This is a genomic window from Aeromonas sp. MdU4 (assembly GCF_041929505.1).
GTDB lineage: Bacteria > Pseudomonadota > Gammaproteobacteria > Enterobacterales > Aeromonadaceae > Aeromonas.
The window spans coordinates 57672-113515 of the sequence record NZ_JBHFMW010000021.1 but is presented as its reverse complement, the minus strand read 5'-3'; the positions used below and the strand labels follow the sequence as shown (position 1 = coordinate 113515).

At 60.5% G+C, this 55844-nt stretch carries 54 protein-coding genes (2 of these 54 cut by a window edge); 16 read left to right on the top strand and 38 right to left on the bottom strand.

Annotated features, from left to right (window positions below):
- The 10 genes from ACE1BR_RS11440 to leuS form a co-directional block, all read right to left on the bottom strand.
- A protein-coding gene (locus ACE1BR_RS11440; RefSeq protein WP_374870346.1) for a septal ring lytic transglycosylase RlpA family protein crosses the window boundary here: on the bottom strand, positions 1-133 show its 5' end (the start). Its footprint begins 845 nt before the window's first position; 133 of the gene's 978 nt are visible here — the first part of the coding sequence; the start codon lies at positions 131-133; its stop codon lies beyond the left edge, outside the window.
- Positions 75-1073, bottom strand: coding sequence for a lytic murein transglycosylase B (mltB, locus tag ACE1BR_RS11435; protein ID WP_374870344.1), 999 nt, complete (start codon positions 1071-1073; stop codon positions 75-77). The genes ACE1BR_RS11440 and mltB overlap by 59 nt, the downstream gene beginning before the upstream one ends.
- Positions 1073-2176 (bottom strand): rod shape-determining protein RodA, encoded by a 1104-nt coding sequence (gene rodA, locus ACE1BR_RS11430; RefSeq protein ID WP_374870342.1) that lies wholly within the window; start codon positions 2174-2176, stop codon positions 1073-1075. The genes mltB and rodA overlap by 1 nt, the downstream gene beginning before the upstream one ends.
- A complete protein-coding gene (gene mrdA, locus ACE1BR_RS11425; protein ID WP_374870340.1) occupies positions 2169-4091 on the bottom strand; it encodes a penicillin-binding protein 2 in 1923 nt (640 codons plus the stop codon). The genes rodA and mrdA overlap by 8 nt, the downstream gene beginning before the upstream one ends.
- Before the next feature lie 99 nt (positions 4092-4190).
- Positions 4191-4658: a 23S rRNA (pseudouridine(1915)-N(3))-methyltransferase RlmH gene (gene rlmH / locus ACE1BR_RS11420; protein ID WP_005335166.1), complete on the bottom strand. Its 468-nt coding sequence runs from the start codon at positions 4656-4658 to the stop codon at positions 4191-4193.
- 19 nt (positions 4659-4677) lie between these two features.
- On the bottom strand, positions 4678-5019 hold the full coding sequence (rsfS, locus tag ACE1BR_RS11415) for a ribosome silencing factor (RefSeq protein ID WP_374870338.1): 342 nt from the start codon (positions 5017-5019) through the stop codon (positions 4678-4680).
- Positions 5020-5123: 104 nt separating this feature from the next.
- Entirely contained in the window at positions 5124-5783 is a 660-nt protein-coding gene (gene nadD / locus ACE1BR_RS11410; RefSeq protein ID WP_374870336.1) for a nicotinate-nucleotide adenylyltransferase, read from the bottom strand.
- The gene (gene holA / locus ACE1BR_RS11405; protein ID WP_374870334.1) at positions 5777-6814 is read right to left on the bottom strand and encodes a DNA polymerase III subunit delta; all 1038 of its coding nucleotides are present in this window, start codon (positions 6812-6814) and stop codon (positions 5777-5779) included. Before holA ends, nadD begins: the two co-directional genes overlap by 7 nt.
- A 100-nt stretch (positions 6815-6914) precedes the next feature.
- On the bottom strand, positions 6915-7397 hold the full coding sequence (gene lptE / locus ACE1BR_RS11400; RefSeq protein WP_374870331.1) for an LPS assembly lipoprotein LptE: 483 nt from the start codon (positions 7395-7397) through the stop codon (positions 6915-6917).
- A 114-nt stretch (positions 7398-7511) separates the two neighbouring features.
- Complete coding sequence (gene leuS / locus ACE1BR_RS11395; RefSeq protein WP_374870329.1) at positions 7512-10091, bottom strand: leucine--tRNA ligase; 2580 nt, start codon at positions 10089-10091, stop codon at positions 7512-7514.
- A 145-nt stretch (positions 10092-10236) separates the two neighbouring features.
- On the opposite strand from leuS, the gene ACE1BR_RS11390 reads away from it, so the two are divergent.
- The gene (locus ACE1BR_RS11390) at positions 10237-10731 is read left to right on the top strand and encodes a zinc ribbon-containing protein (RefSeq protein ID WP_374870327.1); all 495 of its coding nucleotides are present in this window, start codon (positions 10237-10239) and stop codon (positions 10729-10731) included.
- A 199-nt stretch (positions 10732-10930) separates the two neighbouring features.
- Positions 10931-12052, top strand: coding sequence for an AAA family ATPase (locus ACE1BR_RS11385; protein WP_374870325.1), 1122 nt, complete (start codon positions 10931-10933; stop codon positions 12050-12052).
- An 83-nt stretch (positions 12053-12135) separates the two neighbouring features.
- On the opposite strand, the gene ACE1BR_RS11380 is transcribed toward ACE1BR_RS11385, so the two are convergent.
- The 3 genes from ACE1BR_RS11380 to fldB all read right to left on the bottom strand — a co-directional run bounded on the left by ACE1BR_RS11380 (position 12136) and on the right by fldB (position 15595).
- The gene (locus ACE1BR_RS11380) at positions 12136-13476 is read right to left on the bottom strand and encodes a TldD/PmbA family protein (protein WP_374870323.1); all 1341 of its coding nucleotides are present in this window, start codon (positions 13474-13476) and stop codon (positions 12136-12138) included.
- Complete coding sequence (locus tag ACE1BR_RS11375; protein ID WP_374870321.1) at positions 13476-14876, bottom strand: TldD/PmbA family protein; 1401 nt, start codon at positions 14874-14876, stop codon at positions 13476-13478. Before ACE1BR_RS11375 ends, ACE1BR_RS11380 begins: the two co-directional genes overlap by 1 nt.
- Positions 14877-15076: 200 nt before the next feature.
- A complete protein-coding gene (gene fldB, locus ACE1BR_RS11370) occupies positions 15077-15595 on the bottom strand; it encodes a flavodoxin FldB (RefSeq protein ID WP_374870319.1) in 519 nt (172 codons plus the stop codon).
- Between the two features lie 226 nt (positions 15596-15821).
- On the opposite strand from fldB, the gene xerD reads away from it, so the two are divergent.
- Entirely contained in the window at positions 15822-16721 is a 900-nt protein-coding gene (xerD, locus tag ACE1BR_RS11365; protein WP_374870317.1) for a site-specific tyrosine recombinase XerD, read from the top strand.
- A gap of 71 nt (positions 16722-16792) precedes the next feature.
- Here xerD and mscL read toward each other — a convergent pair whose 3' ends face one another.
- On the bottom strand, positions 16793-17203 hold the full coding sequence (mscL, locus tag ACE1BR_RS11360; protein WP_374870315.1) for a large-conductance mechanosensitive channel protein MscL: 411 nt from the start codon (positions 17201-17203) through the stop codon (positions 16793-16795).
- A gap of 317 nt (positions 17204-17520) precedes the next feature.
- Between mscL and ACE1BR_RS11355 the strand changes: the two genes are divergently transcribed.
- From ACE1BR_RS11355 to ACE1BR_RS11345, 3 genes are all read left to right on the top strand, one after another.
- The gene (locus ACE1BR_RS11355; RefSeq protein WP_374870507.1) at positions 17521-18168 is read left to right on the top strand and encodes a disulfide isomerase DsbC N-terminal domain-containing protein; all 648 of its coding nucleotides are present in this window, start codon (positions 17521-17523) and stop codon (positions 18166-18168) included.
- Positions 18134-19864, top strand: coding sequence for a single-stranded-DNA-specific exonuclease RecJ (gene recJ / locus ACE1BR_RS11350; RefSeq protein WP_374870313.1), 1731 nt, complete (start codon positions 18134-18136; stop codon positions 19862-19864). The genes ACE1BR_RS11355 and recJ overlap by 35 nt, the downstream gene beginning before the upstream one ends.
- 158 nt (positions 19865-20022) lie before the next feature.
- A complete protein-coding gene (locus tag ACE1BR_RS11345) occupies positions 20023-21210 on the top strand; it encodes a MerR family transcriptional regulator (protein WP_374870311.1) in 1188 nt (395 codons plus the stop codon).
- Between the two features lie 59 nt (positions 21211-21269).
- Here the strand turns inward: ACE1BR_RS11345 and lnt are convergent, their stop codons facing one another.
- The 5 genes from lnt to miaB form a co-directional block, all read right to left on the bottom strand.
- Entirely contained in the window at positions 21270-22814 is a 1545-nt protein-coding gene (gene lnt, locus ACE1BR_RS11340; protein WP_374870309.1) for an apolipoprotein N-acyltransferase, read from the bottom strand.
- 148 nt (positions 22815-22962) lie between these two features.
- Complete coding sequence (corC, locus tag ACE1BR_RS11335; protein WP_374870307.1) at positions 22963-23847, bottom strand: CNNM family magnesium/cobalt transport protein CorC; 885 nt, start codon at positions 23845-23847, stop codon at positions 22963-22965.
- Positions 23848-23942: 95 nt separating this feature from the next.
- Entirely contained in the window at positions 23943-24407 is a 465-nt protein-coding gene (ybeY, locus tag ACE1BR_RS11330) for an rRNA maturation RNase YbeY (RefSeq protein ID WP_374870305.1), read from the bottom strand.
- Positions 24404-25477, bottom strand: coding sequence for a PhoH family protein (locus ACE1BR_RS11325; RefSeq protein WP_374870303.1), 1074 nt, complete (start codon positions 25475-25477; stop codon positions 24404-24406). The genes ybeY and ACE1BR_RS11325 overlap by 4 nt, the downstream gene beginning before the upstream one ends.
- 54 nt (positions 25478-25531) lie before the next feature.
- Positions 25532-26965 carry a tRNA (N6-isopentenyl adenosine(37)-C2)-methylthiotransferase MiaB gene (gene miaB, locus ACE1BR_RS11320; protein ID WP_374870301.1) on the bottom strand — a complete coding sequence of 478 codons (1434 nt, stop codon included), beginning with the start codon at positions 26963-26965 and terminating at the stop codon, positions 25532-25534.
- A gap of 265 nt (positions 26966-27230) precedes the next feature.
- On the opposite strand from miaB, the gene ACE1BR_RS11315 reads away from it, so the two are divergent.
- The 4 genes from ACE1BR_RS11315 to ACE1BR_RS11300 all read left to right on the top strand — a co-directional run bounded on the left by ACE1BR_RS11315 (position 27231) and on the right by ACE1BR_RS11300 (position 30984).
- A complete protein-coding gene (locus tag ACE1BR_RS11315) occupies positions 27231-28394 on the top strand; it encodes an FAD-dependent oxidoreductase (RefSeq protein WP_374870299.1) in 1164 nt (387 codons plus the stop codon).
- A 49-nt stretch (positions 28395-28443) separates the two neighbouring features.
- The gene (locus tag ACE1BR_RS11310) at positions 28444-29010 is read left to right on the top strand and encodes an isochorismatase family cysteine hydrolase (RefSeq protein WP_374870297.1); all 567 of its coding nucleotides are present in this window, start codon (positions 28444-28446) and stop codon (positions 29008-29010) included.
- 132 nt (positions 29011-29142) lie between these two features.
- Positions 29143-29847 (top strand): excalibur calcium-binding domain-containing protein, encoded by a 705-nt coding sequence (locus ACE1BR_RS11305; protein ID WP_374870295.1) that lies wholly within the window; start codon positions 29143-29145, stop codon positions 29845-29847.
- Positions 29848-30045: 198 nt separating this feature from the next.
- On the top strand, positions 30046-30984 hold the full coding sequence (locus ACE1BR_RS11300; RefSeq protein WP_374870293.1) for a diguanylate cyclase: 939 nt from the start codon (positions 30046-30048) through the stop codon (positions 30982-30984).
- Between the two features lie 92 nt (positions 30985-31076).
- Here the strand turns inward: ACE1BR_RS11300 and ACE1BR_RS11295 are convergent, their stop codons facing one another.
- A complete protein-coding gene (locus tag ACE1BR_RS11295) occupies positions 31077-31985 on the bottom strand; it encodes a LysR substrate-binding domain-containing protein (RefSeq protein WP_374870291.1) in 909 nt (302 codons plus the stop codon).
- Between the two features lie 115 nt (positions 31986-32100).
- Here ACE1BR_RS11295 and ACE1BR_RS11290 point away from each other — a divergent pair, with 115 nt between their 5' ends.
- Complete coding sequence (locus ACE1BR_RS11290) at positions 32101-32346, top strand: hypothetical protein (protein WP_124241847.1); 246 nt, start codon at positions 32101-32103, stop codon at positions 32344-32346.
- An 8-nt stretch (positions 32347-32354) separates the two neighbouring features.
- Positions 32355-33041, top strand: a complete 687-nt coding sequence (locus ACE1BR_RS11285; RefSeq protein WP_374870505.1) for an HAD-IA family hydrolase — start codon at positions 32355-32357, stop codon at positions 33039-33041.
- 113 nt (positions 33042-33154) lie between these two features.
- On the opposite strand, the gene ACE1BR_RS11280 is transcribed toward ACE1BR_RS11285, so the two are convergent.
- The 4 genes from ACE1BR_RS11280 to ACE1BR_RS11265 all read right to left on the bottom strand — a co-directional run bounded on the left by ACE1BR_RS11280 (position 33155) and on the right by ACE1BR_RS11265 (position 38096).
- Positions 33155-33757 carry a nitroreductase family protein gene (locus tag ACE1BR_RS11280; protein WP_374870289.1) on the bottom strand — a complete coding sequence of 201 codons (603 nt, stop codon included), beginning with the start codon at positions 33755-33757 and terminating at the stop codon, positions 33155-33157.
- Between the two features lie 190 nt (positions 33758-33947).
- The gene (gene dcuC, locus ACE1BR_RS11275; RefSeq protein WP_213392843.1) at positions 33948-35309 is read right to left on the bottom strand and encodes a C4-dicarboxylate transporter DcuC; all 1362 of its coding nucleotides are present in this window, start codon (positions 35307-35309) and stop codon (positions 33948-33950) included.
- A 53-nt stretch (positions 35310-35362) separates the two neighbouring features.
- Positions 35363-36316, bottom strand: a complete 954-nt coding sequence (gene rihC / locus ACE1BR_RS11270; RefSeq protein ID WP_374870286.1) for a ribonucleoside hydrolase RihC — start codon at positions 36314-36316, stop codon at positions 35363-35365.
- On the bottom strand, positions 36297-38096 hold the full coding sequence (locus ACE1BR_RS11265) for an adenine deaminase (protein WP_374870284.1): 1800 nt from the start codon (positions 38094-38096) through the stop codon (positions 36297-36299). The genes rihC and ACE1BR_RS11265 overlap by 20 nt, the downstream gene beginning before the upstream one ends.
- A gap of 136 nt (positions 38097-38232) precedes the next feature.
- Between ACE1BR_RS11265 and ACE1BR_RS11260 the strand changes: the two genes are divergently transcribed.
- Positions 38233-39171, top strand: coding sequence for a LysR family transcriptional regulator (locus tag ACE1BR_RS11260; protein WP_374870282.1), 939 nt, complete (start codon positions 38233-38235; stop codon positions 39169-39171).
- Between the two features lie 275 nt (positions 39172-39446).
- Complete coding sequence (locus ACE1BR_RS11255; protein WP_374870280.1) at positions 39447-39923, top strand: YMGG-like glycine zipper-containing protein; 477 nt, start codon at positions 39447-39449, stop codon at positions 39921-39923.
- A gap of 66 nt (positions 39924-39989) precedes the next feature.
- Here the strand turns inward: ACE1BR_RS11255 and ACE1BR_RS11250 are convergent, their stop codons facing one another.
- The 5 genes from ACE1BR_RS11250 to ACE1BR_RS11230 form a co-directional block, all read right to left on the bottom strand.
- Positions 39990-40946: a D-2-hydroxyacid dehydrogenase gene (locus tag ACE1BR_RS11250; RefSeq protein ID WP_374870278.1), complete on the bottom strand. Its 957-nt coding sequence runs from the start codon at positions 40944-40946 to the stop codon at positions 39990-39992.
- Between the two features lie 134 nt (positions 40947-41080).
- Positions 41081-41845 (bottom strand): DUF3530 family protein, encoded by a 765-nt coding sequence (locus tag ACE1BR_RS11245; RefSeq protein ID WP_374870276.1) that lies wholly within the window; start codon positions 41843-41845, stop codon positions 41081-41083.
- Between the two features lie 134 nt (positions 41846-41979).
- On the bottom strand, positions 41980-42546 hold the full coding sequence (gene efp, locus ACE1BR_RS11240; protein ID WP_033137526.1) for an elongation factor P: 567 nt from the start codon (positions 42544-42546) through the stop codon (positions 41980-41982).
- Between the two features lie 45 nt (positions 42547-42591).
- The gene (earP, locus tag ACE1BR_RS11235; protein WP_374870274.1) at positions 42592-43800 is read right to left on the bottom strand and encodes an elongation factor P maturation arginine rhamnosyltransferase EarP; all 1209 of its coding nucleotides are present in this window, start codon (positions 43798-43800) and stop codon (positions 42592-42594) included.
- A gap of 200 nt (positions 43801-44000) precedes the next feature.
- Positions 44001-45044, bottom strand: a complete 1044-nt coding sequence (locus tag ACE1BR_RS11230) for a GMP reductase (RefSeq protein WP_374870272.1) — start codon at positions 45042-45044, stop codon at positions 44001-44003.
- A 395-nt stretch (positions 45045-45439) separates the two neighbouring features.
- On the opposite strand from ACE1BR_RS11230, the gene ACE1BR_RS11225 reads away from it, so the two are divergent.
- The gene (locus ACE1BR_RS11225) at positions 45440-45934 is read left to right on the top strand and encodes an ATP-dependent zinc protease (RefSeq protein WP_374870270.1); all 495 of its coding nucleotides are present in this window, start codon (positions 45440-45442) and stop codon (positions 45932-45934) included.
- Between the two features lie 38 nt (positions 45935-45972).
- Here the strand turns inward: ACE1BR_RS11225 and ACE1BR_RS11220 are convergent, their stop codons facing one another.
- The 7 genes from ACE1BR_RS11220 to ACE1BR_RS11190 form a co-directional block, all read right to left on the bottom strand.
- Positions 45973-47409, bottom strand: a complete 1437-nt coding sequence (locus ACE1BR_RS11220) for an ATP-binding protein (RefSeq protein ID WP_374870268.1) — start codon at positions 47407-47409, stop codon at positions 45973-45975.
- The gene (locus tag ACE1BR_RS11215; protein ID WP_268016749.1) at positions 47406-48092 is read right to left on the bottom strand and encodes a response regulator; all 687 of its coding nucleotides are present in this window, start codon (positions 48090-48092) and stop codon (positions 47406-47408) included. Before ACE1BR_RS11215 ends, ACE1BR_RS11220 begins: the two co-directional genes overlap by 4 nt.
- Before the next feature lie 83 nt (positions 48093-48175).
- On the bottom strand, positions 48176-48808 hold the full coding sequence (locus ACE1BR_RS11210) for a tetratricopeptide repeat protein (RefSeq protein ID WP_374870265.1): 633 nt from the start codon (positions 48806-48808) through the stop codon (positions 48176-48178).
- 1 nt (position 48809) lies between these two features.
- Positions 48810-49679, bottom strand: a complete 870-nt coding sequence (locus ACE1BR_RS11205; RefSeq protein ID WP_374870263.1) for an SDR family oxidoreductase — start codon at positions 49677-49679, stop codon at positions 48810-48812.
- A 22-nt stretch (positions 49680-49701) separates the two neighbouring features.
- Positions 49702-50355 (bottom strand): TenA family transcriptional regulator, encoded by a 654-nt coding sequence (locus tag ACE1BR_RS11200; protein WP_374870261.1) that lies wholly within the window; start codon positions 50353-50355, stop codon positions 49702-49704.
- Positions 50352-51818, bottom strand: coding sequence for an AMP-dependent synthetase/ligase (locus ACE1BR_RS11195; protein ID WP_374870259.1), 1467 nt, complete (start codon positions 51816-51818; stop codon positions 50352-50354). Before ACE1BR_RS11195 ends, ACE1BR_RS11200 begins: the two co-directional genes overlap by 4 nt.
- Positions 51815-52486: a thermostable hemolysin gene (locus ACE1BR_RS11190; RefSeq protein ID WP_374870257.1), complete on the bottom strand. Its 672-nt coding sequence runs from the start codon at positions 52484-52486 to the stop codon at positions 51815-51817. The genes ACE1BR_RS11195 and ACE1BR_RS11190 overlap by 4 nt, the downstream gene beginning before the upstream one ends.
- Before the next feature lie 170 nt (positions 52487-52656).
- Between ACE1BR_RS11190 and ACE1BR_RS11185 the strand changes: the two genes are divergently transcribed.
- The gene (locus ACE1BR_RS11185; protein ID WP_374870255.1) at positions 52657-53304 is read left to right on the top strand and encodes a class I SAM-dependent methyltransferase; all 648 of its coding nucleotides are present in this window, start codon (positions 52657-52659) and stop codon (positions 53302-53304) included.
- Positions 53305-53366: 62 nt separating this feature from the next.
- On the opposite strand, the gene ACE1BR_RS11180 is transcribed toward ACE1BR_RS11185, so the two are convergent.
- Both ACE1BR_RS11180 and ACE1BR_RS11175 read right to left on the bottom strand, forming a co-directional pair.
- Positions 53367-54722, bottom strand: coding sequence for an NAD(P)/FAD-dependent oxidoreductase (locus ACE1BR_RS11180; protein WP_374870253.1), 1356 nt, complete (start codon positions 54720-54722; stop codon positions 53367-53369).
- Between the two features lie 204 nt (positions 54723-54926).
- Positions 54927-55844, bottom strand: the 3' portion of a protein-coding gene (locus tag ACE1BR_RS11175) for an NAD(P)/FAD-dependent oxidoreductase (RefSeq protein WP_374870251.1). The gene runs 474 nt beyond the window's last position; only the last 918 of its 1392 coding nucleotides appear in the window; its start codon lies off the right edge, out of view; the stop codon is at positions 54927-54929.

Here is a 55844-nt window from a genome sequence, read left to right as displayed (position 1 = left end):
GCGGGATCTCGATAACGGGTGGCTTGCTGACCGGTGCCTGTGGTTCGACGGGGGCGGACTGTTCCGGCTGGCTGCTACAGGCGGCCAGCAACAAGCTCAGGCTGAGCGGGAGGAGTTTGTGACGAAGATGCATACGCTTCCTGAATGGCTTGGCTAAGTTGATACACCGCCATCGCGTAGAGTGGGCTGCGATTGTAGCGGGTGATCACATAAAAGTTATGCCGTGCGACCCAGTATTCCGGTCCATCGGCTTGATCAAATGCCAGTAACTTGACCGGCGTCTGCGGGGCCAGCGGCGTGGCGAGCTCAATCCCTGCCGCCGCCAGTTCTGACCACTGTTGTGTCAGCTCGGGCTCTCGCCTGAGCAGGGGATCGACGGCCATCAGCCCGATCTGGGCGGGTTCTACTACCGCTTCGTCCCAGTGCCACTGGTGGCTGGCAAAATAGTTGGCCACGCTGCCGATAGCATCGGCCGGATTGGCAAAGAGATCCCGTTTGCCATCGCCGTCAAAATCGACGGCGTAGTGGCGATAGCTGGAGGGCATGAACTGCCCCATTCCCATGGCACCGGCGTAGGAGCCCTTGAGGCGATCGAGGCTCCAACCCTCCTCTTTGGCCAGCAACACCAGCTGGGCAAACTCCTTGGCAAAGAAGTCGCTGCGCTCTGGGTAGTGGAAGCCCAGGGTGTAGAGGCTGTCCAGCACCGGATGACGGCCCATCTGGCGACCATAGAAGGTCTCGATGCCGATGATGGCCACGATAAGCGAGGCCGGAACCCGGTAGGTCTGCTCGGCCCGCGCCAGCGTGGCGGCATGTTGCTGCCAGAACTGGATGCCATCTCGGATGCGATCCGGGGTGACGAACAGCGGCCGGTAGCGGTGCCAGGGCTTGGCCTCCCACGGTTTGCTGATGGTGTCGAGCACCTCCTGCCGTAGCCGGGCGCTGGCCACTGCCGCCTGCAACTCCGCCAGCGGTACCTGTTGCTGCTCGGCGAGCCGGGCGAGCCCCGGAGGCTCGACGGCCGCTTGTGCCGCGATGGCAACGAGCGAGAGCAACAATCCGGCCAGACGCATCAGGCAAGCAGTCTTCTATGAGTCTGGATGGACATCAGTATGCCAAAGCCTGCCATCAGGGTCACCATGGAGGTGCCGCCATAACTCACCAGCGGCAGGGGAACCCCTACAACTGGCAGGATGCCGCTCACCATGCCCATGTTGACGAACACATAGACGAAGAAGGTGAGGGTAATGGCGCCACCGAGCAGCCGTTCAAAGCTGTTCTGGGCCTGCATCGAGATAAACAGGCAGCGGCTGATGACATAGAGATAGAGCACCAGCAGCAGTGCCACCCCCACCAGACCGAACTCCTCGCTGAATACCGCGAAGATAAAGTCGGTGTGGCGTTCCGGCAGGAACTCCAGTTGGGACTGGGTCCCTTGTAGCCACCCCTTGCCAAATACGCCGCCGGAGCCGATGGCAATCTTGGACTGGATGATGTGGTAACCGCGGCCGAGCGGGTCTTTCTCCGGGTCGAGCAGCATCAGCACCCGCTGGCGCTGATAGTCGTGCATCAGGAAGAACCAGAGCACCGGCATAAAGGCCAGCAACAGCAGTACCGCCAAGCCGATCAGCCACCAGCTGAGCCCCGCCAGAAAGATCACGAAGAAGCCGGAGGCAGCCACCAGAATGGAGGTGCCAAGGTCAGGCTGGGCGGCGATCAGCAGGGTGGGCAGCAGCACCATGATGAGCGCTATCACCACGTGGCTGAACTTGGGCGGCAGCGAGTGGCGACTGAGCCAGGCGGCCACCATGATCGGCATGGAGAGCTTCATCACCTCGGAGGGCTGGAACTTCATAAAGCCGAGATCGAGCCAGCGCTGGGCCCCCTTGCCGATGTGGCCAAACACGTCCACCGCAATCAGCATCAGTACCACCACGACAAACAGCGGCACCGACCAGCGGGCGTAGAGGGAGGGCGGCAGCTGGGCCAGGCCGATCATCAGGGCGAAGGCGAGGCCACCGCGTACCAGCTGGCGCACGATGGAGTCGATATCCTGACCGGAAGCGGAGTAGAGCACCACCATGGAGAGGGCGATGACGGCCAGCAACCCCAGCAGCAGGGGCAGGTCGATATGGAGCTTGTACCAGATGCTCTGCTGGCGGGCAGAATTACTCATTGGGAGCGACCTCACTCGGTTGGGACGGCTTTTCCGGTGCCGGTGGCAGTTGCGGATCAGGGGGCAGCAGATAGGCGTCCATCATCTGGCGTGCGATGGGGGATGCGGCACGGCCACCGCCACCGCCAATGGAGTTCTCCAGCACCAGGGCGACCACCGCCTTGGGGGCTTCGAAGGGGGCATAGGCAACGAATAGCGCGTTGTCGCGATGCTCCGCCTTGACGGTTTTGATGTTATAGACCTGGTTCTCCTTGAGGCTGACTACCTGTGCGGTACCCGACTTGCCGCCCGAGGAGTAGGGTGCCTTGGCAAACGACAGGCGACCGCTGCCTTCACTGCCATGGTTGACTCGCCACATCCCCTCCTGCGCCACCTTCCAGAAGCTGTCACTCTTGAGCTTGAGTGCTATGTTGGGGTTGACCGGGGCATCGACCACACCCGCCTGCGAGGCGGTGCTCTTGAGCAGGTGCGGGGTGACGTCGTGGCCGTTCTGGGTCAGGATGCTGATCGCCTTGGCCAGCTGGAGCGGGGTGGCGCTCCAGTAGCCTTGGCCGATGCCGATGGAGATGGTGTCACCCTGATACCAGGGTTGGCGCCAGCGGGCCATCTTCCAGTCGCGCGATGGCATGACGCCTTTGGTCTCTTCGTACAGATCGACGCCAGTGTACTGACCGAAGCCGAACTTGGTCATGTAGCTGTGGATCTTGTCGATGCCGACCCGATAGGCGAGATCGTAGAAATAGGTATCCGCCGACACCTCGATGGCGCGGTAGACGTCGAGCCAGCCATGACCCCAGCGGCGCCAGTCACGGAATTTCTTGGTGGTGCCGGGAATGGAGAAGCTGGGGCCGCCGAAGTAGCGGTAGTTGGGGGTGATGGCACCCTCGTTGAGCCCCATTACCGCCATCATGGGTTTGACAGTGGAGGCGGGGGCGTAGATCCCCTGAGTGGTGCGGTTCACCAGCGGCCGTGCCGGATCGTTGAGCAGCGCCGAGTAGTTGGTACCGGAAATACCGGTCACGAACAGGTTGGGGTCGTAGCTCGGGCTCGACTCCATGGCGATGATGGCCCCGGTTTTCGGGTTCATCATCACGATGGCACCTCGTTGACCCGCCAGCAGTTGCTGGGCCTTGAGCTGCATCCGGATGTCGATGTTGAGGTAAATATCCTGGCCCGGGATGGGGGGCTGGAATTTCAGGGTGCGCACTACCCGGCCACGGTTGTTGACCTCGACCTCCTGATAGCCCGCCACTCCGTGCAGTTGATCTTCGTAATACTTCTCCACCCCCTGCTTGCCGATATCCTTGGTGGCGGCATAGTTGGCGAGCTTCTCCTCTTTATCGAGGCGCTCCACATCACGAGTGTTGATCTTGGCCACATAGCCGAGAGCGTGGGTGAGGGTGTCACCAAACGGGTAGTAGCGCTTGAGGTAGGCCTCAATGCTGGCACCCGGATAGTTGTGCTGGTTGACCGAAAAAAGAGCAACCTGATACTCGGTCAGCTTCTCGTAGAGTGCGACCGGCTTGAAGCGGCGCTGGCGCTTCACTTCGGCCAGAAACTTCTCTTTGGTGCCTTCAGGCAGATTCAGCAGAGCGACCAGCTCGTCGGCGGTTTTTTCGAGATCGGTGGTCTCTTCCGGCACGATTTCCAGACTGTAGACCGGGCGGTTTTCTGCCAGCAGCACGCCGTTGGCGTCATAGATGAGGCCACGGGGCGGTGCGACCGGCACTACGCGAATGCGGTTGGAGTTGGAGCGAGTCTGATAGGTGTCGTAGGACTCGACCTGCAGATAGTAGAGATTGCCCAGCAGCACCAGCATCAGTACCACGATACCGATGTAGGCTACCAGGGTGCGCCGGAAGAACAGATTGCCCTCGGCACTGTGATCGCGCATTTCGATGCGTTGTTTCAGCATGCCTTTACCTCAAGACCATTGGGGGCAATAACAGCAGGAACGGCATTGTTCACTCTCTGTGATTCGCATGTATGTCGGGCAGGGTGAGCCACATCTGGCTCACTCCCTGTGATATGGATGATTGGTAGTAATGCTCCAGGCGCGATAGAGGCTCTCTGCCACCAGCACCCGCACCAGCGGATGGGGCAGGGTCAGTGGTGACAGGGACCAGCTCTGCTCGGCAGCGGCCTTGCACTCGGGTGACAAACCTTCCGGCCCGCCCACCAGCAGGGCCACATCGCGGCCATCGAGTTTCCACGCTTCCAGCTGGGTGGCCAGCTGCTCCGTGGTCCAGGGCTTGCCAGGAATATCGAGGGTGACGATGCGCGAGCGTCCCGCAGCCGCCAACATGGCTTCCCCTTCCTTCTGCAGGATGCGGGGAATATCGGCATTTTTGCCTCGTTTACCGGCGCCGATCTCGACGAGTTCAAATGGCATGTCTTTCGGGAAGCGGCGACGATACTCTTCGAAGCCATGCTCTACCCAGGCGGGCATCTTGGTGCCCACCGCAATCAACTGGATCTTCATGGTCGTTACACTTGTGCTCTTATTGCGTATTCACTTGAGCGGCACCGCTCCACAGCTTTTCCAGTTGGTAGAAGTCACGATGTTCATCCTGCATCACGTGCACGATCACCGAGCCCATATCTACCAGCACCCATTCACCGCTCAGTTGCCCTTCCACACTCAGCAGATCGAGCCCCGCATGGCGGGCCTCGCTGGCCAGGTGGTGGGCAATGGCGCTGACGTGACGACTGGAGTTGCCGGAACAGACGATCATGGTATCGGTAATGCTGGATTTGCCGCGTACATCGAGGGTGATGATATCGCGGCCTTTCATGTCATCGATCTTGTCGACGATAAAGGCATGCAGTTCTTGGCCTTGCAATGAGTCTCTCCTCTGTTCCGTCGCGCAGCTACTTGCGTCAGGGCGGCGGATTATATCATGGTCACTCCCGTTTCCCATCGGGCGGGGCGGGATTACGACAGGGACTAGCGGCGACTGGCTCGGTAGAGCCCCTGTTGATCAATATAGTGCGCAACCGACTCGGGCAAGAGGTAGCGGGTGTCTTGCCCCGCGTCCAGCAGCCCCCGCAGCCGGGTGGCAGACAGCTCGATGGGCTGGTTGTCCGCTAGCCAGATATGACCGGCCAGTCGTTGGTGCAGCGCGCTGACATCGCTGGTCTGATGGCGAGCCAGCAGCTGTGCCACCTCGGTTGGATAATCCGGGTGCCAGCCCGGTCGCACACTCACCACCAGATGGGCATAATCGAGCAGCTCTTGCCAGCGGTGCCAGCTCGGCAGGCTCTGTAGTGAATCCATGCCCATCAGAAAACAGAGCGGTGTGTCGGGCAGCTCATGGCGCAATTCGCTGAGGGTATCGATGGTCCAGGAGGGGGCATCCCGCTGCAACTCCCGTTCATCCACCACGAAGTGGCGGTTCTCCGCCGCCGCCAGTCTGACCATGGCGAGCCGCTGTTCGCTGGAGCAGAACGGATTGGCGCGATGGGGTGGAATATGGTTCGGGATCAGCCGCACCTCGGCCAGTCCAATGGCATCCCGCGCCTCGATGGCGGGGCGCAGGTGACCGATATGGATGGGATCGAACGTGCCCCCCAGCAGGCCAATAGGCGCCTTTAGCGGGTTCAGCATGGCGTGCTCTCCATCGCCAGCGGCAACGGCGTGCCGTCACGAAAGCCAAGGGCTATGGTCTGCAGCATCAGCCAGGCCTGCTCGGTATCGAAGCGGCGCTGGGCATCGTCCAGCTGGGCCATCAGTTGCCACAGTTGCTGCAACTTGGCGAAGGGAAGCCGGGTCAGCGCCTGCTGAATGAGCTGCTGGCGGCTTTGCCAGATGCGCAGACGGCTGAAGTGTTCCCCCAGCGGCTGGCCGTTGCGCATCGCCAGCGACAGTTCGGTCAGCTGTTCCAGCTCGCGGCAGAGGGTCCAGGCCAGCATCCCCGGCTCGGTGCCTTCGGCCCGCAGGGCGGCCAGAATACGCTGAGCCCGGTTCACCTTCCCTTCCAGCAGGGTATCGACCAGCTGAAACGGGGTGAAGTGGGCATGGCGGATGATGGTCTCCTGCAGATAGGTGACGCTGATGGGTTGGGGCGGCGAGAGCAGGGTCAGTTTCTCGATCTCCTGACTGGCGGCCAGCAGGTTGCCCTCATAGGAGTGGCACATGAAGTTGATGGCATCGGGCAGCGCCTTGAGGCCGAAACGCGTAAAACGGGCACTCATCCAGCGCGGGAAGAACTTGGGCTCCGGATGGTTGACCGGCACATAGGTGCCGATCTGGTAGAGCTTGTCGAACCAGGCTGCTTTCATCTGGGTCTGGTTGAGACGACCGCCGCTCAGTACCAGCAGCAAGTCGGGATGGAGCTGCTTGCCGATTTCGCTGATACGGACGGCCAGCTCCTTGTCCACCTTGGCGGGCAGTTCCAGTTCAATGATTTGGCGGGCGGAGAAGAGGCTCATCGCCTGACAGGCGTCGTAGACCTGATTCCAGTCCAGTCCCTGCTCCACCACGAAGGTGTGGCGTTCATCGAAACCCTGCTTGCGGGCGACCTGACGGATGGCGTCGATGGCCTCCAGTCGCAACAGGGGCTCGTCGCCAAAAACGAGATAGCAGGGCCGAAGCCCTGCTTTGAGGTGGTCACCAAATTGTTCAGGATAAATTCGCATCAGAAGCTTGCCTGACTGAAATGAAGGCGCACAAGAGTAGCTGCCTGCTTTGGCTGCTTGAACTGCGATTTGTCACCAAATAGCTCAGAGTCGATCCGCATCAGAAGCTGACCTGACTCAACTGCCGGATCACCTGGTTGGCCGCCTGCTCTTGCATCTCGCGGTTGAGCTGCTCCTGCTCACGAGAGGAGGCGAGCGCAGCATCCGGCTTGTTGAGGAAGCTACGGTTGAAGTTGATGGGGAAAACCTGAGTCGGCTTGCCCGGCACCGAGATGGTGAACTGGGTACCAAAGCCCAGCACATACTCGGTATCAACACCCTGGGCGTTGACCGAGGCGACCTGGCTGGTGATGCCTACGCCACCGAGCGCCAGTACCGGAATCCCCTCCTTGTCAGCCAGGGTGACCCCCGAGGCCTTGAGGCGGGTGGTGACCATCCGGTAGAAGTCGCTCTTGTTGTCGCCCACGACTCTCATGGTCATCAGCTCGCTCGGAATGCCTGAGCCGCGCATATGAAAGCCGCAGCCTTGCAGCAGCAGACCTGCCAGCACGATGGCCATCAAGCGGGTGAAGATGGTGCCCATAGAAGATCCTCTTTGCATTAAGGGAAGAGCGGCGGGCGCAGGGCCCGCCGTTATCATCCGTTTGCTGTCACAGATTGGCAATGATCAGTTGGTAACCAATCAGTTGGCAACCGATCAGTTAGCGACAATGTTGAGCAGCTTGCCTGGTACATAGATCACTTTGCGCACGGTCAGACCGTCGGTGAACTTCTGTACCGAGGCATCGGCCATCGCCAGCTTCTCGACATCAGCCTGGCTGATCTCGGCCGGTACGGTCAGCTTGCCGCGCATCTTGCCGTTGATCTGTACCACCACCAGTTTCTCGGTCTCGACCATGGCCGCTTCATCAGCCACCGGCCATGCTGCGTGGTCCACGTCGTCGCCCTTGCCCAGCATTTTCCACAGCTCGAAGCCGATGTGCGGGGTGATGGGGTAGAGCATGACTACCACGGCTTCCAGCGCTTCCTGCATCAGGGCGCGGTCTTGCTCGTCGCTGCCCAGTTTGGAGAGATTGTTCATCAGCTCCATGATGGCGGCGATAGCGGTGTTGAAGGTCTGACGGCGACCCACGTCATCGCTCACCTTGGCGATGGTTTTGTGCAGTTCACGGCGTACCGCTTTCTGCTCGTTGGTGAGAATCGCCACATCCAGCGTGGCAACGGCGCCACCTGAGACGTGCTCGAAGGTGGTGCGCCACAGGCGACGCAGGAAACGCTGAGCGCCCTCTACACCGGAGTCGGACCACTCCAGGGTCATCTCGGCCGGGGAGGCGAACATCATGAACAGACGGACGGTATCGGCGCCGTAACGCTCGACCATCAGCTGCGGGTCGATGCCGTTGTTCTTGGACTTGGACATCTTGGTCATGCCGGAGTGGATCACTTCGCGACCTTCATTGTCGATGGCCTTGGTGATGCGACCCTTCTCGTCACGCTCAACCTTGACGTCGGTCGGGCTGACCCAGACGTTGCCGCCCTTCTCGTCTTTGTAGTAGAAGGCGTCGGCCAGCACCATGCCCTGGCAGAGCAGGCGCTTGAACGGCTCGTCACTGTTGACCAGACCGGCGTCACGCAGCAGCTTGTGGAAGAAGCGGGCGTAGAGCAGGTGCATACAGGCGTGCTCGATGCCGCCGATGTACTGATCCACCGGCAGCCAGTGGTTGGCAGCAGCCGGATCCAGCATGCCCTTGTCGTAGTCCGGGGAGCAGTAACGGGCGTAGTACCAGGAGGACTCCATGAAGGTGTCGAAGGTATCGGTCTCGCGGAATGCTTCCTGACCGTTGTAAGTGGTCTTGGCCCACTCGGCATCAGCTTTGATCGGGCTCTGGATGCCATCCATTACCACGTCTTCCGGCAGCAGTACCGGCAGTTGATCTTCCGGAGTCGGCACCACGGTGCCGTCAGCCAGGGTCAGCATCGGGATGGGGGCACCCCAGTAGCGCTGACGGGAGACACCCCAGTCGCGCAGACGGAAGTTGACGGTGCGCTTGCCCTTGCCGAGCGCTTCCACCTTGTTGGCGATGGCATCAAAAGCGCCCTGGAAGTCGAGACCATCGAACTCGCCGGAGTTGCACAACACGCCTTTCTCGATATAGGCCGCGTCGACGACGTTCGGTACTTCACCTTCGATCGGCTTGATCACGGCTTTGATATCAAGGCCATATTTGGTGGCAAACTCATGGTCGCGCAGGTCGTGACCCGGTACGGCCATTACAGCGCCGGTGCCATAGTTCATCAGCACGAAGTTGGCGACCCAGACCGGTACCTTGCTGCCATTCAGCGGGTGAATGGCGTAGAGGCCGGTGGCCATGCCCTTCTTCTCCATGGTGGCCAGTTCCGCTTCGGCTACCTTGGTGTTCTTGCACTCCTCAAGAAATGCGGCAAGTTCCGGATTGTTTTCGGCGGCTTGCAGCGCCAGCGGGTGGCCAGCGGCGATGCCGACATAGGTGACGCCCATGAAGGTGTCCGGACGAGTGGTGTAGACCTCCAGATGATCTTCCTGACCGTCGATGGCAAAGCTGATGTTGACCCCTTCGGAGCGGCCAATCCAGTTGCGCTGCATGGTCTTGACCATCTCCGGCCAGCCTTCCAGATTGTCGATGTCATTCAACAGCTCTTCGGCGTAATCGGTGATCTTGATGAACCACTGGGGGATCTCTTTCTGCTCCACCGGGGTGTCACAGCGCCAGCAGCAGTTGTCGACAACCTGCTCGTTGGCCAGCACGGTCATGTCGTTCGGGCACCAGTTGACTGAGGAGGTCTTCTTGTAGACCAGACCCTTCTCGTAGAGCTTGGTGAAGAACCACTGCTCCCAACGATAATAATCGGGCTTGCAGGTGGCCAGCTCGCGATCCCAGTCATAACCCAGACCCAGCATTTTCAGCTGGTTCTTCATGTATTCGATGTTTTCGTAGGTCCACGGGGCTGGCGCCGTGTTGTTTTTGACCGCGGCGTTCTCCGCTGGCAGACCGAATGCGTCCCAACCGATGGGTTGCAGCACGTTCTTGCCATTGAGGCGTTGATAACGGGAGATCACATCACCTATGGTGTAGTTACGAACGTGCCCCATGTGTAGTCGACCAGACGGATAGGGGAACATGGAGAGGCAGTAGAACTTCTCTTTATCTACTTTCTCCACGGCCTTGAAGGTTTTCTTGGCATCCCAGTGCTTTTGCACTGCTGGTTCGATTGATTGGGGAACGTATTGCTCTTGCATTGGTGACATCCGGATCTGTGAAATGAATAGATAAATCAGCTGGGAAATCGCAATAGAATACCCATATCCTGCGGCGGCAACAACCGCCAGCGTCCCTTGGGCCTTAAGCCGGGCCAGATCAGGGTTTAGTAGAGGAGTTACAGCCATGGACAAACGTCAAAAAGGGTACGAAGCCTTCATTGCCGAGCTGCAAAAACAGTGGCAAGCGACTGAAGAGTTCCAGGGGGAGCGCCTCAACCGGATGATCGCCAAGGTGCAGGCCTATCTGGAGGCCGCCAGTGATCTGACTCAGGATGAGCTGGCCCTGATTGCCGAGTATGTGAAGCGGGATCTGGGCAACTACGACGAGGGACGCCATGATGATAACGAACAGATTGAAGAGTCGGCTTTTATGCTGGCGCTCAAAGATACCGCCTGGTCCTGGCTGGCGGATGTGACCGACCGCGCTCAGGTAGAGTGGCGCGAGCTGGCCGACGAGCTGGAGCACAAGGGCGTTTACGAGGCCGGCGACTGGGTGGGGCTGGGGGTTATGGTGTGCGACCAGTGCGGCTGGCGCCATACCGTGCTGCATCCCGAGCAGCTTGATAGCTGCCCCGAGTGCGGCTGCGCCGAGTATCACCGCGAACCGCTCTCACCTTGATCCCCGTCGTTTTAGCAGGGCAGTTTGCAAGAGGCACCTCAGGGTGCCTCTTTTCATATGAACTTTAAATTAAAGGGGCTCACATGGGTTTTTTTGATGTGACTGAGGGGGCTGCTTTCCAGTGCGGATCGCAGTAGCCTTGTGGCCCGGCGGGGTTGGCTCGCCTTCAGGTGTATATCAGGTGCAAGGAGTCATCCCCATGTTGAGCGAGATCTGGATCCGGGGCTATCGGTCGGTGCGCAAGCTATCCATGCCCCTTGGCAGGATCAATCTGGTGCAGGGAGCAAACGGCTGCGGCAAGAGCAACCTCTACAATGCCATCCATCTGTTGGCGAGTGCCGCCAGCGGAGAGCTGGCGCGAGCCATCTGCGCCGAAGGGGGCATCAACCAGACTATGTGGGCAGGAGGCCTGCGTCCCGGCGATCGGGCCGATGCGCCCAAGCGCATTATCCTCGGCATGCAGGCTGAGCTGTTCGGTTATGAGCTGCAGATAGGTTTGCCTCCACCGCCGGTCAGCCCCTATTTCGCTTTTGATCCCGAGATCAAGCAGGAGGAGGCGTGGCTGGGTGAGCGCCGCTCCTCCGCCAACCGGCTGCTGATGCGGCGTAATCATGCGGTCAAGGTGCTTGGCATCGACGGCGACAAGGTGGACTATGCCCCCGGCATGCTGCCCCATGAGTCGGTGTTCGGCCATCTGGCCGAGCCGGAGCGCTATCCCGAGCTCGCCAGATTGCGCCACCAGCTTAACCAGTGGCGATTTTATCACCACTTCGATATTGCTCCCGGCTCGCCCTTGCGCAGCCCACAGTCGGCGATCCGCACTCCGGTGCTGAGTCATGACGGGCGGGATCTGGCTGCTGCCTTTGCCACCATCATCGAGATTGGCGATGCCCGATTGCTGCACGATATTCTCGCCCGAGCCTTCCCCGATGCCAGCTTCCATGTGGGGAACAGCGAAGCTGGTCTCGAGATGATGATGACGCGTGAGGGATTGCGTCGTCCGTTGCGGGCTCGCGAGTTATCCGATGGTACCTTGCGCCTGCTCTGCCTGACGGTGGCCCTGCTCAGCCCGCGCCCGGCGCCGCTGGTGGTGCTGAACGAGCCGGAGAGCAGCCTGCATCCCGATATGCTGCCCGCACTGGGCCAGCTGATTGGTGAAGCGTCACGTCACTCCCAGCTCTGGGTGACCACCCATAGTCCGGTGCTGGCACAGGCTATCGAAGCTCATGCGCCGTGTCGCCACATCCCTTTGCAGATGATCAATGGTGAGACCTGCCTGCATGATCCGGCTCGTCGCGAGTGGCGATTTGACGAGGATTAAAGGGTCAGGGATTGCTGGGCAAGAGATGAAAAAACGGCGCCCCGGGCCAGGAGCTGACCCGGGGCGCCGTCCGTCAGGCAGGATTACTTGCCCGCAACACTGAGACCGCCAAAACGGATCTGCGGGGCGTAGAAACCCTTGCCATCGTTGTGGTGCAGGGTATCCCCGACTGCTTCCAGCTCGCCCAGCAGGCGATAGAAGTTGCCCGCCACCGTGATGCCGCGTACCGGCTGCAGGCGAACCCCATCGCGACAGAGAAACCCGGACGCGCCAAAGGAGAAGTCGCCGCTGACTGCATCGGCACCGGAGTGCAGACCGTCCAGCTTGACCAGCTCCAGATAGTCGCCGCTCTGCACCTCCGCTTCGCTGTGGGGGCCTGCGCCAAAGACCAGATGGCGAGCGGTGACATCGAGGGCGCTGCGGGCACCGCGGGCGGCCGAGCCGTTGCTGGCGACACCAAAGTGGCGGGCGGTAGCACTGTTGTGGAGCAGGGTTTTCAGCTCCCCCTCGCCAATCAGCAGCAGATCCGAGCTGGCAGCCCCCTCGCCATCAAACGCCTTGATATTCATGCCGCCCGGCATGTAGACCCGGCTTTCCAGAGTGAGCCAGCGGGAGGCGACGCTCTGCCCCACCTTGTCCCGCCATGGGTTGATCCCTTGTTGGGCCCACTTGCCCGACAGCACACCCTGAAAGCAGCCAAACAGGCTGGCGAAACAGTTGGTGCTGAAGATGACGCTGTAGCGGCCACCCGGCACCGCCTCGCCCGGCAGCAGATCGCTGGCGACGGCATAGATCTGGTTGATGAGCAACTGGCTATCCAGCTCGTCGAAGCGACGGCCATACTGCCCCTGCGAGTGCATCGACTGGCGGCCATCCCGTTCGACCAGTGCCGAGGTGTAGCAGCCGACGCTGAACTCGCCGTGCTGGCAGAGGGTGCCCTGACTGTTGGCGAGCCAGAGCTGGCTCTCCCCTTCGAAGAAGCTGTTGTAGGGGGCGCCGCTCACATCGGGCATCGCCAGCATGTCAGACTCCAGGCGCAGGGCCAGGGCGATCTTCTCCTCTACCGGCGTGGTATCGGGCTGGTTGATCTCGGCGCAATCTGTGGTGATCCGGCTATTGGCCACCGAGATGCGCTGATCCGCATCCACCTTGGCAACGCGGCTGGCATCGAGCGCATCCTGCAGCATGGCATCGAGCGCCAGCTCATCGAGGGATTCCGAGTAGGCGATGCCGACCCGACCCTCTTTTATCAGGCGAATGCCGAGCTGCTGACTGCTGGTCACCTTGTATTCACCGAGCTCCCCCTTGTCGGCCTTGAGGGAGAAGGCTTTCTCCTGATTGGCGATGATGTCCGCTTCGGCGTTGAGATCGGCCACCTTGTCCAGCAGGCGAGTGAGCAGTTGGTTCATGTCGATGGCGCTCATCAGGCGTTCCCTCCCACCAGAATATTGTCCACTTTAAGGGCCGGTTGGCCGACTGAAGTCGGCACCGAGCCCGATACCGAGCCGCACATACCGGCGGCCAGCGCCAGATTGCTGCCGACCATGGAGATCTCTTTCAGCACCTGCGGGCCGGTGCCGATCAGGGTGGCCGACTTGAGCGGCTTGGTGATCTTGCCATGCTCGATGAGGTAGGCCTCCTGCACGTTGAAGTTGAACTCGCCGGTGCCGGGCTGTACCGAGCCACCCCCCATCTTCTTGGCGTAGATACCGTGTTCGACGGTGGCCAGCATATCGTCGAGGCTGTGGTTGCCCGGTTCGATATAGGTGTTGCGCATGCGCGAGGTGGGGGCGTACTTGTACGATTCACGCCGACCCGAGCCGGTGCGTGCGTAGCCCGTTTTGAGAGCCCCCATTCTGTCCACCAGAAAACCGGTCAGCACGCCATTCTTGATGAGCTGGGTATGCTGGGTCGCCATCCCCTCGTCATCGACGTTGATGGAGCCCCAGACGTTGCTCTGCAGGCCTTCATCCACCGCATTGACCACCGGATTGGCGATAAGCTGGCCCATCTTGTCGTGGAAGACCGACGCCTTCTTGGCCACCGAGGTGGTCTCCAGCAGGTGGCCGCACGCCTCGTGGAAGATGACGCCGCCAAAGCCGTTCTCCATGATGACCGGCAGGGTGCCGCTCGGGCAGGGGGCTGCCCCCAGCTTCACCAGCGCCTGACGAGTGGCGGTGAGCGCCAGCTCGCGCGGGTCGATGCGCTCGGCATGTTCCCAGCCCATCAGGGCGCCCGGTGCTTCGTAGCCGACGCTCTGCTCGCTCCCTTCCCGGGCGATGGTCTGGGCCATGATGCGGTTGTAGTGGCGACGATCGGCTACCTGCAACCCTTCGCTGTTGAAGATCTCCACCTCCTGCTCCCAGCCCAGCACGTTGCCGGAGAACTGGCTCACCTTGCTGCTCTCGGCGCGGGCTACCGCATCCATGGCGTGCAGATAGGCGATCTTCTGCTCCAGCAGCTTGTCGGCCGACAGGGGCAGGGCGACCGGGTTGCGGTCGGTCAGACGAGTGAAATCAAAGGCGGTCGCGGTCACCACCGGATCGCGGCGGTCTTTGGCCGCCAGCAGGGTGACGATGCGCAGCAGCTCGTCGCGGCTGACCAGATTGGTGTAGCCGTAGAGCACCTTGTGGCCATAGCAGAGGCGCACGCCGATGCCGAAATCGAGGCCACCACTGATGTTCTCTATCTGGCTGGAGAGCAGGCTGAGCTGGCTGCGGCGCTTGCGCTCGACAAACAGCTCGGCGAAATCGGCACCCAGTGCCAGCGCGTGATCGAGCACGTCGCGGGCGATGGCGGGGGCCAACAGGGAGAATAGAGTCATAGAATATCCTTTTCTGGTCTGTCTGTTTGCTTCCGACCCCGACGTTGATTGTTATGGGGGGTCGGTTTCATTGTTGCAGACCTGCACGCAAAAGTCGCTACAGTGTCACACGATGATACTGATTGAGAAAATCGGTGCGATAACTGCGCCCGGCGGCCATTGCATAGGGCAATTAGCCGCCTTGAGAAGGAGGTGCCGGTTCAGAGCAGGGCGTGGATTTCACTCAGGATCTGTTCGACCCACTGCTCGATGCGGGAGTCGGTTTGGTCATACTGGTTGGCATCGTCCAGCGCCAGTCCGACAAAGTGGCGGCCATCGTCGATCAGTGCCTTGGATGCATCGAACTCGTAGCCTTCATTGGGCCAGTAGCCCACCAGCTTGACCCCTTTGGGGACCAGCTGATCGTGCAGCATGCCGAGAGCATCCTGGAACCATTCGCCATAACCGAGCTGATCGCCGAGGCCAAACAGGGCAATGATGCGTCCCCCCAGCTCGAGTCCGTCGATATCTTCCCAGCGGGATTCCCAATCTTCCTGCAGCTCGCCGAAATCCCAGGTAGAGATGCCGAGGATCAGGATTTCGTAATCCTCCATCCGGCGCAGGGAGACATCCTTGATATTGTGGATATCCACCAGATCCTGGCCGATGAGGGTGCGGATCTTCTCGGCAGCCATCTCGGTGTAACAGGTGGTAGAACCGTAAAACAGGCCAATCTTCATCGCTCTTCTCTCTGTTGGCGCTTTCTCGCTTGCCTTTGGCGCGGTCTCGCTTGCTCGTGTGGACGACGCCATGTGGGCACCACGATGGGTGACGTAAGGGAAGGGGCCAGTCTAGCAGATTGCCAATCGACCTTCACCGCCCGGCAGAGGGATGGGCAAAAGTGCCTTGTGTTGCCAATGAGTTAGCGCGTTACAATGGGTTATCGACCCCTGATTGCAATACACCATGAGCAAGCCTGATAACCATCCCCTGATTGAACCCTTCCTCGACGCCCTCTGGCTGGAGCGGGGGCTCTCTGACAACACGGTCAGCTCCTATCGCACCGATCTGGTGAAATTCGCCCTCTGGCTCGATGAGCAGGGCAGCTCCCTGCTGCTGGCGGGGATGGATGATATTCAGCACTACCTCGCCTGGCGGGTTGATCAGCAGTTTGCGGCGAGCAGCACCGCCCGTTTTCTCTCGGCCCTGCGCCGCTTTTATCAGTATCTCAACCGCGAGAAGCTGCGCAGCGACGATCCCACCGTGCTGCTGGAGGGGCCCAAGCTGCCCAAGAAGCTCCCTTCCGACTTGAGCGAAGCGGAAGTGGAAGCGCTGCTGACTGCCCCGCTAGTGGATGACCCGCTGGAGCTGCGGGACAAGGCGATGCTGGAGCTGCTCTACGCCACCGGGCTGCGGGTCTCCGAGCTGGTGGGGCTGACCGCCGAGCATGTCAGTTTGCGCCAGGGTCTGGTGCGGGTGGTCGGCAAGGGCAACAAGGAGCGGCTGGTGCCGATGGGGGAGGAGGCGATGCACTGGCTGGAGCGCTACTACCGTGAGGCGCGCACGCTGCTGCTCGGTGGCACCAGCTCGGATGTGGTGTTCCCTTCCAAGCGGGCGCAGATGATGACCCGCCAGACTTTCTGGCACCGCATTAAGCTCTACGCGCAGCGGGCCGGGATTAACTGCGAGCTATCCCCCCATACCTTGCGCCACGCCTTTGCCACTCATCTGCTCAACCACGGCGCCGACCTGCGGGTGGTGCAGATGCTGCTGGGTCACGCGGATCTCTCCACTACCCAGATCTACACCCATGTGGCCAACGAGCGACTCAAGGCGCTGCACGGTGAGCACCACCCCAGAGCCTGAGTGTCGGGCCTCCCACAACAAAAAACCGCCAGCAGGCGGTTTTTTTGGCATTACACGACAGGAGGTGGCGTTTATTTCCCCTGCTGGGATTTCAGCAGGTCGCGGATCTCGGTCAGCAGCTCCTGATCCCTGGTCGGGCCTACCGGCGCTGCGGCTTCCTCTTCCTGCTTCTTCTTGAGGGTATTGATGGCCTTCAGCCCCATGAAGATGGCGAAGGAGATGATCAGAAAATCGATGATGGTCTGGATGAACTTGCCGTAGGCGATAACTACAGCCGGGGCGGAGCCTTCGGCAGCCTTGAGGGTGACCGCCAGATCGCTGAAGTCCACCCCGCCCAGGATCAGACCGATTGGCGGCATGATCACGTCACCGACGAAGGAGGAGACAATCTTGCCAAAGGCGGCACCAATGATGATACCGACTGCCATGTCGATCACGTTGCCTCGCGATGCAAAGGCCTTGAACTCTTGAATCAGACTCATTTCTTCCTCCGAAATTAAACAAGATTGTGCACAGGCCACCCACTGCGGGCAGGGGGATCCCTTATCAGGAAAACGGAGGCGAGGCCGCGTTACTCCTGTTGTCATGACTAGCTTGCTGGGGCGGTTCCCTTTTGGCAATCGGCATGCCTGCTTTTTTTGGTACGGCGTGATATTAATTTTTTGCTAAGTAACAGATTGAATAACACACTATGCTGCTGTACTTTGCTGGGTCCATTCATTCATACCACGTGAGTAAACCAGTGAAGTATTTACTACTGGGAATGATGCTGCTGTGCACATTTGCTGCCAGAGCGGGGATGGATCCCCAAGCCTTGAAAACAGCCATTTCTACCCGGCTGGGGATACCCGTTTATATGGTGGATCAGACACCTATTGCGGGCCTGTATATGCTGGGCACCTCCAAAGGGGTACTCTATAGCGATGCCAAAGGGGACTATGTGTTGCAGGGGGTCATGCTGGATATGACCCGAGACATGAAGAACCTGACTATCTCCGGCATGCGAAGCCAGCGCCGACTGGGGTTGTCTCAGGTTGCCCATACTCCCCGGGTACTCAAGGCCAGGAACGAACGCCACCGGGTTGCCCTATTTATCGGTGAACAGGACGCTGCGCGCCGCCAACTGCCAAGCACGCTGCAACATCTGCAGGCTTCCGGGGTGAGCATCGAGATTTATCCCGTCATTGACCATGCGGAGCGGGCTGCCGATTGGTGCAGTGATCCCCTGTTGCAAAATGATCCCTTCAAAGCTTATTTGCCTCAAAAGGAATGTAGTGAGACCCTTATTCAAAATATTGGCCTGAGCCAATGGTTGGGGGTCAAGGTACTGCCTGCCTGGGTCTCCTCTGACGGGGATCTGGTGCGCGGGTATCAGAGCCCTGAACAGCTGCTCAAGATACTGGATCTCATTGATGCCCCTGCAAATCCGTCGTCGTCCGCGAGTTGATGATTCTCATCTGCCCGCCACCCTGCATCCGCTGCTTCGCCAAATCTTCGCCAGCCGTGGCGTAGAAGATCCCGTCCTGCTCGAGCGCAGCGCCAGCCAGCTGCTGCCACCCCAGCAGTTGTTTGGCATGGCGCAGGCGGTGCCGCTGCTGGCGGATGCGCTGATGACACAAAAGCGGATCCTCATTGTCGGTGATTTCGACTGCGATGGTGCCACCAGCTCTGCCTTGTGCGTGCTGGCCCTGCGCGCCATGGGCGGTCGCCATATCGATTTTCTGGTGCCCAACCGCTTCGAGTTCGGGTATGGCCTTACTCCCGAGATTGTCGAGCTGGCGGTGGCCCGCGGTGCCGAGTTTCTGATCACGGTGGATAACGGCATCTCCAGCATCGCCGGGGTGGCGGCGGCCAAGGCGGCCGGCATGCAGGTACTGGTTACCGATCACCATTTGCCGGGCCAGGAGTTGCCTGACGCCGATGCGATAGTTAATCCCAACCAGCATGGCTGCGATTTCCCCTCCAAGTCGCTGGCCGGGGTGGGAGTGGCCTTCTACTTGATGGCGGCCCTCAACACCCATTTGCGCCAGCTCGGCTGGTATGAGCAACAGGGGCTGCGTGCCCCCAACGTGGCCGATTACCTCGATCTGGTGGCTCTTGGCACCGTGGCCGACGTGGTGGCGCTCGATGGCAACAACCGCATTTTGGTGCATCAGGGCTTGCAGCGGATCCGGGCTGGCCGTTGCCGTCCCGGCATCCAGGCGTTGGTGGATGTTTCCGGCCGCGATGGTCGCCGTCTCACCGCTGCCGATCTCGGTTTTGCGCTGGGGCCGCGTCTCAATGCGGTGGGTCGCCTCGATGACATGTCGCTTGGGGTCGCCTGTCTGCTGAGCGATGATCTCAATCTGGCGCGCCAGCTCGCTTCCGAGATGGATAGCCTCAATCAGGAGCGCAAGGAGATCGAGCAGGGGATGCAGCAGGAGGCGCTCGCCACCCTGGAGCAGATCCGTTTTCGCGATGGCGAGGTGCCCTCCGGCATCGTGCTGCACCGCAACGAGTGGCATCAGGGAGTGGTGGGGCTGGTGGCTTCCAAGGTGAAGGAGAAGTATTACCGCCCGGTTATCGCCTTTGCCGAGAGCAGCGAGACCGAGCTCAAGGGCTCCGGTCGCTCTATCCCCGGTGTGCACCTGCGCGATGCGCTGGAACTGCTCGACACCCGTCACCCCGGCCTGATGGGCAAGTTTGGCGGCCACGCCATGGCGGCGGGGCTGACCCTGCCCAAGGCCAATATCGAGGCGTTCGGTCGGGCTTTCGAGGCAGTCATCAGTGAACTGGTGACCCCTGAGCTGTTGACCGGGGTGCTGCTCACCGATGGCGAGCTGCTATCGGACGAGCTCAATCTCGAGCTGGCGGAACTGATCCGCGCCTCCGGCCCCTGGGGTCAGGCCTTCCCCGAACCGCTGTTTGACGGCGAATTCGTGCTGGTTCAGCAGCGGCTGGTGGGGGAGAAGCACCTCAAGATGATGCTGACTACCGATTCCGGTCACGCGGTGGATGCCATCGCCTTTGGCGTCGATCTCAAGCGCTGGCCGGATGCCTCGGTGAAACGGGTGCGGCTGGTCTACCGGCTCGATGTCAACGAGTGGCGCGGCAACCGCAGCGTGCAGCTGCTGGTGGAGCATCTGGAAGCCGCCGGTCTCTAGTCTGGTTGAGACGCTGACTGTGCTGATGACAACGGCCACCCTCGTGTGGCCGTTTTTGTTGGCAGATCTCTGGAAAAGGGCGTTGACCCGTCTATAGCTTCACAGTTTAAGCTCGTCCCTATCGGGTCACCTGAGGGCCCGCACCGTGAGTGATTGCCATGAAAATATCCGAACTGGCCCGCCGCTGCGGCCTCGCCCGCTCCACCCTGCTCTATTACGAGAAGCTGGGGGTAATTGCCGGTACCCGGGCCGCTAACGGCTATCGCCACTATGACGAGGGGGATCTGCAGCGACTGCAGATGGTGCAGGCCCTGCAGGCAGGTGGTCTCAGCCTCAAGCAGTGCCTCGCCTGTCTGGCGGGCGAGATAGATCAGGCGGCATTGCAGGCCCGGGTCAGGGAGCTGGATGAGGAGCTGGCGCGGATGCAGCTCGCCCGGGATCTGCTGGCGGATCTGGCAGGGCTGCACCCGCGCTCCGGTGAGGAATTCAAAGCCTGGCAGCTGCAACTGCAGCGCGAGGCACCGGAGGCCTACTTCGCGTGGGTGATGAAACAGGGTTTTAGCGAGAAAGATCGCTACCACATGCAATGGTTGAGCAAAGACATGAATGAACATGAGCGTTACATCAAGGACTTTATCCAGCTGCTGGATGGCATGAGTTACTGGGGGCCGGGGGATCGCGCTTTCACCCAGCAGCAGTTTGCCGCCTTGCCCATCCGGCCGCGCCGGATCCTCGACATGGGCTGCGGGCGCGGTGCTTCGACCATGGCGCTGGCTCAGGTGACCGATGCCGCCATTGTGGCCATCGATCTGGAAGAGGAGGCGCTGGCCTCCGTGGTGCACTCCGCCCGTGCAGCGGGCTTTGAGCATGTCTCCACCCTCTGCGCCAACATGGCGGCACTGCCGGACGATCTGGCCCCGGCCGACCTCATTTGGGCAGAGGGGAGCGCTTACGTGATGGGGGTTACCAATGCGCTGAAGGCGTGGCGTCCGCTGCTCGCGAGCCCGCAGGCTTGTATCGTGCTCAGTGATGCGGTCTGGCTGACCGATCACCCGCCCGAGGAGGCATTGGCATTCTGGCAGCAGGATTATCCCGCCATGCAGACGCTGACTGGCCTGCTTGAGACGGTACAAGCGGCAGGCTACCGCTGCCTGTCACACACTCCTTTGCCGATGAGCGCCTGGAACAACTATCTGGACCCCATTGAGGTCAATCTGGTGCGCTACCGAGACGAGCTGGGGGAGAGTGCCGCCTGGCAGGACTTGAGCCGGGAAGTGGCCATCCACCGCCGATATCTGGGCAGTTACGGCTATGTGATCTGCTGTCTGCAAAAAGATGCAGGATAAATTGTGGAAAAAAACGAGGCGCCTGTGGGCGCCTCGTTGATTTAGGGGGGGCGGGGGCGTTACAGCTCGCGAGCCCAGGGGTGAGCCTTGGGGCGCAGCGCCAGGGCCAGACCCAGCAGCAGGACGGTCAGACCGTAGAGGGGCCAGCTGCCAAAGCGCATGTAGGGGGTCTCACCGTGGGCGGGACGCACTTCGCTGCGCAGCACGCCCGCTTCAAACTGCGGGATCTGGCCGATGATGCTGCCATCGATCTCGGTGACGATGGTGATGCCGGTGTTGGTGTCGCGCAGCAGCGGACGAGCCAGCTCCAGCGCGCGCATCCGGGCGATCTCCATATGTTGCCAGGGGCCGATGCTGGTGCCGAACCAGGCGTCGTTGGAGACGGTCAGCAGGAAGTCGGTATCGGTATTGACGTTGCGGCGCACCTCTTCCGGGAAGATGATCTCGTAGCAGATGGCGGCAGCGAACTTGAGCCCCTTGGCGATCAGGTTCGGTTGCACCTCGTCACCCCGGCTGAAGGAGGACATCGGCAGGTTGAAGAAGGGGGCGATGGGACGCAGCAGATCTTCAAACGGCACGAACTCGCCAACAGGCAGCAGGTGGTACTTGTTGTAGCGGTTGGGGTGGCTGTAGAAGTAGGACTCCTTGCCATCCGCATCTTGCACTCCCATGCCGAGCACGGTGTTGTAGAAGCGCTGTTGCTGTTCGTCGAAGTGGATGATCCCGGCCAGCAGGCCGGTATCGTTTACCTTCATCGCCTTGTCGAGGTTCTCCAGATAGGGAACCATCGCCTTCTCGATAGCCGGGATTGCCGACTCCGGCCAGACGATGATGTCGGCATCCTGATTCTCGCGGCTCAAGTCCTGATAGGTGCGCACCGTGGGGGTCAGCGCTTCCGGATCCCACTTGAGAGACTGTTCGATATTACCCTGTACCAGCGCCACCTTGACCGGCTCGCCACGGGTAACCCAGTTGAGTTGCATCAGGCCGTGGGCGCTGGCAACCAGCAGAGCGGGCACCGCCAGCCAGAGTGGGGAGCGGGATTTCCACACCAGCCAGATGGCGGAGGTACCGAGCAGCAGCGCCAGCGTGATGCCCTGTACCCCGAGAATCGGGGCAAAGCCCTTGAGGGGGCCATCAATTTGGCTGTAGCCAAACCAGAGCCAGGGGAAGCCGGTCATCACCCAGCCGCGCAGCCAGTCAGCGACCAACCACAGGGCCGGGAAGGCGAGCAGCCAGCGGCTCCAGTGACGGCCGCCAAAGAAGCGGGCAAAGGCCCAGCAGGCCAGCGTCGGGTAGAGCGCCAGATAGGCGGAGAGCCCCGCCAGCAGCACGAAGGCGACCGGCAGCGGAATGCCGCCAAACTCGGTCATGCTGATGTGGATCCACCACAGCCCCGGCAAGAACAGTCCCATGGCGTAGCCAAAGCCGCGCCAGGCAGCCTGTTTCGGCGCGGCCTTGTCCAGCAGCGCATAGAGGCCGAGCAGGGAGGGGATCACCAGCGGCCAGTAGCCGAAGGGGGAAAACGCAAAAACGGCGATGGCACCGGCAGCCAGAGCACTGATGCTTAACAGAATTTTTGATGTAGTGGGGGATGATTTCACGGGCGATTGTGCTCGTCTTGGTCGGCAATTGGGGTCGAATGGTCGCTATCTTAACCTGTAAGAGGGGCAACGGCGAGCCTCGATGCCGGTCGCAGAGAGCACAACGCCCCGAGGTCGGGGCGTTGTTTCAAACAGCGAGCGGATTTGCTTACTGCGGTTCGGATTGCGCCGCCGCGTGGTGTTCGGGGATCTTCACCTGCAACTGTTGCAGGCGGCGTCGGTCGGCATGCATCACCTTGAACAGGTAGCCGTCCAGCTCGATCTCCTCGCCCTTCTTGGGCAGGTGGCTGAAGGCGTGCATCACCAGACCGCCCACCGTATCCACCTCTTCGTCGCTGAATTTGGTGCCGAAGAAGTCGTTGAAATCCTCGATCTCGGTCAGGGCGCTGATGGAGAAGACCCGCTTGCTGAGGCGGCGGATCTCGTCCGGCTCATCCTCGATGTCGTCAAACTCGTCGTCAATCTCGCCAACGATCAGCTCCAGTATGTCTTCGATGGTCACCAGACCGGAGACGCCACCAAACTCGTCGACCACGATGGCCATGTGGTAGCGCTCTTCACGGAACTCCTTGAGCAGACGGTCAACCCGTTTGCTTTCGGGGACGATCACCGTGGGGCGCAAGATTTTCTCGAGCTGTAGCGGCTCGCTGGCGTGATGGCCGCCAAACCCGAACGGGAGCAGATCCTTGGCGAGCAGAATGCCCTCCACATGATCCTTGTCCTCGTTGATCACCGGGAAGCGGGAGTGGCCGGACGCGATAATCACCGGCAGGATCTCGTCGATCGGCTGGGATTTTTCGATGGTCACCATCTGGGAGCGGGGGATCATGATATCGCGGACGCGAAGATCGGCGATCTCCAGCACCCCCTCGATCATGTCCTTGGTGTCCTGATCGATGAGGTCTCGCTCTTCGGCATCGGCTATCACATCTACCAAATCATTGCGGTCTTTTGGCTCGCCCTGGAAGAGTTGGCTGAGTTTGTCGAGCCAGGTTTTCTTCGGCGAGCCGGTACTAGGGTGATCGTCGGTCATTTTTTCTCTTGGTTACTCGCTTAAACACACTTGAACTTGTTCGGGTTATATAAGGATGGTCATCTGCTGTTTCAAGTCGATGACCGTCCGGCGTTTTACTCTTCGTCGTTCAGATAGGGATCGGCAAAGCCCATTTCCTGCATGATGTCGCGCTCAAGCGCTTCCATCTCTTCGGCTTCCTCATCCTCGATATGGTCATAACCTAGCAGATGCAGACTGCCGTGCACAACCATGTGGGCCCAGTGGGCCATGAGGGGCTTGCTCTGCTCTTGTGCTTCGTGCTCCACCACCTGACGGCAGATCACCAGATCGCCGAGCAGCGGCAGCTCCAGACCGGGCGGCGCCTCGAACGGGAAGGAGAGCACGTTGGTGGGCTTGTCCTTGCCGCGATAGGTGAGGTTGAGCTCGTTGCTCTCCGCCTCGTCGACGATACGCACCGTCACTTCAGCATCTTGCTGGAAGCCGAGAATGGTGCCGTCGAGCCAGCTTTGCAGCTGGGTTTCGGTGGGCAGGCCGTCGGTGCTGGCGCTGGCCAGTTGCAGATCCAGGGTTACGCTCATTGCTCGCTCTCTTTGCTGGTGCTCTCTTTGCCGGTACTTTCCTTACCGGTATAAGGGGCTGCTTTTTCAGCCGCCTGTTTGGCATCGAATGCCTCGTAAGCCTGCACGATGCGGGCCACAACAGGGTGGCGGACCACGTCTTTGGACTCGAAGAAGTTGAACGACAGACCATCGACCCCTTGCAGCACTTCCAGCGCATGGCGCAGGCCGGATTTGGCATTGCGCGGCAGGTCTACCTGGGTGATGTCACCGGTCACCACCGCTTTGGAGTTGAAGCCGATCCGGGTCAGGAACATCTTCATCTGCTCGGTGGTGGTGTTCTGGGCCTCATCGAGAATGATGAAGGCATCGTTCAAGGTGCGGCCGCGCATGTAGGCGAGCGGCGCCACTTCGATGATGTTGCGCTCCATCAGTTTCTCGACCCGCTCAAAGCCCAGCATTTCGAACAGGGCGTCGTAGAGCGGACGCAGGTAAGGATCCACCTTCTGGGAGAGATCGCCGGGCAGGAAGCCCAGCTTCTCGCCCGCTTCCACCGCCGGACGGGTCAGCAGAATGCGGCGAATTTCTTGACGCTCAAGGGCATCCACAGCCGCTGCGACCGCCAGATAGGTCTTGCCGGTACCGGCAGGGCCGATGCCGAAGCAGATATCGTGGCGCACGATATTGGCGATGTACTGGGCCTGATTGGGGCTGCGTGGTTTGATGAGACCGCGCTTGGTCTTGACCGTCACCTCCTTGCCATAGGGGATGCTCGGTGCCGGTTCGTCATCCTGCTCCAGCACCCGCGACTCCGAAATGGCCAGATGGACCATATCGGGGGTGATGTCGGTCACCTTGCCACCCTTGAGCGGCTGGGTTTCCACATAGAGGTGTTTGAGGATGACGGCGGTGGCATCCAGCTGGGCCGGTTTGCCCACCAGCTGGAAGTGGCTGTCACGGTAGCTGATCTCGACGCCGAGGCGGCGCTCCAGCTGCTTGATGTTGTCATCGAAGGGGCCGCACAGGCTGGCAAGGCGCTGGTTGTCGGCAGGCTCCAGATGCAGATTCAGGGTCGAGATGTGTCGGCTCAAAATATCCTCGTCTCAAGGCGCTCCCCATCCGTCGGGCGAATGGGGAGGGGGAGATTAATGGGGAGTGAAAGCGGCCACGCCCAGCTCGTCTGGCACATTGTCGGGACGACGGGCCAGGATCTCGCTCGGGGCGGTGGCGATGCGCAGGTTCATCTCGTTCTCGCCGCGGATGAACTTGCCGCGCAGGGAGTTGGGGCGAACCTCGGTGATCTCCACATCGGCAAAGCCGCCGATCAGGGTGTGCTGCCCTTCGAAGTTGACCACCCGGTTGTTCTCGGTGCGGCCACACAGCTGCATCGGGTCGAGCTTGGAGGGCCCTTCCACCAGAATGCGCTGGGTGGTGCCCAGCATGGCGCGGCCAATCTGCATCGCCTGATTGTTGATGACGTGCTGCAGGCGGGCCAGTCGGGCTTTCTTCACTTCCATGTCGACATCGTCAGGCATGTCGGCAGCCGGGGTGCCCGGGCGCGGACTGAAGACGAAGCTGTAGCTCATGTCAAAGTTGATCTCTTCGATCAGCTTCATGGTCGCTTCAAAGTCTTCGTCTGTTTCGTTCGGGAAACCCACGATGAAGTCGGAGCTGATGGTGATGTCGGGACGGGCGGCACGCAGGCGACGGATCTTGGATTTGTACTCCAGGATGGTGTGCGGGCGCTTCATCATGGTCAGGATCCGGTCCGAGCCGCTCTGCACCGGCAGGTGCAGGAAGCTGACCACTTCCGGGGTGTCTTTGTAGACCTCGATGATGTCGTCGGTGAACTCGATCGGGTGGCTGGTGGTGTAGCGAATGCGATCGATACCGTCGATGGCGGCCACCAGGCGCAGTAGCTCGGCGAAGGTGCAGATACCGTCATCAAAGGTCGGGCCGCGCCAGGCGTTGACGTTCTGACCGAGCAGGTTCACTTCGCGCACGCCCTGTTGGGCGAGCTGGGCGATTTCGTAGAGCACGTCGTCCAGCGGCCGGCTCACCTCTTCACCGCGGGTGTAGGGCACCACGCAGTAAGTACAGTATTTGGAGCAGCCTTCCATGATGGAGACGAACGCGGTAGCCCCTTCGGCGCGCGGTTCGGGCAGGCTGTCGAATTTTTCGATCTCGGGGAAGGCGATATCAACCTGGGCACCGTGGCCCTCTTGCACTTCCTTGATCATGGCGGGCAGGCGATGCAGGGTCTGCGGGCCGAACACGATATCCACATAGGGAGCGCGTTGACGAATGGCATCACCTTCCTGGGAGGCGACGCAGCCACCTACGCCGATCACCAGACCAGGCTTGTTGGCCTTGAGCTTTTTCCAGCGACCCAGCTGGTGGAACACCTTCTCCTGCGCTTTTTCGCGGATGGAGCAGGTATTCAGCAGCAAGACATCTGCCTCTTCGGGCTCCTCGGTGAGTGTGTAGCCATTGCTGGCATCCAACAGGTCGGCCATTTTGGACGAGTCATACTCGTTCATCTGGCAACCCCAGGTTTTAATGTGAAGTTTCTTGCTCATTGCTTCTCTTGACTTGTTTTGAAATCGGCGTGGTCAAAGGACCGCGCATTTTACTCCGCAATCGGCATACTGCCTAGCTAATATCCAGCTGGCAATGGTGCGCTACCGCTGTGAGCCCTGAGCTGGGTGGATAACCTTTCTCCTTGATTTGACGCAGCAATTCCCCATTTGCCTCACTGTTTATCAGCCGCCCTTGCGCTATCATGCAGCCATTCGGTTCACGTCCTGGCGCAGTCGCCGGACGCACCCTTTCAGGAATGATTTTATGGAACAGTGTGATATCGCCATCGTCGGCGCCGGCATGGTGGGCGCCGCGACCGCCTGCCTGCTGGCGGCCCAGGGCCTCTCGGTGCGGGTCATCGAGACGCAACTGCCTGAGCATTACGCGCCAGAGCAGCCGCTGGATCTGCGGGTCTCCGCCATCAGTCAGGCCTCGGTGGCGTTGCTGGAGCAAGCCGGTGCCTGGCACCATCTGCAGCAGATGCGGCTCTGCCCCTACCGCCGACTGGAGACCTGGGAGCTGGACGGTTTTGCCACCCGCTTCAGCGCCGCCGACCTCGGCCTGCCCCAGCTCGGCTACATCATCGAGAACCGGCTGGTACAGCTCGCCCTGCTCAAGCGGATGGAGGATTTCCCCACTATCCAGACCCACACTCCCGCGGCGGTGACGAGCTTGCGCCAGAGTGCGGATGACGCTGTGTTGACCCTGGACGACGGCACCGAAATTGCCGCTCGCTGGGTGCTGGCCTGTGACGGTGCCGAATCCCATACCCGCAAGCTGGCCGGTATCGGTGTATCGCGTTTTGAGTACCGCCAGCACTGCATGCTGATCAATATCGACACCGACTTTGCGCAGGAAGATATCACCTGGCAGCAGTTTACCCCGAGCGGCCCGCGCGCCTTCCTGCCGCTGCCCGGCCAGCACGGCTCTCTGGTGTGGTATGACAGCCCGGCCCGGATCCGGGCGTTGGCCGCCATGAGCAACGAGGGGCTCGCCGCCGAAGTGCGCCGTCACTTCCCGCGCCGCCTCGGCGGTTTTACCGTCACCGGCAAGGGGAGCTTCCCGCTGGTGCGCCGCCACGCCAACGATTACCACGCCGGTCGGGTGGTGTTGCTCGGTGATGCCGCCCACACCATCAACCCGCTGGCGGGGCAGGGGGTCAACCTCGGCTTCAAGGATGTGGCCTGCTGGGTCGATCTGCTGCAAGGGGCTGGCGCTGACTGGCATCAGCTGGCGTTGGCCGATCGTTACGAGCGTCGTCGCCGCCCCGACAACCTGCTGATGCAGTCGGGGATGGATCTCTTCTACGGGGTGTTCAGCAACGAGATTGGCCCCCTCAAGCTAGCCCGCAATCTGGCCCTCAATCTGGCTGACAAGGCGGGCCCGCTCAAAGAGATGGCGCTGCGTTATGCTTTGGGGCTGGTTTGACAGGCGGCAGCCAGATAGATAGGGCTGAATTTGCGAAGGAGCAAAGGTGATGAACAAGGCACTGCTGGTGATCGATTTTATCAACGATATTGCCCATCCGGACGGGCGCATCGCCGCTTCGGCGGCCCATGTGCTGGAGCAGGATGCCATTGGCCACGCCAATCAGGCGCTGGCCCATGCCCGCACCCACGGTTGGCTGGTAGTGCTGATCAAGGTCGGTTTCGACAGTCGTTATCAGCTGCAACCCAAGGGCTCCCCCATGTTTGGACGCGCTCACCAGCTGGGTGCGCTCTCTCTGAGTGACAGTGGCACTGATTTTCACCCGGAGTTGGATGTGCAACCCGGCGATCTGGTGCTGGCCAAGCCCAGAGTGAGCCCCTTCTATGGCACGGCGCTGGAGCCTGCACTGCGGGCCAACCACATCGACCACCTCTATCTGTGCGGAGTGAGCACCAGCTGGGCCATTCAGGCGGCGGCGCGGGATGGTCATGACCGGGACTACGCCATCACCATTCTGGAGGATGCCTGCGCCGCCGCCGATGCCACCGAGCACCACACCTCGCTGCGGATGCTGGGTCGCATCGCCGAAATCATCAAGGTTGCCCAGCTGGCCTGAAGCCCACCGCAGGCTGCGCCCGATCACCGTTTTGAGATTTAATCTGCGGCCCCCTGTCGGGCCGCAGTGCTTTTGGGCAACATGATGGTTGGGCAAGAGAGTGCTCACATGGATAACAACAGGGATGGACAGATGCGTTATCAAGGACGGATCGCGAGTTGGAACGAGGCGCGCGGCTTCGGGTTTATTACGCCGGAGCAACATGGCGATGAGCAGGCATCTCATGGCGTGCGTGGTGGGCTGTTTGTGCATATCACTGCGCTGCAATCTGATGGCCGCTTGCCCGAGCCGGGAGAGCGGGTCACTTATCTGATCGGCAGTGGTCAGGATGGCAAGCCGCGGGCGCTGCAGGTTTTTTTCCCCGATCGCCCGCTCACGTTAGCTGATGCAGGGCCGTCGGCCGCGTCATTTTCTGCATCATCATCAGCAGCAAGGTCAGCAACACCATCGGCAACTCCATCATGGCGGGCGGCAAGCCAGCCGCCACGACCCACCGCGACCAGAGAGCGACGTAACCCCTATCGGCGCCGCAAGAGCAGTTGGCGCGGCAAACTTATTCCCCTGCTGGTGCTCGCCGGTCTCTTTTCCATCTATTCACGCTTCTCGGCCGAGTCGATGGCGCCCTTGCCGATCTCCTCTTTCAATCAGGAAGAGGCCAGCGCTACGGTTAGCACGCCACAGGCAACGACATTTATTCGCCAGTGTGATGGTCGGGAGTATTGCTCCCAGATGACCTCCTGCGAGGAGGCAACCTGGTTCTTGCAAAACTGCCCGAATACCAAAATGGACGGAGAGGGGGATGGCATCCCCTGTGAAAATCAGTGGTGTGGTCATTAATCTGACTTTATATACTTGATTTATAGTGAAAAATTCCATTTTTATCCGGCATGTTGAAATGGTTTGCAGCCTTGCCGGATGAGCCTGTTTAAGTCTTTTGGGTTCACTTGGATAAGTGGCGTTTAGGTGCTTTACTCTATTAACTGACTTGATTGTTAATAGGTGGCTCCGAGCCACTTTTTTTACAGGATATTCCCCATGACTGGTGATCCGAAAGGCGCAAACGACCGCTTCGGCGAACATGCGCAATCTCTGGCAGCCTTGTTGAACTCACTGGAAGATCAGATCTCGGTGATAGACCGGAATGGGGTGATCCATTACACCAATCTCGCCTGGGATCTGTTTGCCGAACAAAATGGCATGCCCAAGGGATATAACTGGCTCGGGGTCAATTACATGGGGGCTTGCAACGGCGAAGCAGAGCCCTCAGCGGTGGCGGCCGTGGAGGGGATCCTGCGGGTTATCCGTCACCAGCAGGATAAGTTCTATCTGGAGTACCCCTGTCACAGTCCGGATACCCAGCGCTGGTTTATGATGCGGGTCGCACCGGTGCCTGGCCTTGATGCCGAGTTTTTTTCCGTCGCTCATATCAATATCACCGAGCGCAAGTTGCTGGAGCTGGAGGTGGCCAACCTCTCTTTGCACGATCCCCTGACCGGACTGGCCAATCGACGGCTGTTCAACAGCTTTCTGCATAACGAGTGGCGGCGCAGCATGCGCGAGCAGACCCCACTCTCCCTCATCATGCTGGATCTCGATAACTTCAAGGCGTGCAATGACCATCTTGGCCATCAGATGGGGGATGGCTCCCTTCAGCTGGTGGGCCATTTGCTGCAATCTTTCTGCCAGCGTCCGGCCGATCTTCCCTGCCGCTTTGGCGGTGACGAGTTTGCCTTGATCCTTGGCAATACCGACCGGGATGCGGCCCAGCGGATTGGCGAGGAGATCCGCCAGGCCATCAACGATCTCGACATCGTGGTGGCGGATAATATTCACCTCAGCGCCAGTATTGGCATTGCCACCTATACGGCAGAGCATCCGCTGGAGGGAGAGGTAGCGTTGCTGGCTGCCGCTGATGCGGCGCTCTATAGCGCCAAGGGGGCGGGCAAAAACCGCAGCCACTGTGCCAACTGTTGATCCGAATTGCCGCTCTGGTTTTGCATGCGCCCCCTTGCTGGGGGCGCACTGTTTTGGCTGGGCACAGTGTTAGCAACCCATAGCCGTTGCAATCAGCGCTCGGGCGTGGCCGAGATAGGCGTGGGGTGAGTGGCGACCACCAGCTTGACGAAGTTGTCGCGAATGGGGTCGGCAAACAGGGGATTCCATACCAGACTGACCTCCCACTCGGAATTGGGGCCAAAGAGGGGATAGAGGGTCACATCGGGACCGGCAATAAAGCTGACGCTGCGCGGCAGGATGGCGTTGCCGATCCCGGCGGCCACCAGCGCTACCAGGGTCTGGATATCTTCGGCCTCCTGGATCATCCCGGTCAGCCGGTTGGCGCCGAGAAAACCGGCGATCTGCTGGCTGAGACCGGGGCAGCGGTGGCCCACCATCTGCAGTAGCGGCTGGCTGGTCAACGCCTGCTGGACATCAAACGATGCCGGATCAGGCAAGGTCATCCGGGTTGGCACCGCCAGAACCAGCCGATCAATCAGCAACCTGTGCTCGCGCAGTTGCGGCAGCTGTGGGCGGCGCATAAAGCCAAGCTGGAGCTGGCCGGAGAGCAGCTGCTCCTGCTGGATGGCGGAGGGCATGTCCTGCAGATGCACCATCACATCGGGCACCTGCTGTTTGAAGCGGGCGACCAGCGAGGGGGCCAGCGCAAAGCTCGACAGACCAAAGCCAATCTTGAGCTGACCGGCAATCCCGCTCGCTACTGCCAGGGCATGCCTCTCGAACTCCCGCCCGTGCTCGACCAGCGCACTCGCCTGGGTAAGCAACTGGGCACCGACGGCGGTCAGTTCGGCGCCGTGGCGGCCGCGATTGAACAGGGTGCTGCCGAGGGTCTGCTCCAATCCCTGGATCTGTTTGGTGAGGGCTGGCTGGGTAATGAAGAGGCGGTTGGCCGCTTCCCGGTAGTTGGCGGTCTCTGCCAGCATCACGAACGCCTGCAGTTGTTTGAGGTCGAATTTCATTCCGTTTGATTATCGAAAGTGGCTATTTGCTCATTATAAATTATCTAAACGCCCTGTTCTAATGGCGCTGAAAGGGGAGCCGAGCCCCCTCCGATCTGGAACAAGGAGTCATATCATGTCTACCCAACGCTATCTCTTTTTGATCAAGGGCACCCTGGTGCTGGCCCAGCCGCTGGCCGCGCCTGAAACGGGGGAGCTGCTCGCCAGCCTGCTGCAACAGGGTTTTGTGGTCGGCCCGCTGCAGGTGTGGGCTGGCAGCGCCGAACAGGCGTTGGCCTGTTATGAGCGTGCCGCCCAGCAGCAGGCTTTTGCCGATGCGCTGCAGGGGGTTCAGCCAGAGCTGGCGGGAGTCTCTGCATGAGTAGCGGCATGATTACCGGCATGAGTAGTGAACCGAGCGTTTGTATGGGCGGTACAAAAACCGTGGCGGTCGCCGCCCTGCTGCTCGATATGGATGGCACCCTGGTCTGCTCGACCGACGATGTGGAGAAGGTATGGCGGATCTGGTGTCGTGAACATCAGCTCGATCCCGAGCCGGTGCTGGCGATGTGCCACGGTATGCGCTCGCGGGAGGTGATCCGGGCGCTGGCCCTGCAATTGGATGTGGAACGGGAGGCGGCGCGGCTCGACGAGCTGGAGATGCTGCATACCGGCGGCGATGCCATCGCCGGATGTGACGAGCAGTTGCGCTGCTTGCCGCCACAGCGCTGGGCCATCGTGACCTCCGCCAGTGAGCGGGTTGCCCGTCACCGCCTGCATTGTGCCGGTTTGCCGCTGCCCGCCTTGCTGGTGGGGGCCGAAGCTGTGGTCAATGGCAAACCCGACCCCGAGCCCTATCTGCTCGGTGCTGCACGGCTTGGCGTCTCGCCCGCTCGTTGTCTGGTGTTCGAGGATGCGTCAGCCGGTATCGAGAGCGCCTTGCGCGCAGGCTGTACCGTGGTACAAGTGGGGGGCGATGCGCCGCTCAATCCGGCGGTGGTGGCGGTGATCCGCGACTGGCGCGAGGTGAAGGTGGAACTTGGAGAGACGTCCCTGCTGGTGACGCTGCCCGCCTGAGCGGCGCAGAGAGCGCGTTGCGGCCACATATTGCGGTATGAACCATCGCCATCCGCACCCTATGTCGCAATAAAAACGCCCCCGAACTGCGGGGGCGTTTTGCTATCTGACTGTTATTTGAAGACGCGGAAACGGGTGGCGTCGTCGATAAAGGTCTTGTCGCCAGCAGCTTGCTTGATGCTGCCAAAGGGCATCTGGGCGCGCAGCAGCCAGCTGGCGGGCAGGTTCCACTCCTTGCGAACCGCCTCGTCGATGAGCGGATTGTAGTGCTGCAGGGAGGCGCCGACCTTCTCCTGCGCCAGCGTCGTCCAGACCGCAAACTGGGCGATACCGGTGGCATGTTCCGACCAGATGGGGAAGTTGTCGGCATAGAGGGCGAATTTTTGCTGCAGATCCTTGATGACGTCGGTGTCCTCGAAGAACAGCACTGTGCCAAAACCTGCGCGGAAGCTGCCATCCACCTTGGCTTCACTCTGGGCATAGGCTTCCGGCGGCACGATTTTTTTCAGTTCGGCTTTGACGATATCCCACAGCTTGTGGTGCTGGGCGCCAAACAGAATAACGGCGCGGGAGCTCTGGGAGTTGAAGGAGGAGGGGCTGTGCTTGATGGCATCCTGGATCAGGGCCGTCAGCTGCTCCGGCGTATGGGACACCTGGTCACCCAGGGCATAGATGGTGCGACGTGCTTTGATCTGCTCGATAAACGGACTGCTCATAACATCTCCTTTGTTTGCCTGATAGTCATCTTCGGCGCTGGCAGCAAGGCCATCCGGCTCCAATCGCTCAAGTTATAGACTATACCACCCGATTATCTTCCGGTCGTTTACATGCAGTGGGTTCACTTTCAACCGTGGGTAAAAAACCGTCTGCAGGCGACCTGATTGATCGCCTGCAGAGGGGGCTGGTTTAGCTGAACAGCAGGTAGGAGAGGGTCATGCAGCAGATGATGCCCGAGATGATGGGCACCGAGGTGCGCTTGATGATCTCGATGGGGTTGCTGCCGGTGATCGAGGCGATGACGATGATCACCGCGGCGACCGGCGACATGGAGCGGATCAGGTTGGCAGTGAGCTGCATCGGCAGGGCCACCGCGACGCTGTTGACCCCGACCTTCTCGGTGATCTCGGGAATGATGTTGATAAAGGAGTAGAAGACTGCCAGCCCGCTGCCGCTGATAAAGCCGATCAGCGCCGCCGTGCCGGAGAAGAAGAACATCAGGATCGAGCCGACGCCGTCGATGTGCTTCACGCTCTCCACCAGGGTATCGATGATGCCGATGGCTTTCAGCCCCTCCACCAGCATGCTGGCCGCCACGATGAGTGAGACCACCTGAGCCAGACCCGTGCCCATGCCGGTAAAGAAGATGGCGAACTCCTTGCTGGTCTCCTTGATATTGCCTTTGCGCAGCAGCTCCACCCCTATGGTGAGCAGCAGGCAGACGAAGGTGATCTCCACCAGCCCGAGGGAGATGTGGGTGAAGCAGATGCCGAACAGCAGCACCAGCACCAGTGGCAGCACCGGAAAGAGGCCGTAGTAGGCGGGTGGCAGTCCGGTCGGCACGGCGAGCGATTCTTCTTTTTCTTCCAGTCCGCCACGCGCCTGCTGCCGCTTGTCCATCGCCTTCTGCCAGAAGTAGTGCACCACCGCCATCAACGCCAGCGTCGGCAGCGAGATGGGGGCGTGGTAGGAGACGATGTACTCCACCAGCGGGATCCCCAGCTTCTGGGCTGCCAGCACGTTATCGGCCCCGAGCGGGCTGGGCATGATGGTGGCAGTGGTGGCGATGACGGCCCCGGCGGTGAGGGAGGACATGTTCGACGCCTTGAGCACCGGATAGAGGGTCGCCATCAGCAGCACCGCCAGACTGGCTGCGCTCGGCACCACCAAGGAGAGCAGGTTGCCCAGGAGGAAAATCACCGGTACCAGCAGGTAGGGGGAGCGGATGCGGCTCAGGGGGCGGGTCAGCAGCATGACGGTGACGTCGTTGGCGCCGATGTGGCTCATGTAGCTGGAGAAGCCGAACAGCACCATGATGGTGAGGCCGACATTGCCCATCTGGCTGATGAAGATCTTCTTGATCTGGACGAAGGGGTCAAGCCAGCTGAGGCCACTGCTCTCGGCTACAGGCAGCAGCGGGTGGCCCAGTCCGACGGCGGCGAACATCAACAGCAGGCCTGCCGCGAACAGCACTATCTTGGCATCGTAGTTTTTGGCGATGAGATAGCCGCAGATGACCAGGATCAGGGTGCTGACAATTATTTCCAGCATGTTCCAACACTCTCTTCTTGATGTGAATGGGCCAGCGAGCTGGCGGTTCGGGATCAGATGGCGCGGGCAAGGGTCTCCATGCACCAGGCCCTGAACCCGGGCACGTCGATATCGAGGCACACCTCGGCGTTGGGCGCTCGCTTGAGCCGGTTGTTGATATCCACCGAGGTGGTGCCCAGGGTGTGTTCACCCCGGGTCTCGATGGCTACATGGCAGGCCCGGGTGATAAAGAGGTCGGGGCGCACCAGATAGGCAATGGCGCAGAGATCGTGCATCTTGAGCCCGGTCTGCATGCTGCCGCCACGATAGTGGCCGAACAGGGCGTGGAGCATGGCGCCGGTGCGATTGAGGGCGGGCAGCGCCGCAATCATCTCGCCGGTCAGGGTGGCCCGGCTGGTGACATCCAGCCCGCACATCACGATGGGCAGGCCGCTGCTGAAGACGATGTGGGCCGCCTCCGGATCCACGTAGATATTGAACTCGGCATTTGGGGTGTGGTTGCCCCGACCGGCCGAGCCGCCCATCAGCACGATCCGCGCGATCTTCTCCCGACACTCGGGGTGCAGGGTGAGCAGCAGGGCGATATTGGTCAGCGGCCCGATGGGCACCAGCGTCATGGGCTGTTCGCTGGCGAGCAGATTAGCCTTCATGGCTTCGACGGCATGCTCCGGCAGCGGCTGTTGCCCGGGCTCAGCAAACTCGTAACCATCGAGGCCGGAGTGGCCGTGGATGTGGCTGGCATTGTCGAGGGGGCGCACGAGGGGCTGGCTGGCCCCCTGCGCCACTGGCACCTCCTTGTCGAAAAAGTGCAGCAGGCGCAGGGCGTTGCGGGTGGTCTTGCTGACATCAACGTTGCCGGCGACCGTGGTGATGAGCGCCAGCTCGATCCCGGGATGAAACAGGGCGGCGGCTATGGCAACGGCATCATCGATGCCGGGGTCGGTATCCAGAATAATGACGACAGGGTTCACGCTGTTCTCCTCGGTGTTAATCGGCTTGGCTGGCATCGTGGGGCCAGCAGCAGATGAAGGGGTCGACAATCTCGCGGGTCAGACCGTCGGTGAGGCCGAGATCGGTCAGATGGGGCCCCGCATTGCAGGCAAGACAGGTTCCTTCGATGGCCTTGAAGACCCGGTAGGGGGGCTCCCACTCCACCACCTTGCCGCTCACTTCGCGCAGGGTGTGGAAGCTGGCGGCCAGCTCGCTGACTGGCAGGTCGGAGAGCATACCCGCGATGGGCATGGCGACGTGGGCCAGCACCTTACCCTGCTGGACGACCGCCATGCCGCCCCCGCTGGCGATCAGGGTGTTGGCAGCCAGCATCATCTCTTGCGGGTCGCGCCCCAGTACCACCAGATTGTGGGAGTCGTGGGAGTAGCTGGTGGCGATGGCCCCTTGCAGCTCGCCCCACCCCTCCAGCAGCGCCAGCCGGGTGCCTGCCTGATGGCGGCCGTGACGGTGTTGCACCGAGATGAGGCTAAATCCCGCTGGCACGATCACCTGACCATCCCGAACCTCAACCTCGGTTTCACTCCACTGGGTGAAGCGAGCCCCCTTGATGGTTTTGAATCGGGCCCGCCCTGCAGCCAGCCCGGGCACCCGGATGACAAAGTCCTCCAGCGTGCGCAGGGGGATCTGCATGGTATCGCGCGGTGCCAGACAACCAGCGACAGGCTCGGAGGGCGTGAGAATGGCGCCATGGCGGGCGACCCGCTGGCCGCCGCTGTAGACCCAGATCGGATTGAGATCGGTGAGGTTGTCGAACACCACCAGATCGGCGTTGCGGCCAGCGGCAACCAGCCCCAGATCGTTGCGCTGCAGACGGATGGCGGCATTGAGGGTGGCCATTCGCAGCACGTCGGGCACCGCCAGCCCCAGCTTTGCCAGCAGTTTGACCAGCGCAATCATGCCCCCCTTCTCCAGCAGCATGTCGGGCGGCACATCGTCGGTACAGAGAGTGATTTGGGAGGAGAGGTGGGGCAGCTGTTTCAGCGTCGCGACGATCTCCGGCAGCAGATAGGGGTGGGAGCCGCGCAGCTGCAGGGTGAGGCCAGCCCGCAGCTTCTCCAGCGCATCGGCAGCCGAGGTGAGTTCGTGATCAGAGCTGACTCCGGCGGCCAGATAGGCTTGCAGCCGGTGACCACTGAGGCCCCTAGCGTGTCCCTCAATCAGGGCATTGCGCTGCAAACCGGCGTGCAGAATGCCGGTCATTCGCTCGCTGCCGCCCAGCACCCCCTGCATGTCCATCACTTCGGCGATGCCCGCCACCTCCGGCCACTCCAGCATGGTGGCCATCTCGGGGCCATGGAAGTCGGCGCCCGACATCTCGAGGCCCGGCGTCGAGGGGACACTGGAGGGGGCGGCGCAGATGACCCGCAGCGGCAGATTGCGGCTGGCGTCGATGGCGTAGCGCACCCCCGCCAGTCCGAGCACATTGGCCAGCTCGTGGGGATCCCAGAAGATGGTGGTGGTGCCCTGCGCGACCACCACATCGGCGTAGCGCTCCGGCGTCAGGTGGGAGCTCTCCACATGGACATGGCTGTCGATCAGACCGGGCGAGAGATAGGCGCCAGCCAGATCGTGGGTCTCGCGCGCCTGCTGGAAGGTGCCGATCGGATGAACGCTGGCGATCAGCGGGCCGACCAGCCCCACGTCGGCGGGGCGGATCTCGCCGGTCACCATGTCGATCAGGTTGGCATTGGTCAGCAGCAGATCGAAGGGCGCTTCGCCGAGGGCAGCCTGTACGGCGCGGCGGCGCAATTCAAGGGAAGCATCTTGTTCACACATGGGCAGAGGGGGCCTGACAAGGGGAATAATGGGCACACTTTAGGGAGGGGATTGGCCCGTGCATAGCGCAAAGAATTTATAACTGGATAAGAAAGGGTTATGCTGCTGCAAACGTTTTTCTCCGGTTGTTGCTTCCATGTCCGAACCCTGGCGTCGTCTGCCTGCGCTCTCTCTCAAACAGATCCAGTATTTTGTCACCCTGGCCCAACTGCGCCACTTCACCGAAACGGCTAACCAGATGGCCATCAGCCAGCCTGCCCTGAGCAGCGCTCTGCGCCAGATCGAATCTGTGCTTGGCGGTAAATTGTTTCACCGCACCGCGCAGGCGGTCACCCTGACCGAACAGGGGGAGGCGATCCTGCCCCATGCCCAAGGGCTGCTCAATGTGGCCCACGCCGCTTTTGCCGACATGCAGCAGGTGATGGCAGAAGGGGGCGATGGCACCTTGCGTATCGGCTTGATCCCGTCGGTCTGCGCATTAATGTTCCCGCTGGCGGCGGCTCGTCTGCAGCAGCAGTTTCCCGGGTTGCGGGTCGAGTTTCAGGATCATACCAACGACGGCCTGTTGCAGGCGCTGGCCGAGGGGGCGCTGGATGCGGGGATCGGGGTGCCGGAGGGCACGCTGCAGGATGCGCTCGAGGTGACTCCGCTGCTGGACGATGCGCTGGTGGCGGTGATCAACCGGCAGGATCCGCTGGCTGCGGAGGAGACCATCAGTTGGCAGGAGCTGACCCGCCGTGACATTGCCCTGTTTGCCAGAGGCAATGTCAGCCGACAGGTCAACGGGCTGGCCCAGAGCCAGCAGCCCGGGCTCAAGCCCAGATACACCACAGATTACGTCGAGACGCTTTACGGCCTGGTGCGCTCGGGGCTGGCGGTTGCCATTCTGCCCAGACTCTATACGGCAAACCAGTGCGATCCCCAGCTGAAAGTCGTGGCGCTGCACGAACCGGTGCTGAGCCGCACCCTGGCCCTGATGTGGGCGAAGGGGCTCTCCCGCTCAGCTCGTATTGATGAGGGGCGAGCGCTGCTGCGCACGACCATCATCGAACAATTGGCCAGCCAGAGTTTGTGATGTTTTGGCGCCAGAACCTGTGCTGGTGACAGGAGCTGTCCGATCGCCAGCAGTCGGGCTGGCGCTGCGACAGCCTCCCGGCCTTGCCAAGCGCTGTCCCATTTCTGTGGCATGAAATTTTTCCTGTTGTTATTCAAGTAATTGAATTCAATCTCTCGGGTCATTCCTGATGCCGGGCTTCAAGCGAAGAGTTAGCCGCCGTTCGTACCCCACTGGTTTGCTGCCTGCCGGTTTGTATAGTGCGGGGGAATTAATCAGGTTTGACAGGAGTATCCATGGAGATGAATACGCGTGGCATCGGCGCTCTGGCTCTGCTGGGTGCGTTATTGCTGGGCAGCACGGCGGCCCACGGCTCGGAGACCCTCAACACCATTCTCGGTGGGGGGGCAGGCGGTGTAGCGGGCACCATGATCGGCAAGGAGCTGGGTGGTGATACCGGTGCGCTGGTGGGAGCTGCGTTGGGCGGCGCAGCTGGTGGTGCGGCGACGGCCAACAAGGGCAACAAGAATGAAGCGGCGCTCGGTGGGGCCGTGGGGGCGCTGGGCGGCGCTGCCATCGGCAAGAGTGTCGGTGGCGATACCGGCCAATTGATCGGCGCCGGGGTCGGCGGGGCGAGTGGTTCGGCCATCGGTGCCAAGACCGGCGATGGCCACCAGAGCCAGGATCGCTATTACGATGATGACTACCACTATCACAAGCACCACAAAAAGCACAAGAAGCATAAAAAGCACAGATGGCACGACGACGATTGATCGCCATCTTTCGTGAATGCCGGAGATGAAAAAACGGGGCCTGTGGGCCCCGTTTTGCATCTTTGCTCAGACTAGCCGGTGCTGGCGGCGACCGGCGGCAAAGGCGTTGATGTTGTCGATCAGCTGGTCGGCCAGCCGCTGCATCGACTCCTCGCTGGCCCAGGCCACATGCGGGGTCAGAATGAAGTGGGGATATTGCAGCGCCTGCATCAAGGGATGGTCGGGGGGCGGCGGTTCAACGCTCGCCACATCGAAACCGGCACCGCCGAGGCTGCCGTTGGCCAGCGCCCGCAGCAGCGCCTCTTCATCCACCAGACCGCCACGGCCGACGTTAATCAGCAGGGCGCCCGGTTTCATCAAGCCCAGCTCCCGCTCGCCAATCAGGTTGCGGGTGTAGGGGGTGAGCGGGCAGTGCAGGCTGATCACATCCGAGCTTTGCAGCAGCTCGTCGAGCGGCAGCCGATCCTCGTCGTGGTTGGCACCGATCTGGCTCTGGGCGTAATGCACCGTCATCCCCATCCCCTTGGCCCGTTCGCCAAGCGCTTGACCGAGGGTCCCCTTGCCGATGATGCCAAGCTGCTTGCCGTGCAGATCCATGATGTTGTGGTCGAAGAAGCAGAACTGGCCGCTCTGTTGCCAGCGCCCCTCCAGCAGCGACTGGCGCCAGCAGAAGAGGTTGCGCGACAGGGCCAGCATCAGCGCCATGGCATGTTCTGGCACCGAGGGGCCCGAGTAGTTGCGGATGTTGCATACCCCGACGTTGGCGGCGCGGCACGCTTCCAGATCCACGTTGTCGCTGCCGGTTGCGGCGAGTGCGATGAGTTTCAGCTCCGGCAGCTGGGCCAGCTCGGCGGCGCCGATGCGCACCTTGTTGATGATGGCGATGCTGGCGTCTTTGAGCCGCTCGATCACCTGTTCCGGGGCCGTGCTGGGATAACTTTGCCAGTGGTGGGGAAAGTCGGGATGATGCAGGGTGATGCCCGCATCCAGAGTATCGCTGTCGAGAAATACGATTTGCTGCATGGTCCTGCCTGCCATTTTTCCGGTGTCGAGGAGCCATGATGCCAAACAGGATGCAGTCAGGGCCAGCTCGCACCTGAGTTATGGCGAGGCTTTATCCGGCAGATGTGACCGTGCGCGCGCTTTGTCGCCTTGTGTTAGAGCCAACCCAGATGGTTGAGCCACCCTTGAATGCGGGCGGGTGTTTCGTCCAGTTCCATCAGGGCGTAAGGGCGGTAATTGAGCTTGTGGCTGCGTCGGCTCTCGCTCAGGCGCGCTTCGGCGGCCAGCAAGGGCCAGCGGCCGCCATCTTCCTGATAGAGGTCGAGGGTCGGAATCGAGGCCTGGGCAACCTCTTTGGCCATGACCTGATTGCTCTGCTGGTTGGGGAAGAAGCCATCGAGCAGCACCAGTGCATCGGGGGCGGGCAGCTGTTCGCTGGCGATGAGATTGGCGGTCCAGGCGGCGCCGGTGCCTTGCGCCAGGATCAGCTTGAAGCCGCCTTCCTGCAGCTTGGCATCGGCCAGCTTGCTGATCCGCTCGGCAAACTGCTTGCGAAACTCATCGCTGTTTTTCTGCTTCTTTTCGGCGGCGGGGTCGAATTCGGTCTGCTGGGGCGAGGGGAGCAGCAGCAGGGTATCAAAGCCCAGCTGACCGAGGGCTCGGGTCAGTTGCCACAGTTGGCCGCTGCGTTGCCAGTCGGGCAGCAAAATGGCCAGCCCCACATAGTTTTCACTGTCGTGTTTGGCAAACAGCACTGTCTGCTTGTCGATCTGGGTGGCATCGGGCACCCCTTTCCAGTCGCTGGCTTGCCAGTGATCGAGGGGCATTGGTTCGGTAACGGGCGGCGCCACTTCGCTCGCCTGCAAGGAGTGGCTTGCCAGCAGGGTCAATAACAGCAGTGATAAGGATAATCTGGCCATAGTGTGCTCCCCCGGTTATCTGGGTTAGCGGCGGCGGTGGGATTTTCTGAAGGCGGGCGGTGTGATGGCGGTGTGCAGGCAATAAAAAAGCGAGCCGATGGCTCGCTTTTTTGTAATCAATTCAAGGCGGTCAATTAGTTGACGCGACGCTTGAATTCGCCGGTGCGGCTGTCGATTTCGATCTTGTCACCGATCTCTACGAAAGCGGCAACAGCCAGCTCGTAGGTAGTGCCTTTCAGACGGGCAGGCTTGGTCACTTTACCGGAGGTGTCGCCACGGGCAGCCGGCTCGGTGTACTCAACTTCACGCACGATGGTGGTCGGCAGTTCTACGGAGATGGCTTTCTCGTTGTAGAAAGTCACTTCGCAGATGTCTTCCATGCCGTCTACCAGGTAGTTCAGCACGTCACCCAGGTTGTCTTTCTCTACGTCGTACTGGTTGTACTCGGTGTCCATAAAGACATACAGGGGATCGGAGAAGTAGGAGTAGGTGCACTCTTTACGTTCCAGCTGAACTACGTCCAGCTTGTCGTCGGCCTTGAAGACGGTCTCGGTAGCGCTGCCGTTCAGCAGGCCCTTCAGCTTCATTTTGACCACGGCGGAGTTACGGCCGGATTTGTTGAATTCAGCCTTCTGAACCACCATCGGCTCGGTGCCGATCATGACTACGTTACCAGCGCGGATTTCCTGTGCGGTTTTCATGTAAAAAATTCCTGTTCGTGAAACGGACGGATAAAAACTGCCAGATTATATACGGCTTTCTAAAAATTTCACCAACCGCGTGACGAGATCCCCGTCCCGCAGCAACTTCTGTGACCAGCTTCGCCCATGTTGCTGCCAAATGGCGCTATATCGGGGCCATTGGGCCCAAAGTTCGCGGCACTCTTTGCCGCAATCGTCACCACGATTGAGGGCCAGATTGAAGTGGCGCAGCCATTGGGCGCAATCGACAGGCAGATCGGCAAGATAGTGGTCGAGGAACTGCTCCAGCTTGACCAGATGAGCATCCTCTTCCTGCTGGTAGATGTGCCAGAGGAAAGGACGGGCTGCCCACTGGGCTCGCACGAAGGAGTCCTCCCCGCGTACCAGATTGAGATCGCAGCTCCACAGCAGCCGATCGTAACCGGCCTGATCGGTCATCGGTAGCAGCTTGATGGTGAGGTTGCCCGAGTGGAGCAGATCCCCCGCCTTGGCGGTGGTGATGGCGCCTTCAAGGCTTGCGCCGCGCAGCACATCCTGTAGCGAGCGCCCCAGCGGCAGCAGCAGGGTGACGGGCGTGGCGCTCTGGCACCAGCTCTCGACCAGACTGTTCAGCGCATCGCTCTCGTAGGTAAAGAGGCTGACCCGCAGCTCGTGCTCTTGTTTTGGCGACAAACCGAGGCTGGCCCAGTAGGCAGCCAGTCCCGCTTCATCCTGCTGCCACTGTTCCCGTTCGGCGATGAGGCCGTGCTCGCACAAGAGGCCACCGGTTTTAGCGGTAAAACCCGGGAAGAAGAAGTATTTATTGAGGCTCTGGTTGCCTACTCGCTGGGGCGAGGCGAGGGCGTGGCAATCTTCGACCCAGCTCTCCGCCGAGAGGTATTCCAGATTGATCCAGCAGGGGGGCTTGGGTTGGCTCGCCATCCGCTCAATAAAGGGGGCGGGCAGTTCGCAGGCAAAGGCCTCGATCACCACCCTGGCTGGGGTCATGTCAGTTGGCAGGGTCTCATCCCAATGCTGAACATAGATGCCATCGACCCACTGGCCATCCTGCGCCGGGTCGAGCCCGGGGCAGATGCGGGCAAAGCTTGCCAGATCGTCGACCCAGAGCCGCACCTGGACATTATTGCCATGTGCCGCAATCTTCCCCTCCCGTTTTAGCTGACGGGCGAGTCGCCAGGTGACGCCGATGTCACCGAAATTGTCGACGACACAGCAGAAGATGTCCCAGTCAAACGGGGGCAGGGAAGTTGTCATGGCTCGGGGTTCCAGATGCAAAAAAACCGGTGCGCAGGGTAGCACACCGGTTGACTGGCTTCTAACCGTCAGCGCGTGACGGCGGTCTGCGGCAGGTTACTCCTTGCCGTAGACGTTGTTCTCTTGCTCACGCACCCGGATAAAGGTGGTGTGTGCTTTGTTGAGCTCTTTAAGCTGGCGGTAAAGCAGATAAACCAGGTTTACTCCTTGCCGTAGACGTTGTTCTCTTGCTCGCGAACCCGGATAAAGGTGGTGCGCTTGGTCAGCTCTTTCAGCTGGCTGGCACCAACGTAGGTACAGGTGGAGCGCACGCCGCCCAGAATGTCGCGCACCGCGTTCTCGACCGGGCCACGATAGGGCAGCAGCACCATCTTGCCTTCGGAGGCGCGATACTCGGCGACGCCGCCAGCGTGCTTGTCCATGGCGCTGGAGGAGCTCATGCCGTAGAACTTCATGAAGGGCTCGCCGTTCACATCGACGATTTCGCCACCGCACTCCTCGTGGGCTGCCAGCATGCCGCCCAGCATCACGAAGTCGGCGCCGCCACCGAAGGCTTTGGCGACGTCGCCCGGGCAGGTGCAGCCGCCGTCACCGACGATCTGGCCGCCGAGGCCGTGGGCCGCATCGGCACACTCGATGATGGCGGAGAGCTGCGGGTAGCCCACACCGGTCTTGACGCGAGTGGTGCAGACCGAGCCCGGGCCGATGCCGACCTTGACGATGTCGGCGCCGGAGAGGATCAGCTCTTCGACCATCTCGCCGGTCACCACGTTGCCCGCCAGGATGACGTGGTTGGGGCAGGCTTCACGAATTTTGCGCACGAACTCGACGAAGTGCTCGGAGTAGCCGTTGGCCACGTCAACGCAGATGAAGCGCAGCGCTTCGGACATGGCGAGGATCTGGCGGGTCTTGGCGAAGTCATCCGGCGAGGTGCCGGTCGATACCATCACATGGCCCAGAAGGGCCGGATCGGTTTCGTTGACGAAGGTTTGCCACTGCTCAAGGCTGTAGTGTTTGTGGACTGCAGTCATCATCTCGAAGCCAGCCAGGGTTCTGGCCATGGCGAAGCTGCCGACGGTATCCATGTTGGCGGCGATAACGGGAACGCCTTGCCATTGAGTCTGGGTGTGCTTGAAGGTGAACTGACGGGTCAGGCTGACTTGGGAACGGCTCTTGAGAGTAGAGCGCTTGGGGCGGAACAGGACATCCTTGAAACCGAGCTTCAAGTCTTCTTCGATACGCATTACAAATTCCTTATTGAGCCTTGTTGAAAGTCACTTTTGCAGTGGCAAATTTTCGGCAGGCGCAAAAAAACCGGTGGTTTTCAGGCCCTCCGGTTTACAACAGTGTAGGCAAAAATCCCTTCAGAACAAGACTGATAATTCACTCATTATTGTGGTAGCCTTTGGCGTCACAACCTGAGGTTGACCACAAGCTTCATCCAGCACCTTATCTTGCCTCCCGTTTACCTCTTTTCTCCCTGCTTTCAACCCTATGCAATCGGCGTTGCAGCTGCCACCGACTGTCGTCTGCCGTTGCGGTTTGCCGGGCAGGTTGCGGCTGGTCACCACAAATCGGGTTGACCCCCGGGGTGGCTGTGATAGATCTGGGCGCAATATCGACAATGCGAGAGATCGTGATGGGTAAAAGATTGTTGAGTGCCGCCATCCTGTGGGGGCTCTGTGGCAGCGCACTGGCGGCAACACCGACCAGCTATGGCTGGGTCGAGAAGGGACTCATCATGCCGATCGGTGTGGCGGTGAAGATGAAACTCGATACCGGTGCGCTCACCTCCTCTCTTGATGCGCGCTCCCTCGTCCACTTCAAACGGGATGGCAAACCCTGGGTGCGCTTCATGCTGGATGTGACTGACGCCGACAGCGGTGAGCGGGTCAAACAGCAGTTCGAGCGTCCGGTGGAGCAGAGCGTGACCATCCGCGGCGCCGGTGGCATGGAGCAGCGGCCGACCGTCACCATGTCCATCTGTCTGGGGGACAAGGTGTACGAGGAGTGGTTCACCCTGCGGGATCGCAGCGACATGATCTATCCGGTGCTGCTTGGCCGCCGCCTGCTGGCGGATCTTGGCCCGGTGGATGCCAGCCGAACCTTTACCGTGCAGCCAAATTGTCATTGATAGCAAACAGCCCGCATCGCGGGCTGTTTGCTTATTGCTTATCTTGCCGGAGGTAGGGGGAGGAACACGCTCACTTCCAGCCCCCCTTCCGGCCGGTTGTGGACATCAAGCTCGGCGCCGTGCAGCTGGGCGATGCGCGAGACAATCGCCATGCCAAGGCCGACGCCATCCCCCTGCTGGGGATTGACCCGGAAGAAGCGCTCGCACAGCCGTGACAGCGCAGCGGTCGGAATGCCGGGGCCGTTGTCGCGGATATCAACCCTGACCCTGTGTCCCTCCTGTTGTACATCAACGGAGATCTCGCCCCCGGCCTGGGTGTAGCGCAACGCGTTGTCGATAAGGTTGCTGAACAGCAGATCGAGCAGGGTGCCCTGACCCATCACCATCAGATTTCCTTCCCCCTCGAGCGAGAGCTGTTGATCCTTTTTCAGGGCGATGGGGGCCAGCGTTGCCAACGTGGTTTGCAGCAGCTGGCTCAGGTTGAGCTCGCTCTGCACCACCCCTTGCTGATTGTCGATGCGGGCCTGAGTCAGCAGTTGGCGGATCAGCCGGTCGCTGCGATCGAGGGCTTGCAGCATCTTGTGCATCGACTGCTGGCGACTCTCCTCATCCTCGGCACTCAGGGCATTTTCACTGTGGATCCGCAGCACCGCCAGCGGGGTGCGCAGTTCGTGGGCTGCCTCGTTGGTGAACTGCTTCTCCCGCTCGATGGTTTCGGCCAGCGCATGCATCAGGCGGTTGATCTCGTTGGTGAGCGGAGTCAGCTCGTGGGCGCTGGTCTTGAGGTTGAGCGGGCTCAGGTTGGCGGGGTGGCGCTCGCTGATCGCTTGTGCCAGCAGGCGCAGGGGCGCCAGACCGCGGGTGATGAGCCACCAGAGCAGCACCAGCAGAAAGGGAAGGGTCAGCAACAGGGGGAGCATGGTGAGGCCGGCCATCTTGCTGGCCAGCTCGTTACGCTCGTCATCCCGCTCGGCCACCACCAGCCAGGTATGGCCATCGTCATTGTAGAGAGTGAAGGTGCGCCACTGGTGGCGATCCTTCTCTACCGTGCTGAAACCGCGGGCCAGTTCAACCAGCGGCTGGGCAGGGGCGCTGGGGGAGCGCAGCAGCATCACCCCCTTGTCGTTGAGCAGCTGGAAGTAGAGGTTGCGTTCAAACTCATGACCATAGGGGGTGAGTTCCCGATCCTCGCCGCTCAGATTGAAGCTGGGATCTTTTTGCCACTCGTCCGGGTTGCGCTCCTCCCAATCCTGATAGATGGCGCCATTGGCGGGCAGGGCCCCCTGCTGTGCCAGATAGCGCTCCAGCAGCTGGTCGGTGATACGGGCGGACTGGGCCAGACGCGCATCGAACAGCTCCTCCATCTCGTGGCTCGCCTCCAGATAGCCGATGACGGCGCTGATGGTGAGGCTGAGTCCCACCAGCGTAAGAATGCCGGTGAGCAGAAAGCGGCGGATGGAGCGCGGTTTTTTCATCGGGTGACACTCCGGCTGGCCTGATCAAGCTGGGGAATGATGTAACCGACGCCGCGAATATTGCGGATAAGGTCGCTGTAAAACTTCTTGCGCAGGTGGTGGATGTGTACCTCCACCGCATTGCTCTCAGCCCCCTCGTCCCAGCCGTAGAGGCTCTGCTGCAGCTGCTCCTTGCTCAGCACCCGGCCGCTCTGGCTGATGAGCTCTTGCAGCAGCTTGTATTCGTGGGGGGTGAGCTTGACCGGTTCGCCCCGATAGGTGACCTGCTGCGCCTCGGGGTAGATGAGGATCTCCCCATACTCCAGCACGGCCTGCACCTGCCCCTTGCTGCGGCGCACCAGCGCGCGCAGGCGGGCGTTGAGCTCCTGCAGGGCGAAGGGTTTGACCATGTAGTCGTCGGAGCCAGCATCGAGGCCAACGACCCGATCGTCGAGGGCATCGCGGGCGGTGAGGATCAGTACCGGCAGCTGGTGCCCTTCGCGGCGCAGCTTGCGCAGCAGGCTGAGGCCGTCGATATCGGGCAGGTTGAGGTCCAGAATGAGGGCGGCAAACTCGTCGCTCTTGAGTGCCGTCAGGGCGGGCAACCCCTGTTGCAGCCAGTCCACCGTATAACCGCTGTGGCGCAAGGCATCCTGCATGCCATCACCCAGCATCACATCATCTTCAACCAGCAGGATCCGCATTGTTATTCCCCTTGAAACGACTCTGCCCACCAGTATGCAAGCTGGTGGGCAGAGTTTAAATAGATCTCTGATACGGCAGGACTTTACAGCTTGGCGAGCCGCTCGCGGATCTCCATTTTGCGGCCCTCGTCCGCCACTTCCCGGCCCGGGCGCGCTGGCGCTGCCATCGCCTTGTCGAGATAAGTTTTGGCTTCTGCCTTGCGGCCCTGATCCAGCAGGAAGTCGCCGTAGAAGAAGTTGGGGTCAATGCCGGTCGGGTTGATGGCCAGCGCCTGCTTGAGCAGTTGCTCCGCCTTCTCGTCATCGCCAAAACCGACCGGCCAGCCGGGCACCTGATAGTAGAGCGAACCCAGGCTGGTGTAGGCGGAGCCCTCCAGCGCCTTGGGATCCTGCTTGATGGCCAGCTCCAGCTTGGCCTTGGCCTCTTTCACCAGCCCCAGCGCCCCCAGTCCGCCCTTGGCGCCAGCCCAGGTGCTCTTGACGATGGCCGACCAGATCAGCAAGTCAGTGCGAAAGGGCTCCTTGGCACTGGCCGCTTCGGCTTGGGTGCTCAGGGTTTCGAGGCAGCTCTCTTTCGCCTTGCCGGTCTGTTGATACTGGCAGACGGCCCACTGTTGCTGAATGGGGGCAAGAGCATCATCCGCGGCCATGACACTGGATGAGCCAAGCAGAATGGCGATGGCACATGAGGTGACAGATTTAAGCGCAAAGGTCATATCAAAGTTCCTTTTTGGTCGGGATTGGGCGAGACAATACCGGTTGCGGCTGAGCACCTACGCCGGGTTCTGCCGTCCTGGCTTGAAGATGACGGGCATAACGTTCGATGACCGGGAGCTGTTTGGCCAGCGCCTTGTCAACGATAGCTGGCAACAGGGCGTTGAGCTGCACGAATAGCTTCTCCGGCCAGCCAAGCCAGCTGCGGCGGGTCTCGTTGCACAGGGCGATGACCGCCTCTTCGGCGACTTCCTGCGGACTGTCGGTCTGGGTGCCCAGCTCGGCATTCATTTCGTAGGCGGCTTCAGAGTTGAGTTTGGTACGGGTGGCGCGGGGAGCAAAGTGGAGCACCTTGATACCGCTCCCTTCCAGCTCCCGCCCCAGCGCCTCGCTAAAGCCGCGCAGGGCAAATTTGCTGGCGCAGTAAACGCTGTAGCCGGGGTAGCCGATGCTGCCAAAACTGGAGCCCATGTTCATGATGATCCCCGGTTTGCGCATGGTGGGCAGCAGGGCGCGGGTCAACTGGATCGGTGCCTCGATATTGAGCAGCAGCTGGCGTTCTACCTGTTCCGCGCTCTGATCTTCCAGCCAGGCAAACTGGTTGCAGCCTGCGTTGTTGATCAGGATGTCGAGTCCATCCTCCAGCGCGGGGTGTTGCAACAGCTTGGCTCGCTCATGGGCAACGCCAAGATCGGCGATCACCACCTGATGGCGCTCGGGGTGTGGCAATGCCTTGCAGAGCCGATCCAGCGCTGGGCCACGGCGACCATGCAGTAGCAGATGGGCCCCCTGAGCGGCCAGCTCCTGGGCAAGCTCTTCGCCTATGCCGCCGCTGGCACCGGTGAGCAGCACCTTTTTTCCTTCAAGCTTCATGATGCGAACTCCTTCTCTTGGCTCACGGGGTGGCGGTGAGGTTGTAGAGCATCTCGCCATAGAGGCGATAAACCACCTTGGTAGAGTGGATGATGGCGGCTTGATCCGCCGGGCTCTCGACCCGATCCATCAGGGATTCAAAGAACTTGAGGTGCTCCTGGTCCAGGGTGCCGTGGGAACTCAGATAGCTCATCGCTTGTGGGGGCAGGCCGAGGCCGCTTTTCAGCTGGTCAGCCACGGTCAGCGCAATGGCCACGCTGGTGCCTTCCAGTACCTGTACCATGCCGAAAAAGCCCATAGGATTGCCGCGCTGGATCTGGTCATAGAGGAAGGCGACCATCAGTTCGATGGGCAGACCGGGCTGGCCGTGACGCACCGCCTCGGCATCGCCGCCACAGGCGCGGATGTCGTTGAGGATCCACTCCTGATGGCCATACTCCTCGTCGATGTACTCGGCAAGGGCGCCACGCACCCACTCGTACTCCTGACCCAGCTTGCCGCCGGTTGCCATCAGCAGTGGGACTGTGTGGCGCACGTGGTAGTAGGCCTGCGCCAGAAAGGCGAGATAGGTATCGCGGCTGATATCCCCACGGCGGCAGGCTTCGATGATGGGCGCATTGAAGAGGTGTTCGCGCTCCTGGGCGGTGGCTTGTTGCAGAGTCTGATAGAAGCTCATGAGAATTCTCCTGTAAGGCATTGGCTGATCTGCTGGAAAAAGTGTTGGTAAATCTCGTTGCGGCGTGGGCGGCCATTGGCAGTCAGCAGCCCGGGGTGTTGATCCAGGGCGACCGGCAGCCAGTGGTGCAGCCGTGCATAATCGGGCAGTCGCTGGTTCAAGCCTTCGATCTGGCGTGGCAGATCCGCCTCTTTCCCCGGCAGGGGCTGGATCAGCGCCACATTGGCCGGTTGTCCATCGCCAAAGACCACGATGCGGGCGATGGCAGGGCAGAGTTGAGCCTCGGCTTCCACCCATTCTGGTGAAAAGTTGCGGCCAAACGCGGTGATCTGGACGTTTTTCTTGCGCCCGGTGATGTGGAGATAGCCCTCTTCATCGAGATGGCCGAGGTCGCCGGTGGCAATCTGGTCTGGCTTGGGTTCATCGCTACCCAGATAACCCAGCATCGGATTACCGCACACCATGACTTCACCATCATCGGCAATGGAGACCTGACAGTGAGACAGAGGGCGGCCAACACTACCCGGCTTGTCTGCATCCAGGCTGTTGAGCGCGACAACGGAGCCGCACTCCGAGAGGCCATACCCTTCATAAACCGGCAAGCCAAGCTGGCGAGCATGGGCGATAAGGTCGGGTGCCACCTTGCCGCCACCCACGGCGATAAAACGCAGCCCCTGAAGTTGCTGGAGCAGTGTCGGCGTGTTGGCACACAGGGCCAGCAGCAAACGCAGCAGTTCGGGCACCAGCACCAGGCTGTGGGTTGGCCAGCGCAGCAGTGCTTCCCCCAGCATGGCCGGATTGAGTGAGCTGGAGCCGGTGAAGCCAAGCTCCCCCAATGACGGGATGCGGCTGCAGGCTCCGGTCAGCAGCGGTACATAGAGGCCGGTAATGTTCTCGAGCAGAGTGGCCAGTGGCAGCAGGGTGAGATGCTTTTCCACCAGCGCCGGAGCGACCCGCTCGGCCAGCGCCCCGCTCACTGCCATCATCTGAGCCAATGAGAGGCAAACGCCCTTGGGCTGACCTGTCGTCCCCGAGGTATAGGTGATTTTGGCCGTGCCCTTGGGCAGTTGCGGACGGCTGGTCGGAGTATGGCGCCACAGCGGCAGCTCGCCGCTGACCAGCACGAGGGGCTTTGCGGCATGCCATCCCTGATGGTGTGGCCCCACCAGCGCATCGGCACCACTGCTCTCCAGCAGCCACTCTTGTTGCGCCAGACTAAAAAAGTGGGGGACTGGGATGACCACAATTCCCGCCTTGCTACAGGCCAGATCCATCAGTGCCCAGGGCAGGCCGTTATCCAGTTGCAGGGCCAGACGGCTGATCCCTGCCTGCTCCAGCTGATTGGCCAAGTGTTGAATTTGTTGCCACAGGGTCTGGTAATCCAGCACCTGATGGCTGTCGCGCAGTGCCGCTTGTTGTGGCATCTGGCTGGCGTGTTTGGCGATAACGTCGAACAGGTTCATTGAGCGCACCTTTGGTCGCTATTGATGCAAACATGGCTAACAAGGGTTGGCATCGGTGCCAGCAGGTTGAGCAGCAGGCTGTTTTGGGCAAGCACTGCACGCCCCTGATTGATATCGCCCACCATCACCTTGGGCTGACAGCGGTAGTATTCGCCCCAGGCTGCGGCGTCTTCACCCACCTGATGAGCCTCTGCGAGAGCCAGCTCCACCGGATTCAGGCGCAGACGGGTGAAGCTGTTACGCAGTTTGGCGGTACCGGTGAAGACCACATAGTCGAGGGCGTTGTCACACAGCAGACGGCAGAGGGCGGCAAACATCAGGCGGGCATTACCCGGCTCGCTGCAGGCCAGATTGCCCACTTCGATGATGCGCTGGCGCGGTGGGCAGACCCCTAGACGGGTCTCTATGGCCGCCTCGATGGGCTGCTCCAGATACTGTTCAAGATAGAGTCGGTTTTCACCGTTGTGAGAACCGGCATGATTAAGGCCGCAGGCACCGACCAGCACCCCATCGGCGCGATAGAGCCCCAGCAAACAGGGTAGAAAATGAGGGATGCGGGCGTTGAACTCCAGGGTATAGGCATCCTGGATATAAGCTTGCAGCGCCATGACCTGCTGCTCGGATTCGGCCAGGATCAACCGGTAGGGGGCTTGGATCTCGCTGGTCATGGGTGGCTCCTTCTCTTTTGATGGGTTTAGAGTAAAAGGGCAAAATTAAGAAACCCTTAAGGAGCAAAAAAAGATGCGGTAAATCAGGCGGGCTGTACCGGGTTGAAAAACTGTTGCCAGCGACCGGTATGGCAGGCAATCTGCGCGGCTGTCACTCTTGAGGAGCCACCATGTCATCTACCCTCTGCTGTCCCCTGTGCATCAGTGAGCATGCCAAATCTTTGCCGGTGGCAGGCAAGCACTATTACCGCTGTCTCGACTGCGAGCTGGTCTGGCTGGATCGCGCTGATTATCTGGATGAGGCGGCGGAGAAGGCGGTGTACGACGGTCACGACAACCGGGTGGATGATCCCCGTTATCGCACTTTTCTGATGCGGGCCTTTGGCGAGGTGCTGGCGCGGGTGCCACTACCTGCATGCGGCCTCGATTTTGGCTGCGGCCCGGGGCCGGCACTTATCGCCATGGCCACAGAGGCGGGTTACCAGATGGCGGGGTATGACAAGTTCTATGCCGATTTTCCCGAGTTGCTGACACGCCAGTACGACTTCATCACCAGCACTGAAGTGATCGAGCACATTGCCGAACCGCGCGCCGTGCTGAACAAACTTTGGGATTGCCTGAAGCCGGGTGGCGTGCTGGTGTTGCAGACCCAGCGGGTGCTCGGTGACGAGCGGTTTAAAAACTGGCGCTATCGCCACGACCCGACCCATATCGTCTTCTTTGCCGAGGCGTCGTTTCAGGTGTTGGCCGCCCGCTGGCAGGCCGAGCTCAGCTTCCCCCACGCCGATGTGGCGGTATTGCAAAAAGGCACGCCCTGAGGCGTGCCTGTTGATGAATGCTTTTAGGAAGTAGTTAAATGCCCTGCATTTAACGTTATCAGTTATTTATCCAGCATGATGCTCAACAATCTGTCATCTTGCTTGTTGTAGAGCTTGGAGACTAGTTCGCCAAACAAGAAGGCAACGTTAACGCCCTGTCCGCCGTTATATCCAAGGGCATAATAAATATTCTGATTCGTACCGGTGACGCCGATCATTTCATTCTTGGTTGTGGTTTCTGCAATGATCCCGTCCCAGGTTTTTTCAATTTTTATCCCTTTTATTGATGGATAGAGCTCACCAATACGCTTGGAGATTTGAGCTTCAATCTTTTTCAAATCACCGGGGTACTGCAGGTCATCCCCCTTATTGTATTCGACGCTACCACCACCAATAATAATGCGATGGTCAGCGGTCATGACCATGTGGTAGGTGGCATCACTGTCCGTTCCTGCATATTGGTCGTCATACCATGAGATGTTGTTTTTCCAGCCAATGCTGTTGTATTGCTCATCGGTCAGTGGGGCCGTGACTGCCACTTGAGTGTGAGAGGGTTCAATATCATCAGGCTTGAAGCCAAGCGTCTTCCCGGCATAGGCATTGGCTGCAACGACAATACTCTTTGCGGTAACTTCATAGCGTTTGTTATTGACCTTGACTGGCAATGAAATCAGCTTGCCGTCTTCTTCATATTCCAGCACCGGGCTGTTTTCATAGATGACGACCCCGGCATCTTCCGCCAGTTTCTTGAGCGCGGCGACCAGCTTGCCCGGATTGACCATACCGCCATTGGGATCATATACCGCACCGACCAGCTCTGGTGAGCCGAGCATATTCACGGCTTTCTCTTTGCCCCACAATTCAATCGGCATGCCCAGTTTTTTGGCCTGAGCCACATACTCTTTGGCATCATCCAGATTTTCAGGGTTAAAAATCCCCAACGATTGGCCATTGAGTACATACCCTGGGTCAATGCCGGTCGATTCGGCTAACCGCTTAATCCGGTGCATGCTGTTGACGGTGATGTCATAAATTTCTTTATGATTCGGTTTGTGATTGCCCATCACAAAGCCGCCTTCGCTATAGGTTTGCGCCAACACCAGAGCACCATTACGGCCAGATGCGCCATTGCCGACCCGCTTTGCTTCCAAAATAACCACAGTGCTGGCCGGATTGGACTTCTTGATATGGTATGCGGCAGATAATCCCGTATATCCACCGCCGATGACGGCGACATCCACATCAATATCTTTATTGAGGCTGGCGTTTACGTTGGGCAAGAACTGAGCCCAGTAACTCTGATTGTCATCATAAAACCTGGCGATATTTTCCTCGTTGGCGAAGGCGTTGGTAGCGAGAGTGCCACTCAACGCGATCAGCGAAAAAATAGTGCCTTTTAATACCGGAAATGCACGCATGTTGACTCTCCATTGATAGTAAAAAATTCGAGCGAGATTTAGCTAATTCAGTGTCAGCCAGCAATGCAGGCGTCTCTTGTCAAACGTCGGTTGCTGCTGCCAACCCATGCTGCCCGCTCTATCACCCCGCAGTGTGTCGGGCAGCCATGGAAAATGGATGTCAGTGCTGCGGGTCAAACCACCGGTTGGCAGATACATAGCGCGTTATGGCTCCAGATAGCCTCGATCCTGCCAGTGATAGAACATCAGGGTGGACTTGACGCCGATTGACTTGAACGGCTCCGGCGGTAGCCACATCGGCAGACTCTGCTCGGCGTGGTTGAACCAGGGGTGCTCCTTGCCTTGATAGAGGCTGGCCACAATGTCGCCAAACAGGAAGGAGAGGTTGATGCCATGGCCGTTGTAGCCGAGGGCATAGTAGATGTTTTTGTGATCCCCCATCACGCCCACCGCTTCGGTGCTGTCGCCGGTCATGCCGAGTACCCCGTCCCACACCTGTTCAAATTTGATCCCCGTGAGGGCTGGATAGAGGGTCACCAGCTCGGTCATCATCATGGCACTGACCCGGTTGAGGTCTCCCTTGTAGTTGAGGCCGTCGTTGAAGACGTACTCGGCATTGCCGCCGCCGATGACGATGCGGTTATCCGGGGTCAATACCAGATGAAACAGGATGTTGCGGGTGTCATAGAAGGGCATCCGGCTCTGCCACTGGATGGCGTTGAGCTGATCCCGGGTAAGCGGCTCGGTCACGGCGCTTTGGGCGTGCACCGGAAAGACCCGCCCGCTGAAGTAGCCAAGCTTGGAGGTATAGCCGTTGGTCGCCAGCACTATGCTGTCGGCGGTTACTTTGTACTTGTCGGCCACATTGAGCTCGATCTGCTTGTCCTCCTTGATCCCCAGCACCGGGCTCTGCTCATAAATGGTGACGCCCGCCTGCTCCACCGCCTTGCGCAGGGCGTTGACCAGCTTCATGGCGTGAACTTGACCGCCATTGGGGTCGTAGACCGCCCCCACGTAGCGATCGGTGCCGAGTTTTGCCTCTGTGGTATCGGCGTTCCAGTACTGGAGCGGGATGCCGAGACGATTGGCGGTTTTCACATAGTCGCGGTACTCGGGGATATC

Bases quoted from the DNA above. Each gene is read 5' to 3' on its own strand.
- mltB (WP_374870344.1), bottom strand. From the start codon at position 1,073: ATGCGTCTGGCCGGATTGTTGCTCTCGCTCGTTGCCATCGCGGCACAA.
- rodA (WP_374870342.1), bottom strand. From the start codon at position 2,176: ATGAGTAATTCTGCCCGCCAGCAGAGCATCTGGTACAAGCTCCATATC.
- mrdA (WP_374870340.1), bottom strand. From the start codon at position 4,091: ATGCTGAAACAACGCATCGAAATGCGCGATCACAGTGCCGAGGGCAAT.
- rlmH (WP_005335166.1), bottom strand. From the start codon at position 4,658: ATGAAGATCCAGTTGATTGCGGTGGGCACCAAGATGCCCGCCTGGGTA.
- nadD (WP_374870336.1), bottom strand. From the start codon at position 5,783: ATGCTGAACCCGCTAAAGGCGCCTATTGGCCTGCTGGGGGGCACGTTC.
- holA (WP_374870334.1), bottom strand. From the start codon at position 6,814: ATGCGAATTTATCCTGAACAATTTGGTGACCACCTCAAAGCAGGGCTT.
- lptE (WP_374870331.1), bottom strand. From the start codon at position 7,397: ATGGGCACCATCTTCACCCGCTTGATGGCCATCGTGCTGGCAGGTCTG.
- leuS (WP_374870329.1), bottom strand. From the start codon at position 10,091: ATGCAAGAGCAATACGTTCCCCAATCAATCGAACCAGCAGTGCAAAAG.
- ACE1BR_RS11390 (WP_374870327.1), top strand. From the start codon at position 10,237: ATGGACAAACGTCAAAAAGGGTACGAAGCCTTCATTGCCGAGCTGCAA.
- ACE1BR_RS11385 (WP_374870325.1), top strand. From the start codon at position 10,931: ATGTTGAGCGAGATCTGGATCCGGGGCTATCGGTCGGTGCGCAAGCTA.
- ACE1BR_RS11380 (WP_374870323.1), bottom strand. From the start codon at position 13,476: ATGAGCGCCATCGACATGAACCAACTGCTCACTCGCCTGCTGGACAAG.
- ACE1BR_RS11375 (WP_374870321.1), bottom strand. From the start codon at position 14,876: ATGACTCTATTCTCCCTGTTGGCCCCCGCCATCGCCCGCGACGTGCTC.
- fldB (WP_374870319.1), bottom strand. From the start codon at position 15,595: ATGAAGATTGGCCTGTTTTACGGTTCTACCACCTGTTACACCGAGATG.
- xerD (WP_374870317.1), top strand. From the start codon at position 15,822: ATGAGCAAGCCTGATAACCATCCCCTGATTGAACCCTTCCTCGACGCC.
- mscL (WP_374870315.1), bottom strand. From the start codon at position 17,203: ATGAGTCTGATTCAAGAGTTCAAGGCCTTTGCATCGCGAGGCAACGTG.
- ACE1BR_RS11355 (WP_374870507.1), top strand. From the start codon at position 17,521: ATGGATCCCCAAGCCTTGAAAACAGCCATTTCTACCCGGCTGGGGATA.
- recJ (WP_374870313.1), top strand. From the start codon at position 18,134: ATGCCCCTGCAAATCCGTCGTCGTCCGCGAGTTGATGATTCTCATCTG.
- ACE1BR_RS11345 (WP_374870311.1), top strand. From the start codon at position 20,023: ATGAAAATATCCGAACTGGCCCGCCGCTGCGGCCTCGCCCGCTCCACC.
- corC (WP_374870307.1), bottom strand. From the start codon at position 23,847: ATGACCGACGATCACCCTAGTACCGGCTCGCCGAAGAAAACCTGGCTC.
- ybeY (WP_374870305.1), bottom strand. From the start codon at position 24,407: ATGAGCGTAACCCTGGATCTGCAACTGGCCAGCGCCAGCACCGACGGC.
- miaB (WP_374870301.1), bottom strand. From the start codon at position 26,965: ATGAGCAAGAAACTTCACATTAAAACCTGGGGTTGCCAGATGAACGAG.
- ACE1BR_RS11315 (WP_374870299.1), top strand. From the start codon at position 27,231: ATGGAACAGTGTGATATCGCCATCGTCGGCGCCGGCATGGTGGGCGCC.
- ACE1BR_RS11310 (WP_374870297.1), top strand. From the start codon at position 28,444: ATGAACAAGGCACTGCTGGTGATCGATTTTATCAACGATATTGCCCAT.
- ACE1BR_RS11305 (WP_374870295.1), top strand. From the start codon at position 29,143: ATGCGTTATCAAGGACGGATCGCGAGTTGGAACGAGGCGCGCGGCTTC.
- ACE1BR_RS11300 (WP_374870293.1), top strand. From the start codon at position 30,046: ATGACTGGTGATCCGAAAGGCGCAAACGACCGCTTCGGCGAACATGCG.
- ACE1BR_RS11295 (WP_374870291.1), bottom strand. From the start codon at position 31,985: ATGAAATTCGACCTCAAACAACTGCAGGCGTTCGTGATGCTGGCAGAG.
- ACE1BR_RS11290 (WP_124241847.1), top strand. From the start codon at position 32,101: ATGTCTACCCAACGCTATCTCTTTTTGATCAAGGGCACCCTGGTGCTG.
- ACE1BR_RS11285 (WP_374870505.1), top strand. From the start codon at position 32,355: ATGATTACCGGCATGAGTAGTGAACCGAGCGTTTGTATGGGCGGTACA.
- ACE1BR_RS11280 (WP_374870289.1), bottom strand. From the start codon at position 33,757: ATGAGCAGTCCGTTTATCGAGCAGATCAAAGCACGTCGCACCATCTAT.
- dcuC (WP_213392843.1), bottom strand. From the start codon at position 35,309: ATGCTGGAAATAATTGTCAGCACCCTGATCCTGGTCATCTGCGGCTAT.
- rihC (WP_374870286.1), bottom strand. From the start codon at position 36,316: ATGCCAGCCAAGCCGATTAACACCGAGGAGAACAGCGTGAACCCTGTC.
- ACE1BR_RS11265 (WP_374870284.1), bottom strand. From the start codon at position 38,096: ATGTGTGAACAAGATGCTTCCCTTGAATTGCGCCGCCGCGCCGTACAG.
- ACE1BR_RS11260 (WP_374870282.1), top strand. From the start codon at position 38,233: ATGTCCGAACCCTGGCGTCGTCTGCCTGCGCTCTCTCTCAAACAGATC.
- ACE1BR_RS11255 (WP_374870280.1), top strand. From the start codon at position 39,447: ATGGAGATGAATACGCGTGGCATCGGCGCTCTGGCTCTGCTGGGTGCG.
- ACE1BR_RS11250 (WP_374870278.1), bottom strand. From the start codon at position 40,946: ATGCAGCAAATCGTATTTCTCGACAGCGATACTCTGGATGCGGGCATC.
- ACE1BR_RS11245 (WP_374870276.1), bottom strand. From the start codon at position 41,845: ATGGCCAGATTATCCTTATCACTGCTGTTATTGACCCTGCTGGCAAGC.
- efp (WP_033137526.1), bottom strand. From the start codon at position 42,546: ATGAAAACCGCACAGGAAATCCGCGCTGGTAACGTAGTCATGATCGGC.
- earP (WP_374870274.1), bottom strand. From the start codon at position 43,800: ATGACAACTTCCCTGCCCCCGTTTGACTGGGACATCTTCTGCTGTGTC.
- ACE1BR_RS11230 (WP_374870272.1), bottom strand. From the start codon at position 45,044: ATGCGTATCGAAGAAGACTTGAAGCTCGGTTTCAAGGATGTCCTGTTC.
- ACE1BR_RS11225 (WP_374870270.1), top strand. From the start codon at position 45,440: ATGGGTAAAAGATTGTTGAGTGCCGCCATCCTGTGGGGGCTCTGTGGC.
- ACE1BR_RS11220 (WP_374870268.1), bottom strand. From the start codon at position 47,409: ATGAAAAAACCGCGCTCCATCCGCCGCTTTCTGCTCACCGGCATTCTT.
- ACE1BR_RS11215 (WP_268016749.1), bottom strand. From the start codon at position 48,092: ATGCGGATCCTGCTGGTTGAAGATGATGTGATGCTGGGTGATGGCATG.
- ACE1BR_RS11210 (WP_374870265.1), bottom strand. From the start codon at position 48,808: ATGACCTTTGCGCTTAAATCTGTCACCTCATGTGCCATCGCCATTCTG.
- ACE1BR_RS11205 (WP_374870263.1), bottom strand. From the start codon at position 49,679: ATGAAGCTTGAAGGAAAAAAGGTGCTGCTCACCGGTGCCAGCGGCGGC.
- ACE1BR_RS11200 (WP_374870261.1), bottom strand. From the start codon at position 50,355: ATGAGCTTCTATCAGACTCTGCAACAAGCCACCGCCCAGGAGCGCGAA.
- ACE1BR_RS11195 (WP_374870259.1), bottom strand. From the start codon at position 51,818: ATGAACCTGTTCGACGTTATCGCCAAACACGCCAGCCAGATGCCACAA.
- ACE1BR_RS11190 (WP_374870257.1), bottom strand. From the start codon at position 52,486: ATGACCAGCGAGATCCAAGCCCCCTACCGGTTGATCCTGGCCGAATCC.
- ACE1BR_RS11185 (WP_374870255.1), top strand. From the start codon at position 52,657: ATGTCATCTACCCTCTGCTGTCCCCTGTGCATCAGTGAGCATGCCAAA.
- ACE1BR_RS11180 (WP_374870253.1), bottom strand. From the start codon at position 54,722: ATGCGTGCATTTCCGGTATTAAAAGGCACTATTTTTTCGCTGATCGCG.